This is a genomic window from Cryobacterium sp. M23 (assembly GCF_002929655.1).
In the GTDB taxonomy this organism is placed as follows: Bacteria; Actinomycetota; Actinomycetes; order Actinomycetales; family Microbacteriaceae; genus Cryobacterium; species Cryobacterium sandaracinum.
The window spans coordinates 57087-111433 of record NZ_PJJV01000082.1 but is presented as its reverse complement, the minus strand read 5'-3'; the positions used below and the strand labels follow the sequence as shown (position 1 = coordinate 111433).

Below are 54347 nucleotides of genomic sequence, written 5' to 3'. Positions count from 1 at the left end.
CCCGCCGTTCTTCGACCTCGTGCCCGAGGCCGGCGGGGTGCCGCACGCCGTGCCACTCCTCGCCGGTCAGACCGGCTGGACCCTCGACCTGAACGGCCTCGAGCGCGCCTTCCAATCGGGCGTGCGCTGCGTGCTGCTCTGCAACCCGCACAACCCGATCGGGCATCCGCACACCGTCCAGGACCTCACGGCGCTGTCCGGGCTCGCCGCCCACTACGGCGTCACGGTCGTCAGCGACGAGGTCCACGCCCCTCTGACCTACACCAACGCCGCTTTCACGCCCTACCTCACCGTCTCCACCGAGGCCGCCGACCACGGCGTCTGCGTGACGAGCGCGAGCAAGGCCTGGAACCTGGCCGGCCTCAAATGCGCGCTTCTCGTCACCGCCGGCGAACGGATGCGCGCCGAGCTCGCCGCCCTGCCCCAGGAGGTGTCTTGGCGCACAAGCCAGTTCGGGCTGATCGCCGGCATCGCGGCGTTCCGCGACGGGGAGCCGTGGCTGGACGGGGTGATCGCGGCCCTCGACGACAATCGGCGCGAGCTCGCCGCGCTGCTCGACGCGCAACTGCCCGGGGTCGGCTACCGGCAGCCAGGGGCCGGCTACCTGGCCTGGCTTGACCTGCGGAGCCTCGGCTGGGGTGACGACCCGGCGCTGGTCGCACTCGAGCAGGCCCGGGTCGCGCTCAGCCCCGGCCCGATGTTCGGCGAACCGGGCCGGGGCTTCGCGCGTCTCAACTTCGGGTGTTCACCTGAGGTGCTCGCGGAAGCGGTCTCCCGGCTGGCCGCGGCCGCCTAGTCGCCCTCGAGTACGGTCAGCGGCGGTAGTTGGGCGCCTCGACCACGATCTGCACGTCGTGCGGGTGCGACTCCTTGAGCCCGGCGGACGTGATCCGAACGAACTTACCCTTCTGTTTGAGCTCGTCGATCGTGCGCGCGCCCACGTAGAACATGGACTGGCGCAGGCCGCCGATCAGCTGGTAGGCCACGGCGGACACCGGTCCGCGATACGGGACCTGGCCCTCGATGCCTTCCGGGATGAGTTTGTCGTCGGAGGGGACATCCGACTGGAAGTAGCGGTCCTTGGAGTAGGAGGTCTTCGTGCCGCGGCTCTGCAGCGCGCCGAGCGAGCCCATGCCGCGGTAGGTCTTGAACTGCTTGCCGTTGACGAAGACGAGCTCGCCGGGGCTCTCGTCACAGCCGGCGAGCAGGGAGCCGAGCATGACGGTGTCCGCGCCGGCGACCAGCGCCTTGGCGATGTCGCCGGAATACTGCAGCCCGCCGTCGGCGATGACCGGGATGCCGGTCTCCCGGGCCGCGAGCGACGCCTGGTAGACGGCGGTGATCTGCGGCACGCCGACGCCGGCGACGATGCGGGTGGTGCAGATCGAGCCGGGGCCGACCCCGACCTTGATCGCGTCGGCGCCGGCGTCGATGAGGGCCTGGGCGCCGGAGCGGGTGGCCACGTTGCCGCCGATCACGTCGACCCCCTCGAAGGCAGAGTCGGACTTCAGGCGACGGATGATCTCGAGCACCCCGGCGCTGTCGCCGTTGGCGGTGTCGACCACGAGCACGTCGACGCCTGCCTCGAGAAGTGCGGTGGCGCGCTGCCAGGCGTCGCCGAAGAAGCCGATGGCCGCGCCGACGCGCAGTCGTCCGGCATCGTCCTTGGTGGCGAAGGGGTATTCCTCGCTCTTGTCGAAGTCCTTGACCGTGATCAGGCCCGTCAGGCGGCCGTGGTCGTCGACGAGGGGAAGCTTCTCGATCTTGTGGGTGGCGAAGATGGCGACGGCGTCCATCGGGGCCATGCCGACCTTGCCCGTGATCAGCGGTGCCGTCGTCATCACCTCGCGCACCCGGGTCGTGTGCTTTTTGGTGGTGGAGACGAACCGCATGTCCCGGTTTGTGATGATGCCCACGAGCACGCCGTCGGCGTCGACGACGGGAAGACCGCTGATCCGGTACTGCCCGCAGAGGGCGTCGACCTCCGCAACGGTGGCGTCGGGCGAAGTTGTTACCGGATTGGTAATCATGCCGGATTCGCTGCGTTTGACGAGGTCGACCTGCTCGGCCTGGTCCGCGATCGAGAGGTTGCGGTGCAGCACGCCGAGGCCACCCTCACGGGCCATCGCGATGGCCATCCGGGTCTCGGTGACGGTGTCCATCGCGCTGGACAGCAGCGGCGTGGCCACGCTGATCCGGCGCGTCAACCGAGACATTGTCTCGGCTTCACTGGGAATGACGTCGGTGTGCCCCGGAAGAAGAAGGACGTCATCGTACGTAAGCCCGGTGAAACCGAACGGATCTGGCTGATCCATGAAACCCCTTTTAACAATGCAGGAAAGTGGAGAAAACGCGGCCATCCAACTCGATTACCGGCTTCTCAATGTTAAGCGACGTTGCGCTCTGCGCATTCCTCAGCAGAGAATCTAGGGAGTGTCGGCCGTCGTCGGAACATATGCGACATAATCTTCACTTACTGTCAACAAAGATGTTGGTAGGTGAGACCCGGGGCACGCTCGGTCACAGACCCAACGGTGCCGCCATGGAGGTGCAGTGAATTCCCCTGAAGCTGTTCGCAGATTCTCACCCAGAATGCTGGTGATCTTTCTCGGCCTGCTCTTCGCAGCCCTGACTATGTCCACATTCGCCACCGTCTCGGCCAGTCCGGCTCATGCCGACGAGGTCGGAACCGACGAGTACGAGTTCGTACTCACCGGCAATGTGCAGTTCGACCAGAAACCGCTCGACAATGTGCTGATCACCGTCGAGGGGGCCGGCTATGAAGCATCCGTGGAAACGGGTGCCGACGGCAAGTGGAAGGTCGGCGTGCCCGAGAAGGCCGCCTACACCGTCACCCTCGATGAGGAGACCCTCCCCGAGGGCGTCGTCGTCGCCAAGGGCGGCAGCGTGATCGAGGCGGAATTCGCGCTCACGAAGGTGAAGTCGGTCAACTTCTTCCTCGGTGAGGGCACGCGCACGACGGTGAGCTTCTTCGACCAGTTCATCAATCGGTTCGTCAACGGGCTGAACTTCGGTCTGCTCCTGGCCCTCGCCGCGATCGGACTGTCCCTGATCTTCGGCACCACCGGGCTGAGCAACTTCGCGCATGCGGAGATGATCACCTTCGGCGCGCTGATGTCCCTCCTCTTCTCGGTCACGCTCGGCCTGCCGATCTGGCTGGCGATCATCATCGCCGTCGCGCTGAGCGCGGGCTTCGGCTGGAGCCTAGACGCGGTGATCTGGAAGCCGCTGCGCCGCAAGGGCGTCGGTCTGATCCCACTGATGATCGTGAGCATCGGCCTCTCGCTCGCCCTGCGCTACCTGTTCCAGATCTTCGTCGGCGGCGGAACGAGCCAGCTTCCGGGATCCGGCCTCGCCGACATGCAGCTGGGTCCGATCCGGCTCTCGATGATCGACGTGGCCAGCATGGGCATCAGCATCGTGGTGCTGTTGGCCGTTTCCTACTTCCTGTTGCGCACCCGCATCGGCAAGGCCACCCGCGCGGTCTCCGACAATCCCAGCCTGGCCTCGGCCAGCGGGATCGACGTCGACGGCGTCATCCGGATCGTCTGGGTGCTCGGTGGGGCCCTCGCCGGCCTCAGCGGAATTCTGTGGGCCTACTTCCGCCCGGGCGTCAGCTGGGATATGGGTTTCCAGATCCTGCTGCTCGTCTTCGCGGCCGTGACCCTCGGCGGTCTCGGCACCGCTTTCGGCGCCCTGATCGGTTCGATCATCGTCGGCCTGTTCGTCGAACTGTCGACGCTGTGGCTTCCCTCCGACCTTAAATACGTCGGTGCACTTGTCGTGTTGATCCTGGTGCTGCTGCTTCGGCCGCAAGGCATCCTGGGTCGCAAAGAGAGAATTGGCTAGAAGGGCATCCGATGATCGACTGGGGAGCAATCTTTAGCAACGCAGCCGTCGAGCTGATCAGCCCGACCACCGCCGCCTACGCCCTCGCGGCTCTCGGGCTGGCGATCCACTTCGGATACACCGGCCTCCTGAACTTCGGCCAGGCCGGCTTCATGGCCCTCGGAGCCTACGGGTTCGCCATCTCCACCCTCAGCTTCGGTTTCCCCGTCTGGGGTGCTGTGCTGGTGGGGGTCGGCGCATCCGTCGTTTTCGCCCTGGTCCTGGGCATCCCGACGCTCCGCCTGCGCGCGGACTACCTCGCGATCGTGACGATCGCGGCGGCCGAGATCGTGCGCCTCCTGTTCACGACGAACACGTTCCAGTCCATCACGGGTTCCGCGAACGGCCTGAGCGGCTACAAGGGCGGTTTCGCCGGCCTCAACCCGATCCCGGAGGGGCGCTACGGCTTCGGCCCCTTCGAGTACAACGAGTACGACTGGTGGCTGCGCATCGTGGCCTGGTCGATCGTGGCCCTCGCCTGCCTGTTCACCTGGCAGATCATGCGCAGCCCGTGGGGTCGCGTGATCAAGGGAATCCGTGAAGACGAGGATGCTGTGCGCGCGCTCGGCAAGAACGTCTACTCCTACAAGATGCAGTCTCTGATTCTCGGTGGCGTGTTCGGCACGATCGCCGGAATGATCTTCGTGCTTCCCCGTGCGGTGGTGCCCTCGAATTATCAGACGTCCCTGACGTTCTTCATCTACGCGATCCTCCTGCTCGGCGGCGCGTCGACGATTCTCGGGCCGGTCATCGGCTCGATGGTCTTCTGGGTTCTGCTCTCCTTCTTCTCCGGGTTCATCGCCCGAGCGGTGGAGGCAGGCTGGATCCCGTTCATCACCAGCATCCAGGCCGGCCAGCTGCGCTTCATCCTGGTCGGAGTGGCGATCATGCTTATAGTCATCTTCAGACCGCAAGGCATCTTCGGAAACAAGAAGGAGTTGGCCTTTGTCAAATAACACCGTTCCCAGCAACAAGCCGGTCAAGTCGACCGACCTGCACATCGGCGAGGCCGAACCGGGCTGCAAGAAGCGCGACCCGATCCTGGTTGCCGACGGCGTGAGTCGAACCTTCGGCGGGCTCAAGGCCGTCGACGTCGACCACGTCGAGATCCCGCGCGGCGCCATCACGGCGCTGATCGGGCCCAACGGAGCCGGCAAGACCACCCTGTTCAACCTGCTGACGGGCTTCGACAAGCCTGACACCGGGTCGTGGACCTTCGAGGGTCGCCCCCTGTCGGGGATGCCCGCGTTCAAGGTGGCCCGGATGGGCCAGGTGCGCACTTTCCAGCTCACCAAGGCGCTCGGCCTGCTGACCGTCATGGACAACATGCTGCTCGGCGCCAAGGGCCAGGCCGGCGAGAACCTGTTCCGGGCGATCTTCCCCTTCTTCTGGGCCAAGCAGGAGGAGGCGAACAGGGTGCGGGCCCTCGATATCCTCGAACGGTTCAAGCTCGACACCAAGAAGGACGACTACGCCGCCAGCCTCTCCGGCGGGCAGCGCAAGCTGCTCGAGATGGCACGGGCGCTGATGAGCGAGCCGAGCCTGGTGATGCTCGACGAGCCGATGGCCGGGGTGAACCCGGCACTGACGCAGTCGCTACTGGACCACATCCTCAACCTGAAGGCGGAGGGCATGACGGTTCTGTTCGTCGAACACGACATGCATATGGTGCGCCACATCGCCGACTGGGTCATCGTGATGGCCGAAGGCCGCGTGGTCGCCGAGGGCGACCCGCACGAGGTGATGCGTAACCCCGCCGTGATCGACGCCTACCTGGGTCAGCACCACGACGAGGACCTCGGCGAGGATCCGGCCGCCGAAACAGAACGTGTGGAAGCCATTAAGGAGTTGCTCGATTGACGAACACCAGCCCTGCCGCCGCGCCGGCTTACACGCCCACCGGGCAGCCCGTCGTCGAGGTCAAGACGGTGACGGCCGGCTACCTGCCGGGCGTCAACATCCTCAACGCCTGCTCCCTGACCGCCTACGACGGCGAGCTGATCGGGATCATCGGCCCGAACGGCGCCGGCAAGTCCACGCTGCTCAAGTCGATCTTCGGCCAGGTCAAGGTTCGGGAGGGTGAGATCCTGCTTCGCGGCGAGAACATCACCAACCTCAAGGCGAACAAGCTCGTGGCCAAGGGTGTCGGTTTCGTGCCGCAGACGAACAACGTCTTTCCCACGCTCACGATCCAGGAGAACCTGGAGATGGGCATGTTCCTGAAGCCGAAAGGCCTGACCGAACGCCTCGAGTTCGTCACGGAGATCTTCCCGGAGCTCGGGAAGCGTCTGCAGCAGCGCGCCGGATCGCTGTCCGGCGGGGAACGCCAGATGGTGGCCATGTCGCGGGCGCTGATGATGGGCCCGCACGTACTGCTGCTCGACGAGCCGAGCGCAGGCCTCTCCCCCGTGCGCCAGGATGAGGCGTTCCTGCGTGTCAAGGAGATCAACAAGGCCGGCGTGACCACGATCATGGTGGAGCAGAATGCGCGCCGGTGCCTGCAGATCTGCGACCGCGGTTACGTGCTCGACCAGGGCCGTGACGCCTACACGGGCACCGGCCGCGAGCTGCTGAACGATCCCAAGGTGATCGGCCTCTACCTCGGCACCCTCGGCCAGGACGACTAGCCGGAGCCGCCCGCACCGACTGCACGCCCCGCACGACGAAGCGGCGCCCGAGATCTTCGGGCGCCGCTTCCGCGTGTCCGGTGCTCCGTGTCCGGTGACGCCGCTCGTGTCCGGAAGAGGGGCGTCACCGGGTGACGTCCGTCACCGGGCGCACGAAGAAGGGCCCCGACCGAAGTCGGGGCCCTTCCAGATCGGATGCCGGTCAGCGACGAATCGTGACTAGTTGATGCGCTTGTACGTGTTGTCTTCGAGGTACTCGTAGACGCCGATGGTTGCCTCGGTCGGGTCGCCGTTCTCATCGAACGTCACCGGGCCGGAGAAGCCGTCGTAGTTGACCTGGTCGCCGGCCGCGAGGGCCTTAGCCGCCGCGGTGAAGTCGGAGACCGTGGTGCCGTCGCCGGTTCCCCCAGAGACCTGGCGGAGGTGCTTGGAGATGGCCTCACCCGAGACATCGTTGGCCGCGTAGGCAGCCAGCGCGACGAGCATGACGGCGTCGTAAGACTCTGCCGCGTAGCTGAAGTCGGTCAGGGTGGGGTCGATCTCCTTGAGACGATCGGTGAAGTCGCCGAGGGTTCCCACGTCGAGGCCGGGCAGCGTGCCCTTGGCACCGGTGATGATGCCGGCGTCGAAGTCCTTGCTGTAGTCGGACAGGTTGCCGTCCACGAAGTACAGGTTGCCACCGGGGTAGCCGGAGCCGACCAGTGCGGGGGTGATGACCTTGGCTTGGTCGAACGTGATCAGGGCGATCGCGTCGGGGTTGGCGGCAGTCACTTCGGAGATCTGAGCGGCGAAGTTGGAGTCACCCTCGTTGAACAGGGACGTGGCGACGACCTCGCCGCCCGCAGCCTCAAAGGCGGTCGTGGTGGACTCGGCCAGGCCGGTGCCGTACGAGTCGTTGAGCACGATCAGGCCGAGGGTGCTGTTGCCGTCGTCGGCGATCTGGGTGCCCAGGACTTCACCCTGCAGCAGGTCGGACGGGGCGGTGCGCCAGTAGAGGTCCTTGTCGGCGTACTTCGTGAAGTCCGCCGAGGTGTTGGCCGGGGAGAACTGCACGACGCCCGCGCCGGTGATCTGGTCGATCACGGTCTTGGAGACGCCGGAGGATGCCGCGCCGATGATGGCGGAAACCTTCTGCGAGAGAAGGTCGGTCACCGAACCGGTCGCGGTGTCCGTCGTGGTGTCGCCGGAGTCACGGAAGATGGCCTCAACGGTCAAGCCGAGGTTCGCGTCGTTGATGTCCTTGACGGCCAGGGCGACGCCGGCTTCTTCGGGCGGGCCGAGGAAGGCCAGGGCACCACTCTGGGGAAGGATGGTGCCGATCTTCAGGGTCAGGTCGCGGTCGCCGGCCGTGATGGCCTGGGCGTCTCCGCTCGCGGCGGGGGCTTCCGATGCAGCCGGCTCAGCGGTGTTGCTGCTGCAGCCGGTGAGCAGAAGTGCACTGACGCCCACCAGGGCGACTCCAGTGACGACTGCCCGAACTGAACGGGAGGCCGAGGCCTTCGCGAATACGCTCATGTTGCTCCTTGGGACTAGGAATGAGAAATGACAGCGGTCGATTGACTGCCGTTCTGTCACATTATTGACAGGAATCGCGCGAAACAAGAAAACCGTGTTACATCCGTGTAACGCAGACCAAATCGTTACGATCGGCGGCCGGTGACGCCCTGATAGGCGATCTGTTGCGCATCGGCCAGCGCGGCCGCACATTCTCCCCAGGATGCGCAGGCGAACGCCCCGGTACTGACCTGGTCGAGAGCGGGCCTGATCGACGCCGCACCGTCGTCTCCGGCCCGTGCTGCGGCCAGGGCGCTCAGGACGACTCCGTCATAGGCTTCACCGCCGCCGGCAGTGTCGACCAGCCCTGGATCGAGGGTGCGCAGGCGCGCAGCGAAGCCGTCACTGGCGGCCAGCGGCGTGCCCCCGTTCGCGAAGTCGCCGAGCCACAGCAGTACCACCGGCGCCGCCGCGACGGTGGCGGCCAGATCGCCCGGCATAGGAACGGAGGCGTCCCACAGCACGACGTCGACGCCACGGGCCAACAAGTCGGTCAGCGACGTCGCCGGGTCGACGGCGGAGTCGCGGTGGATGATCTCGATCGGAGTGCCGAGAATGCGGCCCTGCTCGGTGATCTCGCGGGCGGCCAGTTCGGAGCCGGCCACCTGTGCCGCACCACTGGCCGCCGACGGGCCCGTCATGGGGAACAGGGTTCCGAGGCGCACGGTCCCGTCACCGGACGGAGCCAGCACGACGGACGCGGCGGCAGCGGGCTCGACTACGGGCGGCGCGACCTCAGCCCTACATCCGGACAGCAGGAGCACGCAGGCGAGCGCCCCGACGAGGAGGACGGGCAGGGAAGTCGACGCAGTGCGCATCCGGTGTCCTTTCACGTACGAAGTGCGTCCCTGAGCGTAGCGGGGCTCAGACCGGTTCAAGGGACGCACGCCGGGGCGCGCGTCCGGTGAGGACCATGTCGGTCGTGAGAAGGACCAGCGCCACCCAGACCAGTGCGAAACCGACCCAGCGCTCGGGCGGCATGGGCTCGAGCAGCACGAAGACGCCGACCAGGAACTGCAGGATCGGAGCGAAGTACTGGATCAGACCCATGTAGGTCAGAGGCAGGCGCCGGGCCGCGGCGGCGAAGAACAACAGCGGCACGGCGGTCACAACACCTGCTGCCAGCAGCCCCACGGTATGCCAGGTGGACACGCTTCCAAAGGTGAGACCGGAGGCGGCGGCCACCACCATCAGCTGCACCACGGCGATGGGTGCGAGCCAGACCGTTTCCAGGGTGAGTCCGGCGACAGCATCGACGTCACGGCCGACCCTTTTCTTGATCAAACCGTAGAATCCGAACGAGAACGCGAGGATGAGTGACACCCACGGCAGCGAGCCGTAGCCGACGGTGAGCACGACGACGGCCCCGAGGCTGATTCCCACGGCTACCCACTGCAGCGGGCGCAGCCGCTCGCGCAGCAGAATGACGCCGAGGAACACGGTCACGATCGGGTTGATGAAGTAGCCGAGGGCTGCCTCGACCACGTGGCCGCTGAGGGCGGCGAAGACGTAGGTCTGCCAGTTGACGAAGATCAGGAGGCCGGCCAGACCCATGGTGAACACGATGCGGGGCCTCCGCAGCAGCGCGAGGAGGGACTTCCACTTGCGCGTGACCGTGATCAGCAATGCGCAGAACACCAGGGAGAAGAGAACCCGCCAGGCCACGATCTCGAAGGCACCACTGGGCGCGAGGAGCAGAAAGTAGAGCGGCAGCGCGCCCCAGAGGGCGTAGGCGAGGACCGCGTAGATCAGTCCCTTGCTCTGCTCCGACCGCGCCGGGCGGGCCGCGCGGATTCTCCCGCGTGAAAGAGGGTCTTGCGCCACAGCGGACCTTTCTTAACGACGAATCCCGGATGGCCAGGGCCATCCGGGATTCTACCGTTAGGTGGGTGTGGCTAGCGAACGACGACTGCGAGCACGTCGCGGGCCGACAGGACGAGGAGGTCCTCACCACCGAACTTGACTTCGGTTCCACCGTACTTGGAGTAGATCACCTTGTCGCCGACGGCGACGTCGAGTGGAATGCGGTTGCCGTTGTCGTCAATGCGGCCGGGGCCGACTGCGACAACTTCGCCCTCCTGGGGCTTTTCCTTGGCGGTGTCAGGAATGACCAGACCTGATGCGGTGGTCTGCTCTGCGTCGACCTGCTTGATGACGATGCGATCCTCGAGCGGCTTGATGGAGACCGACACGGTTGACCTCTTTCTTAGCTAAGACATAGTTAGCAGACTCACAGCGAGAGTGCCAAGACGAGTTTAGGGCGCATCTGGCACTCACGCAACGTGAGTGCCAGATGCGTCGTGTTGATAGGTTTGCACGATGGAACGCTCAGAGCTCGTCGAGCTGTTATCGCCGGGCGGTTTGCGCCTGCTGGACTCGTTGCCGCCGTACGACGCGGCCGCCGACGTCGTGCGGGCGGTGAGCGAACTCCGCAAGGCCGGACACAGCCCCGACCTGGTCACCGCGGTGCTCAGCCAGTCCCGGCTCCGAGCCAGGGCCGTGCCCAAGTTCGGCGAGTTCGCAGGCCGCATGCTGTTTACGGAGGCCGGCCTCGAGCAGGCCACCCGGCTGCGGGTGGCGGCGCTGCACGCCGGCCGCTTCGCGGGCGCGTCCCTGAACCGGGTCGTCGACCTCGGCTGCGGCATCGGAGGCGACGCCATGGCACTGGCCGCCATGGACCTCACGGTGACGGGGGTGGACGCCGACGAGGTGACCGCGACCGTCGCCAGCTACAACCTGGCTCCGTTCGAGAACGCGAGCGTGCTGCACTCGTCCGCGGAAGACGTCGACCTGGCCGGCTTCGACGCCGCCTGGCTCGACCCGGCCCGGCGCACCGCCGGGCACTCCAACACCTCGCGCCTGACCCGGCCGGAGGACTACTCCCCGCACCTCGATTTTGTCTTCGGTCTCAGTGAGCGGATGCCCGTCGGCGTCAAGCTCGGGCCGGGCCACGACCGCGAGCTGATCCCCGCGGAGGCCGAGTCGCAGTGGGTCTCCGTGGACGGCAAGCTCGTGGAGATGGGGCTGTGGTTCGGAGCACTGGCGCGCGCCGGCATCCGTCGTTCCGCCCTGCTGCTCAGCCGGACCGGGATCCACGAACTGACCGCGCCCCACGACAGCACGGATGCCCCGGTGGGAGTGCTGGGCGACTACCTGTACGAGCCGGACGGCGCGATCATCCGTGCCCGTCTGATCGGGGACCTGGCCCGGTCGCTCGACGCGTCAATGCTGAGCAAGGGGATCGCGTACCTCACCTCCGAGACCCTGCAACGCACGCCCTTCGCCACCGCATTCCGGGTGCTCGAGGTGCTGCCGGTCGACGAGAAGAAGCTGCGGCTGGCCCTACAGGAACGCCGCATCGGCACTCTCGAGATCAAGAAACGCGGCGTGGACGTCGACCCGGCCACCCTGCGCACCAGACTGAAGCTCAAGGGCCCCGAGTCGGCGACGCTCGTGCTCACCCGGGCCGTCGGCCACCGGGTGGCTCTGCTGGTGGAGCGGATTCCGCCACTCGACTGAGGCCAGCGGCGGAGGACAGCGCGGCTCAGCCGGGCACGACCGTCAGCACCTGCGTGACGATCAACACCCACCCGACCGCGAGGACCAGCCCGGCCAGCCCGGTCCACAGCCCGTAGGCCCACGCGGTGCCGGCACGGCGCTCGGTCACGCGGGCCATCACGGCCAGCACGACCGCGGCCAGGGAGAGCGCCGCACCCCAGACGCCGAAGACCGCGATCAGCAGCCCCAGCAGCCCGAAGACGAGCGATGCGATGGACAGCCCGCTCCGGCCTGCCTGCGCGGTCAGCTCGCTGTCGGTGTAGACGTACGGCACCCAGTCGGTGGGGGCTGTGATGGTCGACGCGTAGTCCAGCTCCCCCGGAGCGGGCGCCGGAGGCCGGGTGAGGTCGACCCGGAAGTCATCGTTGCGGGACCAGTCCCGTTCCTCCCCAACCATCCCTGCTGCTATCTTCCGCTCAGTACGACGAGGTGGGGATGGTGGCGAAGAAGACAGACCAGATCACGATACTGACCAGTGCCAGACCGACGCCGATGAACCCCGTGATCAGCCCGGTCAGCCAGAAACCCCTCGCCTGCGGCTCCTTCGACTTACCGAGGAAGCCCAGGACGACCGCGGCGGCGGGGATGAACAGTCCGAGGATGCCACCCACAATCGGGAGGAACACGATCGGCGAGCCGAGCACGCCGATAACGCCGGCGACCAGCGCCAAGATGCTGAGAATCGGCTGCTTCGCGGCGACCGCACCGTTGGGCGACGAATACGCGTCGCCATAGGCAGGCGCCTGGGTCATCGTCGGGGCGACGTAGCCGGGCGGCGGGGTCGCGGCGCCGTAGGCGGGCGGGACGGAGGCCGGCGGGGTCGGGCCGTTGTACGCCGGCGGGGCGGCGGACGCCCCCTGCTCGTCGCGCGGGATATCGGGGACCTGCGGCACGTCAGGCACCTGCGGTACGCCGGGCACCTGGGGCACGTCAGGCACGCGGGGCACGTCAGGGTTGCTGGGGTTGTTGGAATCGCTCATGCGAATTCATTCCTTTCCGGACGACGGGGTGGCGTCGCTGGTTGCATATCGGGTCACGGGTCATCGACGCGCAGGGTTTCTGCCCGTGGCCATCGGGTCAGTTGGTATTGAGCAGGGTCGGGTCGTTCGCGATCGCGATCATCAACGGGATCAGCAGGACGACGGCCAGGAGCTGAGCCGCCAGGCCGGCGTAGCCGACAATGAGGCCGGCAATCGCGAGTCCCCGTCCCTTTTCTCCGGTCTTCCCGATCTGGCTCAGACCGATGTGGCCGGTGATGATGCCGACCAGGGAGATCCCGAGCACCGAGGTCACGAGCGACACGATGGACAGCACGTTGTACTTCTCGGACGGGCCCTGCGGCGCGTAGGACTGGGGGTAGCCCGGCTGGGCGTAGGCCGGAGCGGCCTGCGCCGCCGGCGGCTGGAACATGGGCGGGTTAACCGGCGGCTCGTTGGGGTCGGTCATGTCGATTGCTCCTTCGGGAATGGTGCATCTGGGCTGCCGATCTGGCTCCCAGTCGGACAAGGTGTTGATCGCACGAACAAACGTCGCCTGCCGAAGCCAGAATACCCGTCCGGTGGCGAAATACCGGTGGGAGGGGGTTTCAGACCTGGATCTCGGAGACCGGAAGAGTGGAGTCCGCCCCGAACTCCAGTGACGAAGGCGCATGCCCGGCCATGATCAGCTGCGCCCCGAGGGCCGCGATCATGGCGCCGTTGTCGGTGCAGAGCGACAAAGGCGGGATGCGCAGGGCGATGCCGGCGGCATCCGTGCGCTCCTGGGCCACCTGACGCAGCCGGGCGTTGGCGATCACGCCGCCCCCGAGCAGGAGCCTCGGCACACCGAGGTCGACGCAGGCCGCGACGGACTTGGTCAGGAGGATGTCGACGACCGCCTCTCGGAAACTGGCGGCCACGTCGGCCAGCGGCACCGGCTCATCCGCGTCGCGTCTCTGCTCGACCCAGCGCGCGACCGAGGTCTTGAGCCCGGAGAACGAGAAGTCGTACCGGTGTTTCGCCATGTCCTTGGTCTGGCTGAGACCGCGGGGGAAACGGATGGCGGCGGGATTGCCTTCCCGCGCGGCCCGGTCGATCTGGGGTCCGCCCGGGTAGGGCAGGCCGAGCAGGCGGGCCACCTTGTCGAAGGCCTCGCCGGCCGCGTCGTCGATGGTCTCGCCGAGCAGTTCGACGTCGGAGACCAGATCGCGCACCAGCAGCAGTGAGGTGTGACCGCCGCTGACGAGGAGTGCAACGGTGGGGTATTCCAGCGGCTTCGTGGAGTCGTCTGCGCCGAGTCGAAGCACATCGGCCCCGACGTGACCGACGAGGTGGTTGACCGCGTAGATCGGTTTGCCGAGCGAGATGGCGAGTGCCTTGGCCGCGCCGACCCCGACCATGAGCGCGCCGGCCAGACCGGGGCCGCAGGTCACGGCCACCGCATCGATGTCCTCCAAACGGATGCCGGCCTCCAGCGCGGCCGCCCGGATCGCCGGAACGAGCTCCTCAAGATGTGCGCGCGCGGCCACCTCCGGCACGACTCCGCCGTAGCGGGCGTGTTCGTCCATCGACGACGCGATCGTGTTGGAGAGCAGGGTGGTTCCGCGCACGATTCCGATTCCGGTCTCGTCGCAGGAGGTCTCGATGCCGAGCACGAGCGGGTTGGCGCGGTTCTGCGCGGTCATCGCGTTCAGGGTGGTCATTCGGTGGCCTCCAGTGCGGCCTCTGCCGGTGTCATCTGCATCTCGGCGTCAGGCACGTGCAGTCGCATCACGATCGCGTCGACGTTGTCGGGCTGGTAGTAGCCAGGGCGGATGCCCAACTCCTCGAAGCCGAGTCGGCGGTAGAGTTCCTGGGCCGGCGGGTTGTCGGCGCGCACCTCGAGGAACACCTCGCGCACGCCCCGCTTCCGGGCCTCGGCGATCAGGCTGAGCATCAGGGTTCGGCCGAGGCCGTGGCCGCGGGCCTCTTCGATGACCGCGATGGTCTGAATGTCGCCCTCGCGCGCTCCCTGCAGGGCCTGCAGCCCGGCGTAGCCCTCGATCCGGTCGGGCTCATCGGGGGGGAAGGCCACCAGGTAGTAGCAGTTCGGGTTGACCACGTCCTGGGCCATCGCCTCGGCGGACCACGCGTCGTTGACGAAGATACGGGTCTCGAGCGCCATGATGGCGTCCACATCGGCGGCTCGGGCGCGCCGCAGCTGCCACATCATCAACTCACCCGTTTCGGGCCGTTGGACACGGTGACATCCGGCGAGCGCAGGTAGAGCGCCGTGTCGGCGGCGAACGGGCGCTGGTGGGCCCACATCAGCTCGGCAACCTGCCCCAGCTCCCCGGCGGACACGGCGACCGCGTCGAAGCGGGGCACCCCAGCGTGCGCCCAGTCGGGTTCGAGCAGCACGGCCGGCCGGGCCACGCCAGGACCGTCGACCCGGATCGGGAGACCCACGGCATCCGCCCCGCTGTACACGGACCAGTTCACCTCGCGGCGACGGGCGTCGGTGACGACGACGAGCGGGCCGGTGTGGCCGGTCTGGTAGCGGCCGAAGGCGAGCGCATCGTGGCTGACGACGGGCACGAAGGGCACCCCGGCGCCCAGCGCGAAGACCCGCGCGGCGGCGATGCCCACACGGAGACCGGTGAAGGGGCCGGGACCCATGCCGCCGACCACCGCGGAGAGGCCGCTGATCGGCACGGCCGCGTCGCTGAGGCAGTCGGCGATCAGGCGGCCGACCACCTCGGCGTGGCGCATAGTGTCGTCGGTGGCGTGTTCGGCGATGACGCCTCGGGCGAGATCCACGACCGCGACGCTCGTTCCGGCGGAAGTATCGATGGCGAGAAGCACCTCACCAGCCTATTCGCTGTGTCCGATGCGCTGTGCCGCCGATGCGCTGTGCCGCCGATCCTGCTCCGCCAAGCCTGCTCGTCGGCCGCCCTGAACGAATTCGACGGAGATTTTGGGCTCTGGAGCCGGATCGGGCCCACTATGGGCCTGTAGGAGCAAAATCTCCGTCGAATTCTTTCGGCCAGCGGGGGCCGTGCGGGGTGACCGTGACCGTGCGCGGCTCGTCGAGGTCGAGCACCTCGGCCTCGTCGGCGACGACGGATGCGGCCGCCTGCGAGGCCCCGACTGGCCGTTCGATCTCGATATCGAGCCAGGAGTCGGCGATACCGTTGAGCATCCCGCGACCCCACTCGACCACGACGATCGACCGAACGAAATCGATGTCGAGGTCATCCAGCTCGAGGGCGCTTCCGAGCCGGTAGGCGTCGACGTGCACGAGCGGGGGTCCGCCGATCGTGCTGGGGTGGGTGCGGGCCAGCACGAAGGTGGGGCTGGTGACCGAGCCGCGCACCTGCAGACCCTCCCCCAGGCCGCGGGTGAAGGTCGTCTTTCCGGCGCCGAGGGGCCCGGTCAGCACGATCAAATCGCCGGCCTGCAGCAGCCCCGCGACCGTGCGGCCGAACTCGTGCATGCTGTCGGCGTCAGGGATGACGGCGCGCATCAGCGCGAACCGCCCCCGGGCCGAACGCCGCCGCCGGGCCGCGTGCCGCCCGCCGCGCCGTCGACCGCGTTCCGGTAGCTGCGGGTAACCCGGCGGCCGATCCGGCTAACGATCTCGTAGTTGATGGTGCCGGCGGCGTCGGCCCAGTCGGTCGCGCTCGGCACACCGGTCTCCGGGTTGCCGAACAGTACGACCTCGTCGCCGACCGTCACGCGTTCCTGGCCGACGCTGACGACGAACTGATCCATCGCGATGCGCCCGACCAGCGGATGCGAGTGTCCAGAGATGTCGACCCACGCGGTTCCGGAGGCCTGGCGGGGCACGCCGTCCGCGTAGCCGAGTGGCACGAGGGCGAGGTAGCCGTCGACCGGTGCCCGCCACAGGTAGTCGTAGGACACCCCGGCCCCCGCAGCCACGCGGCGCACGGCGGCGACGCGCCCCCGCAGCGTCATCGCCGGGGTGAGGCCCAAATCCTGCGACGTCTGGTCCGCGAACGGCGACAGACCGTAGATGCCGATGCCCACCCGCACCATCGAGAAGCGGGCGGCCGGCACGCGCAGCGCCGCCGCGGTGGACGCCAAGTGGATCAGAGACGGGGCCAGCCCGGTGTCGGCGGCGAGAGCGACACCGCGTTCGAAGCGCTCGATCGCCTCGGCGTCGTCGACCGGGGACGCATTCGACAGGTGGCTGAAAATGCCGGTCACGGTCAGGCGGCCGGCCTGCTCGAGCTGGGCCGCCAGAGCGAACGTCTCGGCCCAGTCCGGTTCGTTCACGCCGTTGCGGTTGAGCCCGGTCTCGAGTTTGAGGTGCACGTCGGCCACGCGACCGAGAGCGGCGGCGGCCTCGGCGACCTGGCGCAGCTGCCGCGCCGAGGACAGCCCGAGGGTGATGTTCCGGGTGATGGCGACGGTGAAATCGGCATCCGGATCGTGCAGCCAGGCCAGGACGGGCGCGTCGATGCCGGCGGCCCGCAGCTCGAGCGCCTCGTCGACGTCGGCCACCCCGAGCCAGTCAGCGCCCGCGGCGAGCGCGGTGCGGGCGACCGGCACTGCCCCATGGCCGTAGGCGTTCGCCTTGACGACGGCCATCAGGTGCGGGGTGCCGGCCACCTGCCTGAGGTGCGCGACGTTGGCGTAGACCGCGCCCAGGTCGACGACGGCCTCGCGGTATCCGGTCATGCCCCGCCCTCCGCGACCACGAACGCACAGGCCACCCCGGCGTCGTGAGTCATGGTCAAGTGCACTGTGTCGATGCCGCGGGCCGTCAGTGCCGCCGCGGTAGCCCCGTGAAGCACGAATCCCGGGTTGCCGTGCGCGTCGGTCACGACGTCCATCTCCTGCCAGCTGGCGCCGGCACTGTCGCCGAGCGCTTTGATCAGTGCCTCCTTGGCCGCGAAGCGCGCGGCCAAGGAGTGCATCGGCAACCCGCGCTCGGCTTCCGTGAAGAGCCGGGGAATAAGCCCAGGCGTGCGCAAGACCTGCCGTTCGAAGCGAGCGAGGTCGACGATGTCGACCCCGATGCCCCGGATCATCCGGTCAACCCTTGCACCCTGTGCTGCACCCTCCGGCTACTCCGACTCGAGGACTGGCGCTACTCGACCGTGACGGACTTCGCCAGGTTGCGCGGCTGGTCGACGTCGAGGCCCTTCACCGTGGCGAGTTCCATGGCGAAAATCTGCAGCGGTACGACCGCGAGGATCGGTTCGAACAGCGGCGAGGCCAGCGGGATGCGGATGACGGTGTCCGCGAACGGCAGCACCGCGACATCCCCTTCTTCGGCGATCGCGATGATGCGCGCGCCGCGGGCCCGGATCTCCTGGATGTTCGAGACCACCTTGGGGTGCAGGTGCGCGGAGCCGCGTGGGCTCGGCACGACGACGAAGACCGGCTGGCCGGGCTCGATCAGCGCGATCGGGCCGTGCTTGAGCTCACCGGCGGCGAAGCCCTCCGCGTGGATGTACGCGAGCTCCTTGAGCTTGAGCGCACCCTCGAGCGCGATCGGGAAGCCCACGTGGCGGCCGAGGAAGAGCACGGCACGCGTGTCGGCCATCCAGGTGGCCAGCTCGTGCACGGTCGACTCCTGCAGCAGCGTGGTCGCCAGCTTGTCCGGGATGGCCTGGAGCTCGGCGATCTGCACGGCGCACTCGGCTTCGCTGAGGCTGCCGCGCACCCGGGCCAGGTGCAGGCCGAAGAGGTAGAGGGCGGCGATCTGGGCGGTGAAGCCCTTCGTTGAGGCCACGGCGACCTCCGGGCCGGCGTGGGTGTAGATGACGGCGTCCGACTCGCGGGGGATGGTGGCACCCTGCGTGTTGCAGATCGAGATGGCCTTCGCGCCCGCTTCCCGGGCGAACTTGACCGCCATCAGCGTGTCCATGGTTTCGCCGGACTGGCTGATCGAGATGACCAGGGTCTCGGGGTTCAGCACCGGGTCGCGGTAACGGAACTCGTGGCTGAGTTCGATGTCGACCGGAACCCGGGTCCACTTCTCGATGGCGTACTTGGCGACGTAGCCGGCGTTCGCCGCGGTGCCGCAGGCGACGACCACGATGCGACGGGTGCCGGCGAGCACGTCGTCTCCGAATTCGGTCAGCTCGGGAACGACGGCCTGGCCCTCATGGATGCGCCCGCGCAGGGTGTTGCGCACGGCATCCGGCTGCTCGGAGACCTCCTTGGCCATGAAGCTGGACCAGCCGCCCTTCTCGGACGCGGAGGCATCCCAGGCGATGTCGAACTCTTCCACTTCGACGGCGTTGCCGTCGAAGTCGGTCACGGTGACGAGGTCCGGCGTGATCGTGACGATCTGGTCCTGGCCGATGGCGACCGCGCGGCGGGTGTACTCGACGAAAGCGGCGACGTCGGAGCCGAGGAAGTTCTCTCCGTCGCCCAGGCCGATCACGAGCGGGGAGTTGCGGCGGGCGCCGACGACGATGCCGGGCTGGTCTTGGTGGACGGCGAGCAGGGTGAAGGCACCGTCGAGGCGGGAGACGACTGCGCGGAACGCTTCGCCCAGGTCGCCGACGCGCTGGTATTCCCGGCCAAGCAGGATCGCGGCGACCTCGGTGTCGGTCTCACTCTCGAAGGTGAATCCCTCGGCGAGGAGTTCGTCCTTGAGCACGGAGAAGTTTTCAATAATTCCGTTGTGAATAAGGGCCAGCTTGCCGTTGTCACCCAGGTGCGGGTGCGCATTCACGTCATTCGGCGCCCCGTGGGTGGCCCACCGAGTGTGTCCGATCCCGGTGTTCCCATTATTAATCGGGTTCGCCTCGAGCTCGGCGGCCAGAACGGCCAGTTTGCCCGCTCGCTTAGCGGTATTGAGAGCACCCTCGCTGTCGATGACAGCGATCCCCGCGGAGTCGTACCCCCGATACTCGAGTCGCCGCAGACCTCCCATCAGGACCTGAACGCTCTTGTTATCTCCGACGTAACCAACGATTCCACACATGACTGCGATATTAGTCCGAGTAAGCTCGGTGAAATGTCCGATCCGGTTGCGAGTCCCTGGAACAACGGCCACAGCACTCCTTTCGTCGAACTGGACCGGGCTGACTGGGCCGCCCTCGCGCCAACCACCCGGCTTCCGCTGCGGGAGACGGAGATCGTGCAGTTGCGGGGGCTGGGTGAGCCGCTCGACCTCAATGAGGTGACGGATGTCTACTTGCCGCTCAGCCGCCTGCTCAACCTCTACGCCGCCGGTGCACGGCAGCTGCACCGCGCCACGAGCGACTTCCTCGGGGAGCGCGCCCAGCGCACGCCGTTCGTGATCGGGGTCGCCGGATCGGTCGCGGTGGGCAAATCCACCATCGGCCGCTTGCTGAGGGAGCTGCTGGCCCGCTGGGAGGACACCCCGCGGGTCGAGTTGGTGACCACCGACGGTTTCCTGCTGCCCAACGCCGAACTCACCCGCCGGGGCCTGATGGACCGAAAAGGGTTCCCCGAGTCCTACGACCGGCGGGCCCTGCTACGCTTCGTGGCCGCGGTCAAGAGCGGTGCCGCCGAGGTGCGGTCGCCGTTCTACTCACACCTCAGCTATGACATCGTGCCCGACGCCCAGATCGTGGTGCGGCAGCCGGACATCCTGATCGTCGAGGGTCTCAACGTGCTGCAGCCGCCCGGACCGGGCCACGGCCTCGCCGTCAGCGACCTCTTCGACTTCACCGTATACGTGGACGCCCGCACGCAGGACATCGCCCGCTGGTACGAGGAGCGCTTTCTCAAGCTGCAGCGCGGCGCATTCAGCAATCCGAAGTCGTACTTCCACCGGTACGCGAGTTTGACCGAGGCCGAGGCGCGGAGCCGGGCCCGGGAAATCTGGACCGAGATCAACGAACCGAACCTGCTGCGCAACATCCGTCCGACCCGTTCTCGGGCGACCCTCGTGCTGCGCAAGGATCCGAACCACTCCGTCTCCAAGGTGCTGCTGCGCAAGGTGTGACCCGCCGTGTGTCACCGCACAGGCACCCTCGACGTCCGGGCACCCTCGACGTCCGGGCACTCCGGCCGTGAACCAATTCGACGGAGATTTTGGCGAAAAGCCGGTTTCTCTGGCTGTTTCGGAACGATTCGGCCAAAATCTCCGTCGAATTCGTCAGGGGCGCGGGGCGGAGCGGGCGCGCGGGGCGCGGCCGAAAACGAGGGCGCGGGGCCCGCGGCCGAGAACGAGGGTGCGGCCGCGGCGAGAACTCTCTAGAGGGCGAGCTGCAGGCGCACGATGTCGGCCAGCTCGTTCGCGAGCCGGTCGGCGGTGCCCTGATCGGCCGCTTCGACCATGACGCGCACCATGGGCTCGGTGCCCGACGGTCGCAGCAGCACCCGTCCGGTGTCCCCGAGCTCGGCCTCAGCGGCGCGGATTGCCTCCGCGATGACCTCGTTCGATTTCAGCCCGTGATGGTCGATGCCGCGCACGTTGACCAAGATCTGCGGGTAGACCGTCATCACCGAGGCGAGCTCTGCGAGGGTCTTGCCGGTGCGTGCCATTTCGGCGACCAGGTGCAGCCCGGTCAGGATGCCGTCACCGGTCGTGGCGAACTTGGTCATGATCACATGACCGGATTGTTCACCGCCGAGGGACAGCCCGTCGACGTTGAGCTCTTCGAGCACGTACCGGTCGCCGACCTTGGCCTCGATCATGCGGATGTCGTTGGCCGCCATGGCCTTACGCAAACCGAGATTGCTCATCACCGTGGCCACGAGCGTGCGGTCCTTCAGAACCCCGCGCTCGGCCATGGAGACAGCGAGGATCGCCATGATCTGGTCACCGTCGATGATGTTGCCGTCGCGGTCGACGGCCAGGCACCGGTCCGCGTCGCCGTCGTGGGCGATTCCGACGTCGGCACCGGCCTCGAGGACGGCACGGGAGAGGTTGTCGAGGTGGGTGGAGCCCACCCCGTCGTTGATGTTGTTGCCGTCGGGGTCGGCTCCGATGACCGTGAGCGTGGCACCGGCATCCGTGAAGACCTGCGGCGATACGCCGGCGGCGGCGCCGTGCGCGCAGTCGAGCACGACGTGGATGCCGTCCAGGCGGTGCGGCAGCGTTCCGAGCAGGTGCACGACATAGCGGTCCTCGGCGTCCGCGAAGCGGCTGATGCGACCGACGTCTCCGCCGATCGGCGTGAGCATGTCGAGCGACAGGTGCTCTTCGATGCGGTCCTCAACGTCGTCGGGAAGTTTGGTTCCCCCGAAGGCAAAGAACTTGATGCCGTTGTCGGGAGCGGGGTTGTGCGAGGCGGAAATCATCACGCCGAAATCTGCGCCGATATCGGCGATCAAGAAAGCCGCGGCGGGAGTCGGAATGACGCCCGCGTCGAGCACGTCCACACCGGAGCTCGCCAGTCCGGCCGCGACCGCGGCCGAAATGAATTCACCGGAGATCCGAGGATCCCGGGCGAGCACCGCAACGGGCCGACGGCCCTCTGCGCGGCGCAACTCCGCGCGGCGGCCCTGAGTGAGGACCGCCGCACTGGCCTGGGCGAGGGCCAGAGCCAGGCCAGCCGTGAGATCACGGTTGGCCAGACCCCGGACGCCGTCCGTGCCAAATAGTCGAGGCATTTTTCTACGGTGCCAATCGACTTAACGCTTGGAGAACTGAGGAGCCTTACGGGCCTTCTTGAGTCCGGCCTTCTTACGCTCCTTGACGCGAGCGTCGCGGTTGAGGAAGCCGGCCTTCTTGAGGATGGCGCGGTTGTTCTCTTCGTCGATCTGGTTCAGCGAACGCGCGATACCGAGACGCAGGGCACCGGCCTGGCCGGAGGGGCCACCACCGGTGATGCGGGCGATGACGTCGTAGCTGCCGATGAGGTCGAGCACCTTGAACGGGTCGTTGATGAGCTGCTGGTGCAGCTTGTTCGGGAAGTAGTCCCCGAATTCGCGGCCGTTGACGGTGATCGTGCCGGAGCCGGGGACGATGCGCACGCGGGCGATGGCCTGCTTGCGACGTCCGACGGCTGCGCCGGGAACATTGAGGATGGCGCGGGGCGCCTTGGTTACAGTCTCGGTCGGAGTCTCGGTCGAGTAGCTCTCCGGAGCCTGGTCAATCTGATCTGCGATTTTCGCCACGATGGTGTGAATCCTTTTTTCTTAGAATCGAAAAGTCTGGAGGCCGGCGCTACTGAGCGACCTGGGCGAGGGTGTACGGCTTCGGCTGCTGCGCAGCGTGCGGATGCTCCGGGCCGGCGTAGACCTTGAGCTTGGCCAGCTGGGCGCGGCCGAGCGTGTTTTTCGGCAGCATGCCACGGATGGCCTTCTCAACCGCGCGGGTCGGGTGCTTCTCGAGCATCTCCGAGTAGTTGGTGGCCGTGAGGCCGCCCGGGTAACCGGAGTGGCGGTACGCCATCTTCAGGTCGAGCTTCTTGCCGGTAAGGGCAATCTTCTCGGCGTTGATGATGATGACGAAGTCGCCCATATCCATGTGGGGAGAGAACGTTGCCTTGTGCTTCCCGCGAAGGAGAATGGCGGCGTGGCTGGCAAGACGACCGAGCACGATATCTGTGGCGTCGATGACGACCCAGTCGTGCTGGACTTCGCTTGCCTTGGGAGTGTAAGTGCGCGTCACTATTGAGCTGCTTTCTTGTTCGAACGGAGGTGTTCGTGAATCCCGCTCCGGGTGTGTTCCCAGAGAGGGAACACGATCGATGGAGGGCTCACGTTCGTGTGTCTGGCTGCAACGCACAGACACCAAGGAATAACACTAACGCCGTCGGCCCGGCAGCGCAATTCAACCATTACTCGGTGTCGTCGATGAGCTCCCGGCGCGCGCGCGTTTCGCGGGCCCGCAGGGCGAGCAGTTCGTCGGCCGGATAGCCGACCTGAAGCAGCGTGAGACCCTGGGCGGGCATCACCTTGAACTCGCTGGTGCGGGCCCGCTCGATCCGGAGGTCGACCAGGCGGTCCCCGGACAGTCGCCCCTCCCCCACCGCGACGCAGGCCCCGACCAGCGCGCGCACCATGCTGTGGCAGAAGGCGTCAGCCTGAACGGATGCGACGAGCACACCATCCGGATCGCGGTACCAGCGGAACTCCTGCAGGGTGCGGATCGTGGTGGCCCCGGGCCGCGGCTTGCAGTAGGTGGCGAAGTCGTGCAGGCCGATCAGCGTCGCGGCAGCCGCGTCCATGGCGTCCACGTCGAGGGCGAAGCCGTGCCAGGTGGTGCGGAACCGCTGCAGCGGGTCGTGCCCGACGACGGAGTCGGCGATCCGGTACTCGTAGCGCCGGTAAAGCGCGGAGAACCGGGCGTCGAACCCGGGCGGGGCGAGCACGGAGGATGTGATCACGATTTCAGGCTGGGTGACGAGGATGCCGCTGAGCCGCCGCTGCACCATGACCGCCAGGGGCGTCGGGGGCCGCCCCTTGCCGCGGGAGATGCGCACGAGGCCGTCGGCCTGGTCGGGGTTCAGATCGAAGTGGGCGACCTGCCCGGTCGCGTGCACACCGGCATCCGTTCTCCCGGCCACGGTCAGGATCGGGGTCGGCGGGTGGCTGTGCAGGATGCCGGCCAGCCCGGCCTCGATCTGACCCTGCACGGTGCGGAGGCCCGGCTGCGTCGCCCAGCCGCTCATGCCGGTGCCGTCATAGGCGATGTCGAGCCTGATCCGGGTGGTACCCGCTGCTTGGGTCTCGTCGGGCGCCGGGGGAAGAATCACGGGGGTAAGTGTACGGTCCGGTCCGGGTTATCGTAGAACCCGGACTTCGGTCCCCACCTGTCATGAAAATCTGCCGCCCCCGCCCTCTGACGCTCATCCGGACTCCGTGAACGTGCCCACCAAACGCCTGGCCGGTCTCGACGGCCTGCGCGGCATCGCCGTCGTTCTGGTCGTGGTGTTCCACTTCTTCCCCGCGGTCCTTCCCGGCGGATTCATCGGGGTCGACGTCTTCTTCGTGATCAGCGGGTTCCTGATCACGGGCCTCCTCATCACCGAACGGGACGAAACCTCGCGGATCGCGCTCGGTCGATTCTGGAAACGGCGGGCGCTGCGCCTGGTGCCGCCACTGGTCCCGCTGGTGCTGATCCTGTGCACTGCCGCCTGGCTGATCGGCGGCGACGTGCTGGTGGGCCTCGGCTGGCAGCTGCTCGGCGCGATCACCTTCGGCTACAACTGGGTGTCGATCGCCGGGTCGGCGAGTTACTTCAGCGCCACGGCGCCGGAACTGTTCCGCAACCTGTGGTCGCTGGCGGTGGAGGAGCAGTTCTACCTGGTCTGGCCGTTCGCTCTCCTCGGCCTGCTGCTGGTGAGGAGCGGCCGGCTTCGCCTGGCACTCGTCGCCGGCCTGGCCTTGGCCTCTGCCGTCTGGATGGGGCTACTGTACGACCCCGCCGACCCCACCCGGGTGTACTACGGCTCGGACACGCACAGCTTCGGGCTCTTCACCGGTGCCGCGCTCGCGCTGCTGCTGCGCCGTTCGGGCCTTCCGGGCGGCACGGCACCCCGCCTCGCCGCCCTGCGCGACCGCTGGCGGCCGTGGCTGGGTCGGCTCGCCCTGGCCGGGGTTCTGGCGGCGGCGTTCGCCCTGCCCGACACCGGCCTGGCGACCTATCGAGGCGGACTGATGCTGGTGAGCCTGCTGACCGCGGTCGTGATCTGGGCGGCCGTGCGCGGGCCAGGCTTCGGCCAGGCGCTGGACACCGCGCCGCTGCGCTACCTGGGTGAACGCTCCTACGGCATCTATCTGTGGCACTGGCCGGTGCTCGTGCTCGCCCAGGGGGCGTGGCCGGCGGCCGCCGCGTCGCCGACCGTGCTGACGAGCATCGGAGTCGGGGTGCTGGCGGGCGCGCTGACGCTGCTGGCGGCCGGTGGATCGTACCGCTGGCTGGAACTTCCCGTGCGCACGAAGGGGGTGCGCGGCAGCATCCGTCGCCTGCGGCAGAGCACGAGCGGCGCGCGCACGATCCGCATGCCCGGCAGGCTCGTCTGGTTCGGCCTGTTCGGCGCCGCCGCGCTGTTTCTGGCGACCGGCACGACCGCGGCGCTGCTCACCGCTCCCGCCCAGACGAGCGCCCAGAGCGAGATCGAACGCGGCCAGAAGGCACTGGATGCTGCGCAGCGGCAGGCCGTGCAGAACGCACGGCGCGCGTCCCGGCCGGCCGTCAGCGCCATTGAACGCGCGGCGCCCGGGGACCTGATCACGGCCGTGGGCGACTCGGTGATGCTCGCCTCGGCCCCCGAGCTGCAGGCCGGCTTCCCGGGGATCGCGATCGATGCCACCGTCTCACGGGGCATGGGGGCTGCTCCCGACATCCTGGCCACCCAAGCCGAGGCCGGCACGCTCCGGCCGGTGGTCGTCGTGGGCCTCGGCACCAACGGGCCGATCCGTTCGAGTCAGCTGGCGGCCATCCGCGCGGTGATCGGCCCGGACCGGGAGCTGATCCTGGTCACTGCCTTCGCCGAACGTGACTGGACGGCCGGGGTCAACGCCAGCCTGGCCGAGTACGCGGCCCGGCACCGCACGGTCGAGCTGGCCGATTGGAGCACGGCGATCGCCTCGCACACGGATGTGCTCGCAAACGACAACATCCATCCCGGTCCGGCCGGCGGTCGGATCTATGCCGACGTCATCCGGGCCGCTCTGGAGCGGCTGGCCGAGCCGCCGCCGCAGCCGGGCCTCGAGGCGTATCGCCTGCCCGACCCTGCCGGGTCACCCTCTTTCCAGCCGCCGCTGCTGCCGTGACCAAGGCCGGGTCGGCGGGTGCGGATCCCGGGTGGGACTAGACCTCAATGGTGAAGGCGAGACTGCGGGTGGTGGGCGTGAAACCCATGCCGAGGTACAGGTTCAGCGCGCCGGTCGGACTTTCGGAGTCGACGACCAGGGTCGCCCGGGCCAGACCCTCGGTGCGTGCGGCATGCAGATGCGTGCCGAGCAGGGTCCGCGCGATGTGTTTGCCCCGCCATCCGTCGATGACGCCGACGAGGTCGACGTGGCTGCCGGTGTAGCCCTGGTTCAGCCAGTCGTCCTCGTTGACCGTGGCCAGGGTGAAGCCCACGACCTTCGGGGTGCCGTCGGGGCCGGCCGCGAGGGCCAGGTATGAGAGGTCGGGGCGGAATTTGCGACTCGTCACGAAGGAGTCCCAAGCATCGTCGCTCATCGGTTGGCTGGCCCAGTGATCCCGGAACGACGAGTCGCGCGCTTCGTGAACGGCCGCAGAGAGCTTCGAGGTAAACCGGATGACGCGGATGTCAACCGGAAGGTCGATCTCGGGGATCGGCTCGTCGAGGCGCCGCTCGAGGGACTGGAAGTACCGGGCGCATTCCATGCCGAGGCGCCGGAACAGACGTGTGCTGCGGTACGCGGTCTCGTCGGTGTAGGCGAGGATCCAGCGTGGAACCGAGGGATCGTCGGTGGCGAGCTGCTGCTCGGCCCGGCCCAGCTGCCACGCGAGCAGCTCGCGGCCGATTCCGCGTCCGCGGTAGTCGGGGTGCACCCCGCCGACCAGGATCGCGCGGGCCAGCGTCTCGCGCGGCGGCGCCATCACCATCCCCATCGCCACGAGGGTGCCGTCGGCGGCGAACCCGATCAGGGAATCCCGCTCCGGATGGAAGTACGACAGACCGAAGTCCCGCTCGATTCCCTCCCGCGTCGTCAGGTGGTACGGATGGTCCGCCTTGCCGACCGCTCGGGTGAACTGCCACAGGTCGTCGGCGTCCGACACCGTTGCCGGACGCCACCGGGCGATCTCAGGGTGGGCGGGCCCCGGCGCGTCGGGCGGCAGGGCTGCACGCCGACGCGGGCCCTGATTCTGGGTTCCGGTCAGGCGTTCCATGGCCAATATCGTAGCCGGGGCCCCGCGAGGGCGCTAGCCCGTCGCCGGGGCACAAAGAGAGGGGCCCGACCGAAGTCGGGCCCCTCTCAATTCAACACAGCGATTCAGTTGAGCCGATACAGCGCAGGGTGCTTACTTGGATTCCTCAGCGGCAGCGACATCATCTTCGACGACGTCAGCTTCGACAGCAGCATCCTCGACGACGACCTCGGCCGGAGCCTCGGCAACGGGCGCTGCCGCGGCGGGCTTGGAAGCAGCCTTGGCGGAGGAGCGCTTGACCTTCGGGGTGACGGGCTCGAGAACGAGCTCCATCTGCACCATCGAAGCGTTGTCGCCCTTGCGGAAGCCGAGCTTCGTAATGCGGGTGTAACCGCCCTCACGAAGGGCAACCTGAGGTGCGATCTCGGTGAAGAGCTCGTGCACGACGGTCTTGTCGCCGATGGTGGCGAGCACGCGACGACGGGCGTGCAGGTCACCCTTCTTTGCGAAGGTGATCAGTCGCTCGGCGACCGGACGCAGGCGCTTGGCGCGCGTCTCGGTCGTCTTGATGGACTTGTGGGTGAATAGGGATGCGGCCAGGTTGGCGAGCATGAGGCGCTCGTGGGCCGGTCCGCCTCCGAGGCGGGCTCCCTTAGTGGGCGTAGGCATTGGTTATCTCCAGTATCAAAGTCGAAAGTCAGTCTGAACGACTGCTTTAGATGGTTTCTTCGTCGTAGCCGCTGTAGAAGTGGGCGCCGTCGAATCCGGGCACCGAGTCCTTCAGGGACAGGCCGAGCTCAACGAGCTTGTCCTTGACCTCATCCACCGACTTCTGTCCGAAGTTGCGGATGTTCATCAGCTGGGTCTCCGAGAGGGCGACCAGTTCGCTGATGTTGTTGATGCCCTCGCGCTTGAGGCAGTTGTACGAGCGAACCGACAGATCGAGGTCTTCGATCGGAATCGACAGCTCGGTCGACAGCACGGCATCGACCGGCGCGGGGCCGATTTCGATGCCCTCGGCGGCGGTGTTCAGCTCACGGGCCAGACCGAACAACTCGGTCAGCGTACGACCGGCGGATGCGATGGCGTCGCGAGGCGAAATCGCCGACTTGGTCTCCACGTCAACGACGAGGCGGTCGAAGTCGGTGCGCTCACCGGCACGAGTTGCCTCGACGCGGTAGGTCACCTTGAGCACGGGCGAGTAGATCGAGTCGACCGGAATCTGGCCGGCCTCAGAGTACTCGTTGCGGTTCTGGGTGGCCGACACGTAGCCGCGGCCGCGTTCGATGGTCAGTTCGAGTTCGAACTTGGCCTTGTCGTTCAGCGTGGCGATGACCAGCTCGGGGTTGTGCACCTCGACACCGGCCGGAGCCGAGATGTCGGCGGCCGTGACCTGGCCGGCACCCTGCTTGCGCAGGTACGCGGTGATGGGCTCGTCGTGCTCGCTGGAGATGACGAGGCCCTTGATGTTGAGGATGATCTCGGTGACGTCTTCCTTGACACCGGGAACGGTGCTGAACTCGTGCAGCACACCGTCGATCCGGATGCTGGTGACAGCGGCTCCGGGGATCGATGACAGGAGGGTGCGGCGCATCGAGTTGCCGAGGGTGTAACCGAAACCAGGCTCAAGAGGTTCGATGACGAACCTGGATCGGAACTCCGAGATGTTCTCTTCGGTGAGCGTGGGGCGCTGTGCAATAAGCACTGTTGATTCCTTTCGGCTAAGTGTCCGCTATATGACACTTGCGTGGCGAGGTTTTGAGTTGTGTGTCTCTCGACAAGCCCGACAATCGAGCACATCGTCGAACGAGGGAGGGGTGATGCCCCACGACCCGCCACAGCCGGGCCCGTCTTGTGACGGGCCCGGCCGATGGCGAGATGCCGGTTGGTTAGACGCGACGACGCTTGGGCGGACGGCATCCGTTGTGCGCCTGGGGGGTGACGTCGTTGATCGAACCGACCTCGAGGCCGGCGGCCTGGAGCGAACGGATCGCGGTCTCGCGGCCCGATCCCGGTCCCTTGACGAAGACGTCAACCTTCTTCATGCCGTGCTCCTGCGCCTGGCGGGCAGCCGACTCGGCAGCCAGCTGCGCGGCGAACGGGGTCGACTTGCGCGAACCCTTGAAGCCGACTCCACCTGAGGACGCCCAGCTGATGACCGCACCGGTGGTGTCAGTGATCGAGACGATGGTGTTGTTGAAGGTGCTCTTGATGTGGGCCTGGCCCACAGCGACGTTCTTCTTTTCTTTCTTGCGCGGCTTCCGAACGGCCGACTTTGGTGCTGCCATGAATTTCTCCTGAATCCTAAAGGCGAGACGGGCCAGGCCGAGGCCTAGCGCGCCTTCTTCTTGCCGGCTACGGTGCGCTTCGGGCCCTTGCGGGTGCGAGCGTTGGTCTTGGTGCGCTGGCCACGAACGGGCAGGCCCTTGCGGTGGCGGATGCCCTCGTAGCTGCCGATCTCGACCTTGCGGCGGATGTCAGCGGCAACCTCACGGCGGAGGTCACCCTCAACCTTGAAGGTTCCTTCGATGTAGTCACGGAGTGCGACGAGCTGCTCGTCACTCAGGTCCTTGACTCGGATGTTTCCATCGATTTCAGTGTCGGCGAGGGTCTTGAGTGCCCTCGTGCGGCCAACACCAAAGATGTAAGTCAGTGCAACTTCCACGCGCTTATCGCGAGGAATATCAACGCCGGCTAGACGTGCCATTGTGGCTTCTCCTGTATATGAGTGGAGGTCTGTGACAGTGCCTGTTCATCGGCCTCCAACCGATGGTGTCCCCCCGAAGGGTTCCCGGCACTGCTATTTTCTGTATTCAGTTGCATCTCGACCGACTCGACCGTGATCGAGCCTGTCGAGATCAGCCCTGACGCTGCTTGTGACGAGGGTTCTCGCAGATGACCATCACGTTGCCATTACGGCGGATGACCTTGCACTTGTCGCAGATCTTCTTGACGCTGGGCTTGACCTTCATGGTGTGTCCTTGTATTCGCTGTCTTCGTACCCCAGGAACGCCTCGGGCCGTTACTTACAGCACTCTCTACTTGTAGCGGTAAACGATCCGGCCGCGAGTCAGGTCGTACGGGCTCAGCTCCACGATCACACGATCCTCCGGGAGGATACGGATGTAGTGCTGACGCATCTTGCCTGAAATGTGGGCAAGAACTTTGTGGCCGTTGCTCAACTCGACGCGAAACATCGCGTTGGGAAGAGCTTCGACTACCGCGCCCTCGATTTCGATGACACCGTCTTTTTTGGCCATAACTCACTATCGCTAGGGTATTGATTGCTGGTCGTGCGTGGATTGTGGTGCACTGATACGCCGCATACGTGCGCACAAGACACCAAGGATTAACTCTATGGTACGGAGTTGCCTTTTGGCAATTCTTCCCTATAATCCTTCGCGGGATTCTCCGCTCAGAGGGCCTTCTGCACCGCGGCCACGACCAGGACCACGTCGGCGAACAGCGGATGCGCGGCGTCCAGGCCGCACACCGACGCGGTGAACGATTCGGCCGTCTCGGCGCGCAGCATCCGTTGCAGCAGGGCGCTCTGCTCATCGTCGGCGACGTCGAACCGGAGTGCGGCTTCGACGGCTGCGAGCAGCGCGACCGGGCGGGTGCCGTGTTCGGCGATCTCGGCGGCAGGGCCGATGAACCGTTCGTGGCGGCTGAGCTTGCGCAGCGGCTGGCGGCCGACGCGCTCTACCGTGTCGGGCAGGGACGGGTTGGCGAAGCGCACCAGGATCTTCTCCCGGTAGGCGCGCTGGGCGTCCACGTCGAGGCCGTGCTTGGCCACGAGCAGGGTCGAGGTTTCCTCGAGCACCGCTCGGACGCCGTCCAGCACCGCCGGCACCAGGAGCGCGTCGGAGATCTTGGAAGCCCCGGCGACACCGCCGAGGTAGGCGACGGTCGCGTGTCCGGTATTCACCGTGAACAGCTTGCGCTCGATGTAGGGCGCGAGATTGTCGACGAAAGTCGCACCCGGGATGACCGGCACGGCGCCGTTGAAGGCGCCCTGCTCGATGACCCACTCGTAGAAGGCCTCGACGGTTACGTCGATGCCGTCGTCCTCGGCCTGGCCGGGCACGATGCGGTCGACTGCCGTGTTGGCGAAGACGACGCGCTCGGCCACAGCCGCTCGCTCCGGCTCCGGCACGTTGGCCCAGATCTGTTCGGCGAGGACATCCGTGGCGTTGATGGCGTTCTCGCACGCCATCACGGCCAGGGGCGGCAACTCGGCCGACCGCCGCCCCAGTCCGGCCGCGATGACCGGTGCCACGAAGCGGAGGACGGTGGGGCCGACCGCGGTGGTGACGATATCGGCCGTCGCGATCTCGTCGATCAGTGCGGCCTCATCCGTGGCGCTGTTGATGGCCCGGAAAGTGTCGACCACGCGGGTGGTCGACACTTCCCCTGCCTCGTGCACGGCGTAGCTGCCGGCAGCCTGCAAAGCGTCGATCAGGGAGACATTCACATCGGCGAAGACAACCTCGTATCCGGCATCGTGAAGCAGGAGGCCGACAAATCCGCGGCCGATGTTCCCTGCACCGAAGTGAATGGCCTTCATTCTGCGTTTACCTCCTCGAGGAGCATGAAGATGTCCTCTGCTGTGACGGCGTCAATCAATTTCTGCACTTCGTCCTCGTCCGAGAAGACGATCGCGATCTTCTGCAGGATTTCGAGGTGCTCATTGTTGAGCCCCGCGATCCCGACGGCGAAACGCACCTGCTGGCCGTTCCAATCGATCGGTTCGGCGTAACGCACGAGCGACAGGGCCGACCGGACGATCGACTCCTTGGCGTCGTTGGTCCCGTGCGGGATCGCCAGGAAATTTCCCATGTAGGTCGACACGCTGGCTTCGCGGTCGAACATCGAGTCGACGTAGTCTTCGCGCACGGCGCCTGCGGTGACGAGCAGGGCGCCGGCCTCACGGATTGCGTCGAGCTTCGTGGTGGCCGACCCCGCGGCCACGACGTTGCCCAGTTCCAGAATGCGGTCGGTCATCGCGCTACCTCCTCGGCCGCCTGGCCCTGAATCAGGGCGACGACGTCATCGTATTTCGGGCTGTTCATGAAATTCTCGACCGAGACATGCGTCGAGTCAGGAGACTTCGACTGGGCCCGGGCGGTCAGGTCCTGGTGCGTGATGACCAGGTCGGCCGTGCCGTCGAGGTTCGCGATCGCCTGGTTGGTCACGGTGATGCCGTCGAGACCGGCCTTCTTGATCTTGTTGCGCAGCACCGAAGCGCCCATGGCGCTGGAGCCCATTCCGGCGTCGCACGCGAAGATGATGTTCTTCACACGGCGAGCGGTGGTGGCCGAAGTTCCGGAGGCTCCGAGGCCGCCGAGGATGGTGCTGGCCTTGCCCTTGTTTGCTTCGGTCTTGGCGATGGCCTCGGCCATGTCACCGGTATCGCCGGCGGTCAGGTCGCGCTTGCGGCTGGCACGGAGGATGACGGCTGCGATCAGGAATGACACCGTGGCGGCGCCGATGACGGAGAGGATGACGCCGACGTAGCTGCCCGGGGCGGTCTGGATCAGGATAGCGATGATGCTGCCGGGTGAGGCTGGGGCGCGCAGGCCGGTTGCGAAGGCCACGTTGATGGCGACACCGGTCATGCCGCCGCCGACTGCGGCGAGGAGCAGTGCCGGCTTCATCAGCACGTACGGGAAGTAGATCTCGTGGATGCCGCCGAAGAAGTGGATGATGATGGCGCCCGGTGCGCTGGCCCGTGCGATGCCGACTCCGAAGAAGGAGAAGGCGAGCAGGATGCCCAAGCCGGGGCCGGGGTTCGCCTCGAGCAGGAACAGCACCGACTGGCCGTTTTCAGCAACCTGCTGCACACCGATCGGCGTGAGCACGCCATGGTTGATGGCGTTGTTGAGGAACAGGATCTTGCCGGGCTCGATGAAGATGCTGGCGATGGGCAGCAGGCTGTTGGAGACGAGCCAGTCGACGATCATCTCGAGGAAATTGCTGATCCCGGTCACGAGCGGGGCGATTCCGAAGAACGCACCCAGCGCGAGGATCATGCCGAGGATGCCGGACGCGAAGTTGTCGACCAGCATCTCGAACCCGGGCTTGATCTTGCCGGCCCAGAGGCTGTCAAGCTTCTTCAGGAGGTACGCGGATCCCGGGCCGACGATCATGGCGCCGATGAACATCGGGATCTCGCTGCCCACGATGACACCCATGGTCGCGATCGAGGCGATGACCGCACCACGCGTTCCGTAGACCATCCGGCCACCGGTGTTGGCGATCAGGAGCGGCAGCAAGTACACGATCATCGGTCCGACGAGCGTTTCCAAGGTCGCGTTCGGGGTCCAACCGGTCGGAATGAAAAATGCGGTGATCAATCCCCACGCGATGAATGCAGGGATGTTGGGCATGACCATTCCGCTGAGGAAGGTTCCGAAGCGCTGAACGTGCACACGGGTTCCTCCGCTCTTGGTCTTGGTAGCTGACGTCGTCGTCATTTCTCTGCCTTTCGTAGGGATGCGATGAGGAGTTGCCCCGTCACGTTGCGACTTATTCAAGTCTGACCAAGGTGGTCGTGCGGGGCCACCAGAGACTTTTCCGCACCCCCGGAAATCTCGTGGCAGAGATCCGGCCGGGAGCGGCGTGGGAGACTTGCTTTTTACTTGGGAGTTTCATGCGATGAGCGACAAACAGACACGGATGCTGGATTTTCTGTCGCAGACACCGGCCTGGGTTACCGCCGGCGAGCTTGCCGACCTCCTGGGCGTCACGCCCCGGACCGTGCGCAGCTACGTCACGAACCTGAAACTGGCCGCCGGGCCGCTCGAGATCATCGAGTCGGGGCCGGCCGGGTACCGGCTGGACCTCGAGGCGTTCGCCATGTTCCGCGCCAGGGGGCGCATTCACTCGGACGAAGCCGAGACCCCGACGGATCGCCTTTACACTTTGGTGCGCCGGCTCACGGAGTCCCACGAGGGGCTCGACGTCTACGCTCTGTCCGCCGAGCTGTTCGTCAGTGACTCCACGATCGACTCCGACCTGACCAAGGTGCGGCAGCTACTGCCCGCCACCGGGCTCACGCTCACCCGCCACGGCAGCGTGGTCACGCTCACCGGCTCCGAGACCGACCGGCGGAGGCTGCTCAGCCGGCTGTTCCGCGAGGAGAGTTCGCGCGGTCTGCTCGAACTCGAGGCGATCCAGCGCGAGTTCGCCTCCGAGAGCCTCGGAGAGTTCAAGACGGATCTGATCGCGATGCTCGACTCGCAGGGGTATTTCGTCAACGAGTACGGCACCAACGACGTTCTACTCCATGTCGCCATCGCCATCGACCGGGTCACGAGGCGCACCTCCCCCGTGGTGGCCGAGACCGCGGCATCCGTCGGCTCCCCCGACGCGATGACCCTTGCCCTCTCCGGGCTGATCGTGCGCCACTTCCACGTCGAACTGGGTGCCGGTGACCTCGGCTACATCGCACTCCTGCTCAAGACCCGGGTGATCACACCCGGGCAGGACCAGCCGGCGCAGGTTCTGATCGAGAGCTTCGTCCGCCCCGAAGATCTCGACGCCGTGCGCCGGATCGTCGGCCAGGCCGGGGACGAGTTCCTGCTGGACCTCGCGGAGGAGAACTTCATCGTGAGGCTCACGCTGCACGTGCGCAACCTGATCAACCGGGCGACAGACCGCTCGTACTCGCACAACCCGCTCACCCGGTCGATCAAGACGTCCTACCCGATGATCTATGAGGTCGCCGTCTACATCGCCAGCCAGTTGCAGCGGCAGGAGCAGATCGTGATCAACGACGATGAGATCGCGTACATCGCGATGCACGTCGGTGCCCACCTTCAGCAGCAGTCCCGGCGCGAGGACCTGGTCACGTGCGCTCTGATCTGCCCGAACTATTACGACATGCACGTGCTGCTGCGCGAACGGATCGAGCGGGTCCTCGGTGACGAGCTCGAAGTTGTGTCGGTGGTCACCCGCAGCGACGTCGACTGGAAGGCCCTGGATGCGAAACTCGTGCTCTCCACCATCGAACCGCAGTCGCCGGCCGAGGCCGTCATCGTGATCCAGCCGTTCCTGACCGAGGCCGACATCGACCGCGTGCGGAAGGCCGCCAGCCGCATCCGTCGTCTTCGCCGTCGCGCCGATCTCAAGGACGAGCTGCTGCAGTTCTTCGACGAGTCTCTGTTCGCGCACAACTTCCACGCCGCTGACGAGACCGCGATGATCCGCGCTCTCGGCGAACGGATGATCGCACACGGCGATATCGACGAGAGCTACATCGACGGCGCGATCGAGCGCGAGCTCATGTCGTCGACGGCGTTCACGGACAACGTGGCGGTGCCGCACTCGATGTCGATGACGGCAATCCGTACCTCGATCGCCGTCGTGATCAACGACACGCCCATGGCGTGGGGCGAGAACCGCGTCAACGTGGTGGCGATGGTCGCTTTCAGCGCCGCCGGGCGCAAGAGCTTCCAGACCGTCTTCGACCAGTTCGTGGAGGTCTTCTCAGACCGGGCCGACGTGCAGCGGCTGGTCAAGCGGTCGGTGGACTTCGCATCCTTCATCGACGAGCTCGTGCACCTGATGGACCAGTAGGCCACCGGTCGGGCTACTTCTTCGTTTCAGCCCAGTCACGCGTCTTGTACGCATAGATCGCGGCATCGAGCGCTTCGTCGCCGTTCTGCGAGGCGAAGACGGTCTCCTCCAGCAGGGCGATGCCGACCCCGGCGTGCACGGCCTGAAGGCGGATCTTCTCAAACCGGGGTGCCAGGTGGGGACCCACCAGAAGCACGTCGACCGGGCCGAGGGAGGCCGGCAGATCCGATTCGCTCCCCGCGAAGACGTGGACATCCAGACCGCGGGCCGCGGCGGTGTGCCGAACCCGATGTGCAACAAAGGCACTGGAGGCGCCAGCACCGCAGACGATGAGAATCTTCATGGAATCGCTCTTTCCCTGAGCCGCGACGGACGGTTTGCCCTCTCCTCCATCCTCCCGCCTCCGGAGTCCCGGAGAGACCAGATCCCCTCCCCCGAGCGCGGCTGGTTCGGGCCGTGTGCGGCTCCGCGAGCGGGTCCCGATTGCCGCGGGTGAGGAGCGATCGCGGGTGGCGGGTGAGTGGCGATAGGTCCATTTCTCGGACAGGCGAGAAGTTGACCGCGGCGCGGGGTGGATGCGCGCTGCAACCGCCGTCTCGTTCAAGTCCGGGGCCCGGGATCAACTCGCCCCGAACGAATTCGACGGAGATTCTGCCCAAAACACCGCTTTCGGGCACGAAAACGGGTGTTTGACCCAAAATCTCCGTCGAATTGGTTTGGAATCGGGCACGACGTTTCGCGTCCGGAACGGCGTCCACGCAGTGCGGTGAGATCCGACGTTCCGAGTGCGGCTGGTTCGGGCCGTGTGCGGCTACGGGAGCGGAACGGGCGTGATGCCGAGCGGGGCCAGCCCCGCAGCGCCGCCGTCGGCGGCGGTGAGCACCCAGATGCCGTCCTTGTGCACGGCCACGCTGTGCTCCCAGTGCGCGGCGGCCAGGCCGTCTCTGGTGGCGACGGTCCAGTCGTCGTCGCGCACGAACGTCTCGATGGATCCCATGACGACCATGGGCTCGATCGCGATCACGAGACCGGGCTTCACGTCCGGACCCTTCTGGCGCACGCGATAGTTGAACACGGGCGGGGCCTCGTGCATGGACCGGCCGATGCCGTGACCGACATAGTCGGTGAGGATTCCGTAGTCCCCCTGAGACTCGACGTAGTCCTCGATGGCATCGCCGACCTCGTTGAGGTGACGCGCCACCGCGAGCCGGGCGATCCCGTGCCACAGCGACTGCTCCGTGATGTGCGACAGTTTCTCGCGCTCGGCGACGACCTCGGGCCGGGCCGGGTCCGGAATCACGAAGGAGAAGGCCGCGTCGCCGTTCCAGCCGTCGATGATGGCACCGCTGTCGATCGACACGATGTCGCCGGCGGCGAGCACGCGAGCCCCCGGGATGCCGTGCACGACATCCTCGTTGACGGACGCGCAGACCGTGTGGTGGTAGCCCTGCTCCAGCTTGAAGTTCGGCAGGCCGCCCCGAGCCACGATGGCCGCCTCGGCGGCCGCGTCGAGCTCGAGGGTGGTCGCACCGACCCGGATGGCCGCCCGGGCCGCATCCAGGGATGCGGCCGTGGCCAGTCCGGGCACGATCATCAACCGCATCTGCGCCGGCGACTTGTAGATGGATCGTCGAAGGCTCATGGTGAAGATCTCTGCAAACTGCTGAGGACGCGCACGCTGGGCGTGCACGACCGGGTTAGGAGGCGCTGGCTGCGTCTCCGCTGGTGACGGGCACGCTGGTGACGGGCACGCTGGTGACGGGCACGGAGAGTCCGCGCCCGGTCAGTGCCGCAAGGATGCGCCCGGTCACCTCGTCGACGGCGCCGAGGCCGTCGACCGTGACCACGAGACCGCGGGAGGAGTAAACGTCGATCAGAGGAGATGTCTGCTCCTCGTAGACGGAGAGGCGGTGCCGGATGACGTCAGCGGTGTCGTCCGCACGCCCCTGCTCGGCGGCACGCTTGAGGAGTCGGGCGACGACCTCTTCGGTGTCGGCCACGATCAGCACGACGGCGTCGAGTGCGTCACCGTCGGCCTCCAGCAACCGGTCCAGTTCCAAAACCTGCTCCTGCGTGCGCGGGTAGCCGTCCAGCAGGAATCCCTTGGTGGCGTCGGGCTGCTGCAACCTATCGGACACGATCGCGTTGGTGAGGGAATCAGGCACGTACGCACCGGCATCCATGAACGCCTTGACTTGAAGACCCAGCTCGGTGTCGTTCTTCACGTTGAAGCGGAAGATGTCACCGGTGGAGATGGCCGGAACGTCGAAGGCCTCGGACAGGCGCTCGGCCTGAGTTCCCTTGCCCGCGCCGGGCGGGCCGATCAGCAGCAAACGGGTCATCGGAGAAGCCCTTCGTAGTGGCGCTGCTGGAGTTGTGCGTCGATCTGTTTGACCGTCTCGAGTCCGACACCGACCACGATCAGGATGCTGGCGCCACCGAACGGGAAGTTCTGGTCGGCTCCGATCGCGGAGAACGCGATCAGCGGCAGCAGGGCGATCAGGCCCAGGTACAGGGCACCGGGCAGCGTCACCCGGGTGAGAACGAAGTCCAGGTACTCGGCGGTCGGACGACCGGCACGTATGCCCGGGATGAATCCGCCGTACTTCTTCATGTTGTCGGCGACCTCTTCGGGGTTGAAGGTGATCGCGACATAGAAGTAGGTGAATCCGACGATGAGGAGGAAATACAGCGCCATGTAGAGCGGATCGTTGCCCTGCGTGAGGTTGTTGGTGACCCAGGTGACCCACGCTGCCGGCGCCTGTCCGGCCGCCGGCTGGTTGAACTGCGCGATCAGGGCCGGAAGGTACAGCAGTGACGACGCGAAAATGACGGGCACGACGCCGGCCATGTTCACCTTGATCGGGATATACGTGTTGTTCCCGCCGTAGGTGCGGCGTCCGACCATCCGTTTGGCGTACTGCACCGGGATGCGACGCTGGGACTGCTCGACGAAGACCACGGCGGCGACCACGACCAGACCGACCGCGATCACGATCATCAGGATGTCGAGGCCCTTCTGCTGCCCGATGGAGGCGAGCGATCCCGGAAAGAGGGCCGCGATCGAGGTGAAGATCAACAGTGACATGCCGTTGCCGATGCCGCGCTCGGTGATGAGCTCACCCATCCACATGATCAGGCCGGTGCCGGCGGTCATGGTGATGACCATGAGCATGATGGCGTACCAGGCGTCGTTGGTGAGCAGCTGCGAGCACTCGGCGCTGGCGGACGTGCCGTAGAGCGCTCCGCTGCGGGCCACCGTGATCAGCGTCGTCGACTGAAGGATCGCGAGGGCGATGGTGAGGTACCGAGTGTACTGGGTGAGCGTGCCCTGTCCGGACGCGCCTTCCTTGTGCAGTGTCTCAAAATGTGGGATGACCACGCGCAGGAGCTGCACGATGATCGAGGCCGTGATGTACGGCATGATGCCGAGCGCGAAGACCGACAGTTGCAGCAGGGCGCCGCCGCTGAAGAGGTTGACGAGCTCATAGAGGCCGCTGGCGTCCTGGTTCGCCGCCAGACACGATTGAACGTTTCCGAAGTCGACGAAGGGGGCAGGGATGAACGAGCCCAGTCGGAACAGGGCAACGATACCCAGACTGAACCCGATTTTCCTGCGCAGGTCGGGTGTGCGGAATATCCGCGCGATGGCGCTGAACACAATGCCTCCAGTTAATAACGTGAAAAACGAGCTTGTCGAGACCAGCATCGAAAGATTTCGATTGGTGGCCTCGACAAGCTCGCTCAGCGTCTACGGACTTACTTGATTGAGCCACCCGCAGCGACGATCTTCTGCTCTGCTGAGCCGGAGACCTTATCCACTGCAATGTTCAGCTTAACCGCAATGTCACCATTGCCGAGAACCTTGACCTTCTCGTTGTCGCGAACGGCACCCTTGGCGACCAGGTCGGCGATGGTCACATCGCCGCCGTTCGGGTAAAGCTCGGCGAGCTTCTCGAGGTTGACGACCTGGTACTCGACGCGGAACGGGTTCTTGAACCCGCGCAGCTTCGGAGTACGCATGTGCAGCGGCATCTGGCCACCCTCGAACCCGATGCGCACGTTGTAGCGCGCCTTCGTACCCTTGGTTCCACGGCCGGCGGTCTTACCCTTGGATCCTTCACCACGACCGACACGCATGCGCGACTTCTTGGCTCCTGGGGCGGGGCGAAGGTGGTGAACCTTCAGAACCTGCTCGCGCTTCTCGGTCGGAGCAGCCTTCACTGCGACCTTGGCGGAGGCAGCCTTCTTGGGGGCTGCCTTCTGTGCAGTGGCGGGCTTGGCGGCTGCCGTGGCAGCTTCCTTCTCGTCAGCCATTAGTCAATCTCCTCGACCTTTACGAGGTGAGCAACGGTGTTGACGTAACCACGGTTCTGCGAGTTGTCCTCGCGAATCGTGACTGCGCCAATGCGCTTGAGACCCAGGCTGCGAAGCGTGTCGCGCTGGTTCTGCTTCTCACTAATTTTGGACTTGATCTGTGTCACTTTGAGGCGAGCCATCAGGCACCTGCCTTTGCTGCCGCTGCAGCTGCTGCTGCGGCGGCGTCGGCACGCAGGAAGCGCGCCGGAGCGACGTCTTCGTACGCGAGGCCACGACGAGCCGCAACTGCACGCGGCTCTTCGAGCTGGTGCAGGGCCTCGACCGTGGCGTGAACGATGTTGATGGTGTTCGACGAACCGAGCGACTTGCTGAGGACATCGTGGATGCCCGCGCACTCGAGAACGGCGCGCACCGGGCCACCGGCGATAACGCCGGTACCGGCGGCGGCGGGACGCAGCAGGACGACGCCGGCTGCGGCTTCACCCTGCACGGGGTGCGGGATCGTCAGACCGACGCGGGGAACGCGGAAGAAGTTCTTCTTCGCTTCTTCGACGCCCTTGGAAATAGCGGTCGGCACCTCGCGGGCCTTGCCGTATCCAACGCCGACGAGGCCGTTTCCGTCACCGACGACGACGAGAGCGGTGAAGCTGAAGCGACGACCACCCTTCACCACCTTGGAAACGCGGTTGATGGTGACGACGCGCTCCAGGAACTGGCTCTTGTCGGCATCGCGGCTTCCGCGGTCCTTGTTCGGGTTGCGCTCACGACCGCCACGACGAGCCTCACGAGGCTCGTTCTGGGCAGGTGCCGTTGAGGCAGCGGTTTCGACGGGTGCCTCTGCGGCCACCACGGTCCCCTTGGTTGCTGTGCTAGCGGTTTCAGTGCTCACAGGTTCAATCCACCCTCTCGAGCTCCATCGGCGATCGCAGCAACGCGTCCTGCGTACTTGCTTCCGCCACGGTCAAATACGACGGCGTCGATGCCGGCGGCCTTCGCACGCTCGGCGACGAGTTCGCCGACCTTGCGGGCCTTGGCGGTCTTGTCACCATCGAAGGTGCGCAGACCGTCTTCGAGCGTGGACGCCGAAGCAAGGGTGAAACCCTTGCTGTCATCGACGACCTGCACGAACACGTGGCGAGCCGAACGGGTCACGACGAGACGCGGACGAAGCGCGGTCCCCTCGATCTTTTTGCGAAGACGTGTATGCCTGCGTCCGCGGGCAGCGGCCTTGCTCTTACCTCTAGTTCCGAGACCCATGGTTACTTACCACTCTTTCCGGCCTTGCGGCGAACAATCTCGCCGGCGTAACGCACACCCTTGCCCTTGTAGGGCTCCGGCTTGCGAATCTTACGGATGTTGGCGGCGACCTCGCCGACAGCCTGCTTGTCGATGCCACCGACCGTGAGGCGGTTGACGCTCTCCACGGTGAGGGTGATGCCGGCAGGTGCCTCGACGAGGACCGGGTGCGAGAAGCCGAGGGCGAACTCGATCGAGCTGCCCTTCTGGGCGACGCGGTAACCGGTACCGACGATCTCGAGAGACTTGGTGTAACCCACCGTCACCCCGATGATCTGGTTTGCGATCAGCGTGCGAGTCAGACCGTGCAGCGAACGCGAGTTGCGCTCGTCATTCGGGCGTGTGACGACGACGTGGCCGTCCTCGATCTTGACCTCGATGGGGTTCGCGACGGTGAGCGCGAGCTCGCCTTTCGGACCCTTGACGTTGACGCGCTGGCCTTCAGTGGCGACCGTGACATCCGCGGGAATCGGGATGGGAAGTCTTCCAATACGTGACATTGTCGGCTACCACACGTAGGCGAGAACTTCTCCGCCTACGCCCTTCTTCTCAGCCTGGCGGTCGGTGAGCAGACCGCTGGAGGTGGACAGGATGGCAACGCCGAGACCACCGAGAACGGTGGGGATTTCGGTCGACTTTGCGTACACGCGCAGGCCGGGCTTGGAAACCCGCTTGATGCCGACGATGGAACGCTCGCGGTTCGGACCGAACTTGAGGTTGAGCGTGAGGGTCTTGCCGACCACTGCATCCTTGACATCCCACGCCGAGATGTAACCCTGTGCCTTGAGAATGTCTGCGATGTTCGCTTTGAGCTTGCTGTGCGGCATGGACACGGTGTCGTGGAACGCCGAGTTAGCGTTGCGCAGTCTGGTCAGCATGTCTGCGACCGGATCTGTCATTGTCATTTGTGGTGCCTTTCTCGCCTGGTTTCGTTCATCCGTTACACGGGTGACGACCTTGGTCGTGGTGGGGCTGGACGGTTGTCCAGCCCCGGATTTGTAGTACAAGAGCCAAAGAGTTAGTTTACTTTGTGTTTTCGGCCGTCTTGAACGGGAAGCCCAGCGCCTTGAGCAGCGCGCGGCCTTCTTCGTTGTTCTTGGCCGTCGTCACAACCGTGATATCCATACCGCGGATACGGTCGATCCGGTCCTGGTCGATCTCGTGGAACATGACCTGCTCGGTGAGACCGAAGGTGTAGTTACCGCTGCCATCGAACTGCTTGTCGCTCAGACCACGGAAGTCGCGGATGCGCGGAAGCGCCAGGCTCAGGAGCCGGTCGAGGAACTCCCACATGCGGTCGCCACGAAGTGTGACGTGCGTGCCGATGGGCTGTCCTTCACGCAGTTTGAACTGCGCGATCGACTTACGGGCCTTGGTGACCTGCGGCTTCTGACCGGTGATCTTGGTGAGGTCGGAGACGGCGCCATCCATGATCTTGCCGTCGCGTGCTGCCTCGCCAACACCCATGTTCACGACGATCTTGACCAGGTTCGGAATCTGGTGAACGTTGGTGAAGCCGAGGTCCTTGCTGAGCTGGGCCATGATCTCATCGCGGTACTTCTGCTTGAGACGCGGCAGGACGGCCTCAACGGCGGCTTCTGCTGCTGCAACTGAAGTGTCGGTCATCAGAGGTCCTTCCCTGACTTCTTGGCGTAACGGATGCGGACCGTCTTGGTGACGCCGTCCTTCGTTACTTCTTCGAGGCGGAATCCGACGCGAGTCGGCTTCTTGGTCTCCGGGTCGACGAGGGCCACGTTGGACACGTGAATCGGCGCCTCCATGGTCTCGATGCCGCCGGTCTTGGTGCCGCGCTGGGTCTGGCCCACGCGAACGTGCTTGGTGACGAAGTTGATGCCCTCAACGAGGACCCTGTTCTTCTCCACCAGGATGGCAATGACCTTGCCCTGCTTGCCACGGTCTCCGCCGCGGGCCTGGGTGCGGCCGGTGATGACCTCTACGAGATCACCCTTTTTGAGTCTGGCCATGATTTAGATAACCTCCGGTGCCAGCGAGATGATCTTCATGAACTTCTTGTCGCGAAGCTCGCGACCGACCGGTCCGAAGATTCGGGTGCCGCGGGGGTCACCTTCGTTCTTCAAAATCACTGCGGCGTTCTCATCGAACTTGATGTACGAACCGTCTGAACGACGGGTCTGCTTTTTGACGCGAACGACGACGGCCTTGACGACGTCGCCCTTCTTGACGTTGCCGCCCGGGATCGCGTCCTTGACCGTGGCGACGATGGTGTCGCCGAGGCCTGCGTAGCGACGGCCGGAGCCGCCGAGCACGCGAATGGTCAACAGCTCCTTGGCACCCGTGTTGTCGGCAACCTTGAGTCGTGATTCTTGCTGAAGCACTTTTTATACCCTTCTATCAAGTAAGCGCGAGGCTTACTTGGCCTTCTCGAGGATCTCGACCAGGCGCCAGCGCTTGGAGGCGCTGAGCGGACGGGTCTCACTGATCAGGACCAGGTCGCCGACGCCGGCGATGTTCGCCTCGTCGTGAGCCTTCAGCTTGGACGTACGGCGGATGACCTTGCCGTACAGGGGGTGCTTCACGCGGTCTTCGACCTCGACAACGATGGTCTTATCCATCTTGTCGCTGGTCACGTAACCACGCAGCGTCTTGCGGTAGCCGCGAACGAGAGCCTCAGCCTCGGCAGCGACGACCTTTTCGTCAGTCTTCGCCATGACTAGGCCTCCTTCGTCTGGGCGGCGTCGGCCGCAGCGGAGTCGTCAACGGACTCCACTGCAGGCTTTGCCTTCTTGGTCTTCTTCTCAGCCTTGGCCGGAGCCTCGACTGGTGCGGGAGTCGGACGAATGCCCAACTCGCGCTCACGGAGAATCGTGTAGATGCGAGCGATGTCGCGCTTGACCGCGCGGAGGCGGCCGTGGCTCTCGAGCTGGCCGGTGGCCGACTGGAAGCGAAGGTTGAAGAGTTCTTCCTTCGCCTTCTTCAGCTCATCGAACAACCGCTCGTTTTCAAAAGTGTCGAGCTCGACTGAGGCGAGCTCCTTGGATCCGATCGCCATTATGCGTCGCCCTCCTCGCGCTTGATGATGCGTGCCTTCAAGGGCAGTTTGTGGATAGCGCGGGTCAGCGCTTCCTTTGCGACGATGTCAGTGACACCGCTGAGTTCGAAAAGCACGCGACCGGGCTTGACGTTGGCAACCCACCACTCGACGGAACCCTTACCGGAACCCATGCGGGTTTCGGCCGGCTTCTTGGTGAGCGGGCGGTCCGGGTAGATGTTGATCCAGACCTTGCCGCCGCGCTTCATGTGACGGGTGATCGCGATACGAGCGGACTCGATCTGACGGTTGGTCACATAGGCGGGCGTGAGGGCCTGGATGCCGTACTCACCGAACGACAGCTCGGTACCACCGGTTGCGTGGCCGGTACGGCCCGGGTGGTGCTGCTTGCGGTGCTTGACTCTGCGTGGAATCAACATGGTTATGCCTCAACTCCTGCTGCAACCGGTGCCGCTGCCTCTGCGCGGGGCGCACGACGCGGTCGGTCGTCACGACGCTCGGGGCGGGTCGACTTAGCGTTGGCCTGCTCGCGAGCGAGTTCCTTGTTGGTGATGTCGCCCTTGTAGATCCAGACCTTCACGCCGATGCGGCCGAAGGTGGTCTTGGCTTCATAGAACCCGTAGTCGATGTTCGCGCGCAGAGTGTGCAGGGGCACACGGCCTTCGCGGTAGAACTCCGAACGGCTCATCTCGGCGCCACCCAGGCGACCGGAGACCTGGATGCGAACACCCTTGGCACCGGCGCGCTGGGCACCCTGCAGGCCCTTACGCATCGCGCGGCGGAATGCCACGCGAGCGGAGAGCTGCTCGGCGATGCCCTGAGCGACCAGCTGAGCGTCGACCTCGGGGTTCTTCACCTCGAGGATGTTCAGCTGGATCTGCTTGGCGGTGAGCTTCTCGAGGTCGGAGCGAATGCGCTCGGCCTCCGCGCCGCGGCGACCGATCACAATGCCCGGACGGGCGGTGTGGATGTCGACGCGAACGCGGTCACGAGTGCGCTCGATCTCGATGCGGGACACGCCGGCGCGGTCGAGACTGGTGCTCAACAGGCGGCGGATCTTGACGTCTTCAGCGACGAAGTCGCTGTAACGCTGGCCCGGCTTCGTGCTGTCAGAGAACCAACGCGACACGTGGTCGGTCGTGATTCCCAGACGGAAGCCATAGGGGTTTACTTTCTGACCCATTACTTCGTACCCTCCTCAGGAGTGGCGAGCACAACCGTGATGTGGCTCGTGCGCTTCTTGATCTGGAATGCGCGACCCTGTGCACGGGCCTGGAAACGCTTGAGGGTCGTACCCTCGTCAACGAACGCCTGGCTGACGAACAGGTCCTGCTCGTCGAGGAAGGTGTTGGCTGCATCAGCCTTGACTCGCGCGTTGGCGATTGCCGAGGCAACCAGCTTGTACACCGGGTCGCTCGCGCCCTGCGGCGCAAACTTCAGAATTCCCAGGGCCTCGAAGGCCTGCTTGCCGCGGATCAGGTTGACAACGCGACGAGCCTTCTGGGGGGTAACGCGGATGTGACGCACGCGTGCGATCGACTCCACCATTTCTTATCCTCCTTCACGTCCCCGCGTTAGCGGCGACGGCCCTTCTTGTCGTCCTTCACGTGTCCACGGAAGGTGCGGGTGGGCGCAAACTCGCCGAGCTTATGCCCGACCATGCTCTCGGTGACGAACACCGGGATGTGCTTGCGTCCGTCGTGCACGGCGATGGTGTGCCCGAGCATGCCGGGGATGATCATCGAACGGCGCGACCAGGTCTTGATTACGTTCTTGCTGCTGGCTTCGTTCGCCTTGACAACCTTGCGAAGCAGGTGGTCGTCAACGAACGGGCCTTTCTTGAGACTGCGTGGCATCGTCTACTCCTACTTACGCTTCTTGCCGACGGTACGGCGACGAACGATGAGCTTGTCGCTTTCCTTGTTCGGGTGGCGGGTACGCCCTTCTTTCTGGCCCCAAGGGCTGACGGGGTGACGTCCACCGGACGTCTTACCCTCACCACCACCGTGCGGGTGGTCGACCGGGTTCATGGCGACACCACGAACGGTCGGGCGAACGCCTTTCCAGCGCATCCGGCCGGCCTTGCCCCAGTTGATGTTCGACTGCTCGGCGTTGCCGACCTCGCCGATCGTGGCGCGGCAGCGGGCGTCGACGTTGCGGATTTCTCCGGACGGCAGGCGCAGCTGGGCGTAGATGCCATCCTTCGCAACGAGGCGAACGGATGATCCGGCGGAGCGGGCCATCTTGGCGCCACCGCCCGGACGCAGTTCGACCGCGTGGATGATGGTACCGGTCGGGATGTTCTTCAGCGGCAGGTTGTTGCCGGGCTTGATGTCAGCACCGGCGCCCGACTCTACGATGTCGCCCTGGTTCAGCTTGTTCGGGGCGATGATGTAGCGCTTGGAGCCGTCCATGAAGTGCAGGAGCGCGATGCGCGCCGTGCGGTTGGGGTCGTACTCGATGTGAGCAACCTTGGCGTTGACGCCGTCCTTGTCGTTACGACGGAAGTCGATCAGACGGTACTGGCGCTTGTGTCCACCACCGATGTGACGGGTGGTGATGCGACCCTGGTTGTTACGGCCACCGGTCTTGGACAGGGGGCGAAGCAGGGACTTCTCCGGCGTGGAGCGGGTGATCTCTGCGAAGTCTGCAACAGATGAACCGCGACGACCGGGAGTCGTGGGCTTGAACTTACGAATAGCCATTTCTTATTCCTCTAGTCCGCGCCGCTTAGCCGACGGCCGTGAAGATGTCAATGGAACCGGACTTGAGCGTGACGATGGCACGCTTGGTGTCCTTGCGCTTGCCCTGACCGAACTTCGTGCGACGCGTCTTGCCGATGCGGTTCATGGTGTTGATCGAAGCGACCTCCACCTTGAAGATCTTTTCGATCGCGAGCTTGATTTCGGTCTTGTTCGAGCGCGGGTCCACGATGAAGGTGTACTTGCCTTCGTCGATCAGGCCATAGCTCTTCTCAGAGACGACCGGAGCGAGGATGACGTCGCGGGGATCCTTGTTGATCGGGGTAGCCATTATGCGGACACCTCTTCCTTCTTGGTCTTGCTCGCCACGAACGCGTCGAACGCGCCCTTGGTGAAGACGATGTCGTCGCTGACGAGAACGTCATAGGCATTCAGCTGGTCCCACGGCAGAACGTGCACCGTCGGCAGGTTGCGGATGCTGCGCAGTGTCAGTTCGTCGGTGCGCTCCAGGACGACCAGCACGTGCTTGCTGCTGGCGATCTGGCTGAGCAGCTCGATGGCGCCCTTGGTGCTGGGCGTCTCGGCGCTGAAGAGTGCGGTCACGACGTGCAGGCGGTCGCCACGGGCGCGGTCGGAAAGGGATCCACGCAGTGCTGCCGCGATCATCTTCTTGGGGGTGCGCTGTTCGTAGTTACGCGGGGTCGGTCCGTGGACGATTCCACCACCGGTCATCTGAGGGGCGCGGATCGAGCCCTGACGAGCGCGACCGGTTCCCTTCTGCTTGAACGGCTTGCGGCCGGAACCGGAAACCTCGCCACGACGCTTGGTCTTGTGAGTTCCCTGACGTGCGGCAGCGAGCTGCGCGACGACGACCTGGTGGATCAACGGGACGTTGGTCTGAACGTCAAAGATTTCGGCGGGCAACTCAACGGAGCCGGCCTTCTTACCCTTGGCGTCGATGAGATCGAGTGAGGTAGTCATACGACTAGGCTCCCTTCACTGCATTGCGGACGAATACGAGGCGGCCCTTGGCGCCGGGAACGGCACCCTTGACCAGCAGGAGGCCCTTCTCGGCATCCACGGCGTGAACCTTGAGGTTCAGCACGGTGACGCGCTCGCCACCCATACGACCGGCCATGCGCATGCCCTTGAAGACACGGCTCGGGGTCGAGGAAGCACCGATGGAACCGGGCTTGCGGTGGTTGCGGTGCGAACCGTGAGAGGAGGAAACACCCTTGAAGTTGTGACGCTTCATAACACCGGCGAAACCCTTGCCCTTGCTGGTGCCCATGACGTCGACCTTGGTACCGGCAGCGAACACACCGTCAACGGTGAGTTCCTGGCCCAGGGTGTAGTCAGCGGCATCCGCAGTGCGGAGCTCGGTGAGGTGACGGCGAGGCGTGACGCCTGCCTTTTCGAAGTGTCCGGCGGAAGGCTTGTTGACCTTGCGCGGATCGATGGCCCCGGCAGCGATCTGGACGCCGGCGTAACCGTCGATGTCCTTGCTGCGGATCTGGGTGACAACGTTGGGCGAGATTTCGATGACGGTGACGGGAACGAGCTTGTTGTTCTCGTCCCACACCTGCGTCATGCCGAGCTTCTTGCCGAGGAGACCCTTGGTGGTCTTGGTATCTGAGTAAGACATCGCGGGCCCTAGAGCTTGATCTCGATGTTGACGTCGGCCGGCAGGTCGAGACGCATGAGCGAGTCGACAGCCTTCGGGGTCGGGTCAATGATGTCGATCAGACGCTTGTGGGTGCGCATTTCAAAGTGCTCCCGGCTGTCCTTGTACTTGTGAGGGGAACGGATGACACACACCACGTTCTTCTCGGTCGGAAGCGGCACGGGGCCGACGACAGTCGCACCCGCGCGGGTCACTGTGTCGACGATCTTGCGCGCCGAGATGTCGATGACCTCGTGGTCATACGACTTAAGTCGAATGCGGATTTTCTGTCCCGCCATGTCGAACTCGCTTTCTTGTCAAGGCTTCGTACATCCCGAGGGGCTGCATTGGACGCCGTAGTAGCACTGCTGCTGTCGCACCACTGTTCATCTGTCAATTTCGGCAGGGCCGCGGAGCGGTCATGCCGAGCCAACCCGCTTCTCCACACTCGCGCGTGAGGGAAGGCATGGATTTACCCAGCTTTCCCGGCTGTTGGTTTGAGCTATGTTCTGCTACCCGCGGCCTAACTGTGCACCTGGCGCCTTTCACGGCGAACGGCACAAGCTATGCACTACCTGGCAGTGATCCCGACACCGCGTGCAGCGCGGCAGTCGAAAGTGTTGAACTAGAAGAGTCTGCCACAGGGTTGGGTCATTGTGCAACCCGGGCGTGTCGCGGGCGGCGTGTCGCCACATCCGCGTCGTTCCGCGGCTCGGCCGGCTCTCGCCCCGGGCGCGTCGCCGCCACCATTCACGCCTCGCGCGGGTGCTGCGCCGCTCCGCGCGGGGCACGCCACCAGCGCAGCGGCGCAACACCCGCGCACCACCGGCACCTCACCGAAACTGGAGTCGCGGGCGCCCGATCGGCAGCCCCAACTGCAGCAGCCGAGTGCGCAGCCGGCTCTGACTCATCCCGACCGGGAAGTCCCACCGGGTGAACGCGTGCACCTGGCGCCGCACGCCATCCTCACGGCGTTACTCGTCGTAGACCACCTCGGCGGTGGTGCGACCGCCTCGCATCACGGGGTCGAAGTATTTGCCCTTGCCGTCGGCCTCCCCCACCGAGTCCTCGTCGATCCAGTAGAAGTCCGTGAAGACGGTCTTGCCTTCGACGACGAACGGATGCTGCAGCACCGGCTCCGGAAATCCGTTCAGCGCCACGTTGACGCGGCTTCCGGACTCGTTGGGGGAACCGGACAGCGTCGAAGAGAAGTCGATCACTGCCCGCGCCCGCACGGGCCCGCGGAAGGGAAGCAACCCTTCCCAGGTCTCACGCAGCCTGGCTCTGGTGGTCAGAGGCAGAATGCACCCCCTGCGATCCACCGCAATGGCCCGGTCGGCCATGGCGACCGCGGACTTCAGATCCAGAGTGGCGGCGAGGTCGACGACCGTGCGTTCGACGCTGGTGACCAGGAGTCCGTTCACCACGGCGATATCCCGCGTGTCGAGTCCCAATGCATGCTTGCGGATACCCGGCGTTGAGCGGCCGCCGCGGGTGCGTTCGGTGAGGAAGTGGACCTCGGGCGGCCAGCCGGCGAGAGTGGGGAGTCCCTACAGGACAGCCGCGGACCGGTGGGAGATCACATGTTCCGTCTGGCGCGTGTCTGCTGCGCCGCGCACACAGGCTGCATACCGCTAGTCCGGGGTCAGCGCCGCCCACTCGGCGGCGTCCATGTACTGGCCGCGAGCGAGCCTGTGCAGTTCGCCCCTCTCCGCCTGGCGGCGGAGCCGGAGGTCGACGCCGAAGGCCCTGCGGAGATCGGACGCGAGGAGGAGGCCGTTGGGTGAGACGTGCTCTTCAGGTGAGTCAGGCATCCGCCCACTGTGCACTGTTGCGTCCCCAGCACCGCGTCGCCACAGGGATCTGCACACTCCCCTCCGGGCAACCCGCCTGTGGAGAACGGGGCGCATCCCGATGCGCGGGTGCTGCGCCCGTTCGCAGGTGGCATGCCACGCGCGAACCGGCGCACGACCCGCGCCACGGTGCGCTCGGTCACCGAAGTGAGCTCGACCAGCGGTTACCTGCCGTCGGGGCCAGTGCCTCGAGCGTCGCGGTCGGTCGGACCGTCCCCGCGACCGAGGTGTTTATCCGCCGCCGCTCGGGCATCCTTGATCTTGTCGGCGTGCTTGTTGCCGGTGACCTTGTTCGCGGCGGCGGCGCCCCCGTCGAGGATCTTGTCGGCGATCTTCTCGCCCTTCTCTGTTTTGAGGAACTCCTGCGCTTTGCGGCTGATGTCGTTGAAATTCACGGGGTGCTCCGATCTGGGGCGGTTGAGGTTCATTTCAAGGCTAGTTCCTGGGCGATTCGGGATCAACTGGCCCCGCAAGTCGGGGACGAAAAAAAGGGCCGGCCCCGAAGGACCGACCCCATTTTCTGAAGGGAACTACTTGATGATCTTGGTCACCGTTCCGGCGCCGACGGTGCGGCCACCTTCACGAATGGCGAAGCCGAGGCCCTCTTCCATGGCGATCGGCTGGATCAGCGCGACGTTCATGTCGGTAGTGTCGCCGGGCATGACCATCTCGGTGCCCTCAGGCAGCGTGATGACGCCGGTGACGTCCGTGGTGCGGAAGTAGAACTGCGGGCGGTAGTTCGCGTAGAACGGGTTGTGACGCCCGCCCTCATCCTTGGACAGGATGTACGCGGTGCCCTCGAAGTCGGTGTGCGGCGTGACCGAACCCGGCTTGACGACAACCTGGCCGCGCTCGACGTCTTCGCGCTTGGTGCCACGAAGAAGAAGGCCACAGTTCTCGCCGGCCCATGCCTCGTCGAGCTGCTTGTGGAACATCTCGATACCCGTGACCGTGGTCTTGATGGTCGGGCGGATGCCGACAACCTCGACCTCGGAGTTGATCTTGAGGGTTCCACGCTCGGCGCGGCCGGTGACGACGGTTCCACGACCGGTGATCGTGAAGACGTCCTCGATCGGCATCAGGAAGGGCTTGTCCTTGTCGCGGACGGGCTCCGGGAAGTAGTCGTCGACAGCCTTCATGAGCTCAAGGATGTTGCCGACCCACTTCTCGTCGCCTTCAAGCGCCTTGAGTGCGGAAACGCGCACGACGGGAGCGTTGTCGCCGTCGAAGCCCTGGGCGGAGAGGAGTTCGCGAACCTCGAGCTCAACGAGCTCGAGGATCTCTTCGTCGTCAACCATGTCGGACTTGTTCAGTGCCACGAGCAGGGACGGCACGCCGACCTGCTTCGCGAGCAGAACGTGCTCACGGGTCTGAGCCATCGGGCCGTCAGTAGCAGCAACCACAAGGATCGCCCCGTCCATCTGAGCTGCACCGGTGATCATGTTCTTGATGTAGTCAGCGTGGCCCGGTGCGTCTACGTGCGCATAGTGACGCTTTTCGGTCTCGTACTCAACGTGCGAGATGTTGATCGTGATACCGCGCTGGCGTTCTTCCGGAGCCGAGTCGATCGACGCAAAGTCGCGCTGAACGTTCGTCTTGGACGGGTACGTGTCGGCAAGGACCTTGGAGATCGCTGCAGTCAGCGTGGTCTTTCCGTGGTCAACGTGACCGATCGTTCCGATGTTTACGTGCGGCTTGGTCCGCTCGAACTTGGCCTTGGCCACTGTGGGTCCTCCTCAGGACTCATGGCTCCATCGACCGCTGGTTTGCGGCCGGTGAAACTGCTGGATTTGTGTACTTATGCTACTCGGGCCGGGAGGCCGAAGCGATTTGGGCCCGAAGGCCCGGAGAGACCGGAAGCCTCAGGCTATTCGCCCTTGTTCTTCTGGATGATCTCTTCGGCCACGGCCCTGGGGACCTCCGCGTAACTCTCGAAGGTCATCGAGTACACCGCGCGGCCCGAGGTCTTCGACCTCAGGTCACCGATGTATCCGAACATCTCCGACAGCGGCACGTTGGCGCGAATTACCTTCACGCCCTGAGCGTCCTCCATGGTCTGGATCTGTCCACGACGCGAGTTGAGGTCGCCGATGACGTCGCCCATGTATTCCTCGGGCGTACGAACCTCGACGGCCATCAGCGGCTCGAGCAGAACAGGGTCAGCCTTACGAACGGCTTCCTTGAAGCCCATCGAACCGGCAATCTTGAACGCCATCTCCGAGGAGTCGACGTCGTGCGCGGCGCCGTCAAGCAGGCTTGCCTTGACGCCCACCATCGGGTAGCCGGCCAGGACGCCAACGTGCAGCGCATCCTGGATTCCTGCGTCCACCGAGGGGATGTACTCCCGGGGGATGCGGCCACCCGTGACCTTGTTGACGAACTCGTAGCTCTTCTCGGCAGTGATCTCGAGCGGCTCGATCGCGATCTGAATCTTCGCGAACTGCCCGGATCCACCGGTCTGCTTCTTGTGCGTGTAGTCGTGACGCTCGACCGCCCTGCGGATGGTCTCGCGGTAGGCGACCTGAGGCTTGCCGACGTTGGCTTCGACGTTGAATTCACGTCGCATCCGGTCGACCAGGATGTCCAGGTGAAGTTCACCCATTCCCTTGATGACCGTCTGACCAGTTTCCTGGTTCTGCTCGGTGCGGAAGGTCGGGTCTTCTTCGGCCAATTTCTGGATCGCAAGACCCAGCTTTTCCTGGTCCTGCTTCGTCTTCGGCTCGATCGCAACCTCGATGACCGGGTCAGGGAACGTCATCGACTCGAGCACGACCTGCGCGTTCGGGTCGCACAGGGTGTCGCCTGTGGTGGTGTCCTTGAGGCCGATGACCGCGTAGATGTGACCGGCGGTCACGAAGGCCACCGGGTTCTCCTTGTTGGCGTGCATCTGGAAGATCTTGCCGATGCGCTCCTTCTTGCCCTTGGTCGAGTTGACGACCTGGGCGCCGGAGTCAAGGTGACCGGAGTACACGCGAACGTAGGTCAGACGACCGAAGAACGGGTGAACGGCGACCTTGAACGCGAGGGCCGTGAACGGCTCCGTCGCGTCGGGGTGACGCATGATGACCTTTTCCTCGTCGCGCGCGTCGTGGGCCTCGATGGCCGGCACGTCGAGCGGGGTGGGGAGGTAGTCGACGACTGCGTCAAGCATCGGCTGAACGCCGCGGTTCTTGAACGCGGAACCGCAGAGGACCGGATAGATCTCGCTAGAGACCGTGAGCCCCCGAATCGCGTGCTTGATCTCGGAGACGGTGAGCTCTTCGCCGGAGAAGTACTTCTCCATGAGGTCGTCGTCGGTCTCGGCGACGGTTTCGAGGAGCAGCTTGCGGTATTCCGCGGCCTGCTCGGCAAGGTCGGCCGGGATCTCTTCGATGGCGTACTTGGAGCCCATCTCGACGTCACCCTTGGAGTCGCCGCGCCAGGTCAGTGCACGCATTTCGACGAGGTCGACAACACCTTCGAAGGTGTTCTCGGCGCCGATGGGCAGCTGGATGACGAGCGGCTTCGCGCCGAGGCGCTTGACGATGGTGTCGACCGTGTAGAAGA

General features: G+C 65.6%; 67 protein-coding genes (2 of these 67 cut by a window edge). 9 read left to right on the top strand and 58 right to left on the bottom strand.

The features are described from left to right. Positions 1-796, top strand: the 3' portion of a protein-coding gene (locus CXY82_RS16070) for a MalY/PatB family protein (protein WP_104171791.1). 347 nt of this gene lie to the left of the window's left edge; the window shows 796 of its 1143 coding nt (coding positions 348-1143); its start codon lies off the left edge, out of view; it ends in the stop codon at positions 794-796. A gap of 16 nt (positions 797-812) precedes the next feature. On the opposite strand, the gene guaB is transcribed toward CXY82_RS16070, so the two are convergent. Continuing rightward, positions 813-2315: an IMP dehydrogenase gene (guaB, locus tag CXY82_RS16065; RefSeq protein WP_104171790.1), complete on the bottom strand. Its 1503-nt coding sequence runs from the start codon at positions 2313-2315 to the stop codon at positions 813-815. A 277-nt stretch (positions 2316-2592) separates the two neighbouring features. Here guaB and CXY82_RS16060 point away from each other — a divergent pair, with 277 nt between their 5' ends. From CXY82_RS16060 to CXY82_RS16045, 4 genes are read left to right on the top strand one after another with little or no spacing between them, the layout of a single operon-like run. Continuing rightward, entirely contained in the window at positions 2593-3870 is a 1278-nt protein-coding gene (locus tag CXY82_RS16060) for a branched-chain amino acid ABC transporter permease (RefSeq protein WP_104171789.1), read from the top strand. Between the two features lie 14 nt (positions 3871-3884). After that, entirely contained in the window at positions 3885-4865 is a 981-nt protein-coding gene (locus CXY82_RS16055) for a branched-chain amino acid ABC transporter permease (RefSeq protein ID WP_104101024.1), read from the top strand. Further along, positions 4855-5769 carry an ABC transporter ATP-binding protein gene (locus tag CXY82_RS16050; RefSeq protein WP_104171788.1) on the top strand — a complete coding sequence of 305 codons (915 nt, stop codon included), beginning with the start codon at positions 4855-4857 and terminating at the stop codon, positions 5767-5769. Before CXY82_RS16055 ends, CXY82_RS16050 begins: the two co-directional genes overlap by 11 nt. Then, on the top strand, positions 5766-6536 hold the full coding sequence (locus CXY82_RS16045; protein ID WP_104171787.1) for an ABC transporter ATP-binding protein: 771 nt from the start codon (positions 5766-5768) through the stop codon (positions 6534-6536). The genes CXY82_RS16050 and CXY82_RS16045 overlap by 4 nt, the downstream gene beginning before the upstream one ends. Before the next feature lie 219 nt (positions 6537-6755). Here the strand turns inward: CXY82_RS16045 and CXY82_RS16040 are convergent, their stop codons facing one another. From CXY82_RS16040 to groES, 4 genes are all read right to left on the bottom strand, one after another. After that, the gene (locus CXY82_RS16040) at positions 6756-8051 is read right to left on the bottom strand and encodes an ABC transporter substrate-binding protein (protein ID WP_104171786.1); all 1296 of its coding nucleotides are present in this window, start codon (positions 8049-8051) and stop codon (positions 6756-6758) included. Between the two features lie 125 nt (positions 8052-8176). Next, positions 8177-8908, bottom strand: a complete 732-nt coding sequence (locus CXY82_RS16035; RefSeq protein WP_104171785.1) for an ABC transporter substrate-binding protein — start codon at positions 8906-8908, stop codon at positions 8177-8179. Positions 8909-8954: 46 nt separating this feature from the next. Next, positions 8955-9884, bottom strand: a complete 930-nt coding sequence (gene rarD, locus CXY82_RS16030) for an EamA family transporter RarD (RefSeq protein WP_104171900.1) — start codon at positions 9882-9884, stop codon at positions 8955-8957. A gap of 101 nt (positions 9885-9985) precedes the next feature. Beyond that, complete coding sequence (groES, locus tag CXY82_RS16025) at positions 9986-10282, bottom strand: co-chaperone GroES (protein WP_066597535.1); 297 nt, start codon at positions 10280-10282, stop codon at positions 9986-9988. 127 nt (positions 10283-10409) lie between these two features. Here groES and CXY82_RS16020 point away from each other — a divergent pair, with 127 nt between their 5' ends. Then, positions 10410-11609 carry a methyltransferase domain-containing protein gene (locus CXY82_RS16020; protein WP_104171784.1) on the top strand — a complete coding sequence of 400 codons (1200 nt, stop codon included), beginning with the start codon at positions 10410-10412 and terminating at the stop codon, positions 11607-11609. A gap of 25 nt (positions 11610-11634) precedes the next feature. Here the strand turns inward: CXY82_RS16020 and CXY82_RS16015 are convergent, their stop codons facing one another. The 10 genes from CXY82_RS16015 to glmS all read right to left on the bottom strand — a co-directional run bounded on the left by CXY82_RS16015 (position 11635) and on the right by glmS (position 19571). Further along, the gene (locus CXY82_RS16015; protein WP_104171783.1) at positions 11635-12045 is read right to left on the bottom strand and encodes a DUF4190 domain-containing protein; all 411 of its coding nucleotides are present in this window, start codon (positions 12043-12045) and stop codon (positions 11635-11637) included. A 19-nt stretch (positions 12046-12064) separates the two neighbouring features. Next, on the bottom strand, positions 12065-12628 hold the full coding sequence (locus CXY82_RS16010; protein ID WP_104171782.1) for a DUF4190 domain-containing protein: 564 nt from the start codon (positions 12626-12628) through the stop codon (positions 12065-12067). 97 nt (positions 12629-12725) lie between these two features. Next, complete coding sequence (locus tag CXY82_RS17440; RefSeq protein ID WP_158251994.1) at positions 12726-13094, bottom strand: DUF4190 domain-containing protein; 369 nt, start codon at positions 13092-13094, stop codon at positions 12726-12728. Positions 13095-13233: 139 nt separating this feature from the next. Further along, entirely contained in the window at positions 13234-14328 is a 1095-nt protein-coding gene (tsaD, locus tag CXY82_RS16000) for a tRNA (adenosine(37)-N6)-threonylcarbamoyltransferase complex transferase subunit TsaD (protein ID WP_104171780.1), read from the bottom strand. Beyond that, the gene (gene rimI / locus CXY82_RS15995) at positions 14325-14837 is read right to left on the bottom strand and encodes a ribosomal protein S18-alanine N-acetyltransferase (RefSeq protein ID WP_104171779.1); all 513 of its coding nucleotides are present in this window, start codon (positions 14835-14837) and stop codon (positions 14325-14327) included. Before rimI ends, tsaD begins: the two co-directional genes overlap by 4 nt. Next, positions 14837-15469: a tRNA (adenosine(37)-N6)-threonylcarbamoyltransferase complex dimerization subunit type 1 TsaB gene (tsaB, locus tag CXY82_RS15990; RefSeq protein WP_104171778.1), complete on the bottom strand. Its 633-nt coding sequence runs from the start codon at positions 15467-15469 to the stop codon at positions 14837-14839. The genes rimI and tsaB overlap by 1 nt, the downstream gene beginning before the upstream one ends. Before the next feature lie 139 nt (positions 15470-15608). Then, positions 15609-16130: a tRNA (adenosine(37)-N6)-threonylcarbamoyltransferase complex ATPase subunit type 1 TsaE gene (tsaE, locus tag CXY82_RS15985; RefSeq protein ID WP_104171777.1), complete on the bottom strand. Its 522-nt coding sequence runs from the start codon at positions 16128-16130 to the stop codon at positions 15609-15611. Beyond that, positions 16130-17308 (bottom strand): alanine racemase, encoded by a 1179-nt coding sequence (gene alr, locus CXY82_RS15980; RefSeq protein WP_104171776.1) that lies wholly within the window; start codon positions 17306-17308, stop codon positions 16130-16132. The genes tsaE and alr overlap by 1 nt, the downstream gene beginning before the upstream one ends. Then, complete coding sequence (locus tag CXY82_RS15975) at positions 17305-17661, bottom strand: holo-ACP synthase (protein WP_104100935.1); 357 nt, start codon at positions 17659-17661, stop codon at positions 17305-17307. Before CXY82_RS15975 ends, alr begins: the two co-directional genes overlap by 4 nt. Positions 17662-17720: 59 nt before the next feature. Next, entirely contained in the window at positions 17721-19571 is a 1851-nt protein-coding gene (glmS, locus tag CXY82_RS15970) for a glutamine--fructose-6-phosphate transaminase (isomerizing) (protein WP_104171775.1), read from the bottom strand. A gap of 33 nt (positions 19572-19604) precedes the next feature. Between glmS and coaA the strand changes: the two genes are divergently transcribed. Next, on the top strand, positions 19605-20561 hold the full coding sequence (gene coaA, locus CXY82_RS15965) for a type I pantothenate kinase (protein WP_104171774.1): 957 nt from the start codon (positions 19605-19607) through the stop codon (positions 20559-20561). Between the two features lie 251 nt (positions 20562-20812). Here the strand turns inward: coaA and glmM are convergent, their stop codons facing one another. The 4 genes from glmM to CXY82_RS15945 all read right to left on the bottom strand — a co-directional run bounded on the left by glmM (position 20813) and on the right by CXY82_RS15945 (position 24180). Then, the gene (gene glmM / locus CXY82_RS15960; RefSeq protein WP_104100938.1) at positions 20813-22174 is read right to left on the bottom strand and encodes a phosphoglucosamine mutase; all 1362 of its coding nucleotides are present in this window, start codon (positions 22172-22174) and stop codon (positions 20813-20815) included. Between the two features lie 21 nt (positions 22175-22195). Next, a complete protein-coding gene (gene rpsI, locus CXY82_RS15955; protein WP_104100939.1) occupies positions 22196-22681 on the bottom strand; it encodes a 30S ribosomal protein S9 in 486 nt (161 codons plus the stop codon). A gap of 49 nt (positions 22682-22730) precedes the next feature. After that, complete coding sequence (gene rplM / locus CXY82_RS15950) at positions 22731-23177, bottom strand: 50S ribosomal protein L13 (RefSeq protein WP_104100940.1); 447 nt, start codon at positions 23175-23177, stop codon at positions 22731-22733. A gap of 169 nt (positions 23178-23346) precedes the next feature. Next, a complete protein-coding gene (locus tag CXY82_RS15945) occupies positions 23347-24180 on the bottom strand; it encodes a tRNA pseudouridine(38-40) synthase TruA (RefSeq protein WP_104171773.1) in 834 nt (277 codons plus the stop codon). Between the two features lie 196 nt (positions 24181-24376). Here CXY82_RS15945 and CXY82_RS15940 point away from each other — a divergent pair, with 196 nt between their 5' ends. Further along, on the top strand, positions 24377-26287 hold the full coding sequence (locus CXY82_RS15940; RefSeq protein WP_233199380.1) for an acyltransferase family protein: 1911 nt from the start codon (positions 24377-24379) through the stop codon (positions 26285-26287). Between the two features lie 37 nt (positions 26288-26324). Here the strand turns inward: CXY82_RS15940 and CXY82_RS15935 are convergent, their stop codons facing one another. The 10 genes from CXY82_RS15935 to CXY82_RS15890 all read right to left on the bottom strand — a co-directional run bounded on the left by CXY82_RS15935 (position 26325) and on the right by CXY82_RS15890 (position 33832). After that, positions 26325-27377 (bottom strand): GNAT family N-acetyltransferase, encoded by a 1053-nt coding sequence (locus CXY82_RS15935; protein ID WP_104171771.1) that lies wholly within the window; start codon positions 27375-27377, stop codon positions 26325-26327. A 132-nt stretch (positions 27378-27509) separates the two neighbouring features. Further along, on the bottom strand, positions 27510-28025 hold the full coding sequence (rplQ, locus tag CXY82_RS15930) for a 50S ribosomal protein L17 (RefSeq protein WP_104171770.1): 516 nt from the start codon (positions 28023-28025) through the stop codon (positions 27510-27512). A 46-nt stretch (positions 28026-28071) separates the two neighbouring features. Next, positions 28072-29061 (bottom strand): DNA-directed RNA polymerase subunit alpha, encoded by a 990-nt coding sequence (locus CXY82_RS15925; protein WP_104171769.1) that lies wholly within the window; start codon positions 29059-29061, stop codon positions 28072-28074. Positions 29062-29245: 184 nt separating this feature from the next. Next, positions 29246-29644: a 30S ribosomal protein S11 gene (rpsK, locus tag CXY82_RS15920; protein WP_022883249.1), complete on the bottom strand. Its 399-nt coding sequence runs from the start codon at positions 29642-29644 to the stop codon at positions 29246-29248. Positions 29645-29688: 44 nt separating this feature from the next. Further along, positions 29689-30063, bottom strand: coding sequence for a 30S ribosomal protein S13 (gene rpsM, locus CXY82_RS15915; RefSeq protein ID WP_104100946.1), 375 nt, complete (start codon positions 30061-30063; stop codon positions 29689-29691). A gap of 151 nt (positions 30064-30214) precedes the next feature. Further along, complete coding sequence (rpmJ, locus tag CXY82_RS15910) at positions 30215-30328, bottom strand: 50S ribosomal protein L36 (RefSeq protein WP_035834639.1); 114 nt, start codon at positions 30326-30328, stop codon at positions 30215-30217. Positions 30329-30394: 66 nt separating this feature from the next. Next, complete coding sequence (infA, locus tag CXY82_RS15905; protein WP_055965022.1) at positions 30395-30616, bottom strand: translation initiation factor IF-1; 222 nt, start codon at positions 30614-30616, stop codon at positions 30395-30397. A gap of 155 nt (positions 30617-30771) precedes the next feature. Then, positions 30772-31923 (bottom strand): mannitol-1-phosphate 5-dehydrogenase, encoded by a 1152-nt coding sequence (locus tag CXY82_RS15900; protein ID WP_104171768.1) that lies wholly within the window; start codon positions 31921-31923, stop codon positions 30772-30774. After that, a complete protein-coding gene (locus tag CXY82_RS15895; RefSeq protein ID WP_104171767.1) occupies positions 31920-32360 on the bottom strand; it encodes a PTS sugar transporter subunit IIA in 441 nt (146 codons plus the stop codon). The genes CXY82_RS15900 and CXY82_RS15895 overlap by 4 nt, the downstream gene beginning before the upstream one ends. Next, positions 32357-33832 carry a PTS mannitol transporter subunit IICB gene (locus tag CXY82_RS15890; protein WP_104171766.1) on the bottom strand — a complete coding sequence of 492 codons (1476 nt, stop codon included), beginning with the start codon at positions 33830-33832 and terminating at the stop codon, positions 32357-32359. The genes CXY82_RS15895 and CXY82_RS15890 overlap by 4 nt, the downstream gene beginning before the upstream one ends. A gap of 181 nt (positions 33833-34013) precedes the next feature. Here CXY82_RS15890 and CXY82_RS15885 point away from each other — a divergent pair, with 181 nt between their 5' ends. Then, positions 34014-35936: a transcription antiterminator gene (locus CXY82_RS15885; protein WP_104171765.1), complete on the top strand. Its 1923-nt coding sequence runs from the start codon at positions 34014-34016 to the stop codon at positions 35934-35936. Positions 35937-35949: 13 nt separating this feature from the next. Here CXY82_RS15885 and CXY82_RS15880 read toward each other — a convergent pair whose 3' ends face one another. The 29 genes from CXY82_RS15880 to fusA all read right to left on the bottom strand — a co-directional run. Further along, positions 35950-36279: a PTS sugar transporter subunit IIB gene (locus CXY82_RS15880; RefSeq protein ID WP_104171764.1), complete on the bottom strand. Its 330-nt coding sequence runs from the start codon at positions 36277-36279 to the stop codon at positions 35950-35952. A gap of 468 nt (positions 36280-36747) precedes the next feature. Then, positions 36748-37578 carry a type I methionyl aminopeptidase gene (gene map / locus CXY82_RS15875; protein WP_104171899.1) on the bottom strand — a complete coding sequence of 277 codons (831 nt, stop codon included), beginning with the start codon at positions 37576-37578 and terminating at the stop codon, positions 36748-36750. Positions 37579-37633: 55 nt separating this feature from the next. Further along, the gene (locus tag CXY82_RS15870) at positions 37634-38278 is read right to left on the bottom strand and encodes an adenylate kinase (protein ID WP_104171763.1); all 645 of its coding nucleotides are present in this window, start codon (positions 38276-38278) and stop codon (positions 37634-37636) included. Then, entirely contained in the window at positions 38275-39597 is a 1323-nt protein-coding gene (secY, locus tag CXY82_RS15865) for a preprotein translocase subunit SecY (RefSeq protein WP_104171762.1), read from the bottom strand. Before secY ends, CXY82_RS15870 begins: the two co-directional genes overlap by 4 nt. Before the next feature lie 98 nt (positions 39598-39695). After that, the gene (gene rplO, locus CXY82_RS15860; protein ID WP_104100954.1) at positions 39696-40253 is read right to left on the bottom strand and encodes a 50S ribosomal protein L15; all 558 of its coding nucleotides are present in this window, start codon (positions 40251-40253) and stop codon (positions 39696-39698) included. Further along, complete coding sequence (gene rpmD / locus CXY82_RS15855) at positions 40253-40435, bottom strand: 50S ribosomal protein L30 (protein ID WP_174235710.1); 183 nt, start codon at positions 40433-40435, stop codon at positions 40253-40255. The genes rplO and rpmD overlap by 1 nt, the downstream gene beginning before the upstream one ends. Continuing rightward, positions 40435-41106: a 30S ribosomal protein S5 gene (gene rpsE, locus CXY82_RS15850; protein WP_104101028.1), complete on the bottom strand. Its 672-nt coding sequence runs from the start codon at positions 41104-41106 to the stop codon at positions 40435-40437. Before rpsE ends, rpmD begins: the two co-directional genes overlap by 1 nt. Before the next feature lie 35 nt (positions 41107-41141). Then, complete coding sequence (gene rplR, locus CXY82_RS15845) at positions 41142-41513, bottom strand: 50S ribosomal protein L18 (protein WP_104171761.1); 372 nt, start codon at positions 41511-41513, stop codon at positions 41142-41144. A gap of 2 nt (positions 41514-41515) precedes the next feature. Beyond that, positions 41516-42052: a 50S ribosomal protein L6 gene (gene rplF / locus CXY82_RS15840; RefSeq protein WP_104100956.1), complete on the bottom strand. Its 537-nt coding sequence runs from the start codon at positions 42050-42052 to the stop codon at positions 41516-41518. Between the two features lie 6 nt (positions 42053-42058). Further along, complete coding sequence (gene rpsH / locus CXY82_RS15835) at positions 42059-42457, bottom strand: 30S ribosomal protein S8 (protein WP_104100957.1); 399 nt, start codon at positions 42455-42457, stop codon at positions 42059-42061. Between the two features lie 118 nt (positions 42458-42575). Next, positions 42576-43178: a 50S ribosomal protein L5 gene (gene rplE / locus CXY82_RS15830; RefSeq protein WP_104171760.1), complete on the bottom strand. Its 603-nt coding sequence runs from the start codon at positions 43176-43178 to the stop codon at positions 42576-42578. Further along, positions 43178-43537, bottom strand: a complete 360-nt coding sequence (gene rplX, locus CXY82_RS15825) for a 50S ribosomal protein L24 (RefSeq protein WP_104171759.1) — start codon at positions 43535-43537, stop codon at positions 43178-43180. Before rplX ends, rplE begins: the two co-directional genes overlap by 1 nt. 3 nt (positions 43538-43540) lie before the next feature. Next, on the bottom strand, positions 43541-43909 hold the full coding sequence (gene rplN / locus CXY82_RS15820) for a 50S ribosomal protein L14 (RefSeq protein ID WP_104100960.1): 369 nt from the start codon (positions 43907-43909) through the stop codon (positions 43541-43543). A gap of 33 nt (positions 43910-43942) precedes the next feature. Then, positions 43943-44242 (bottom strand): 30S ribosomal protein S17, encoded by a 300-nt coding sequence (gene rpsQ / locus CXY82_RS15815; RefSeq protein ID WP_104100961.1) that lies wholly within the window; start codon positions 44240-44242, stop codon positions 43943-43945. A gap of 2 nt (positions 44243-44244) precedes the next feature. Further along, on the bottom strand, positions 44245-44583 hold the full coding sequence (gene rpmC, locus CXY82_RS15810; RefSeq protein ID WP_104171758.1) for a 50S ribosomal protein L29: 339 nt from the start codon (positions 44581-44583) through the stop codon (positions 44245-44247). Beyond that, entirely contained in the window at positions 44583-45002 is a 420-nt protein-coding gene (rplP, locus tag CXY82_RS15805) for a 50S ribosomal protein L16 (protein ID WP_104100963.1), read from the bottom strand. The genes rpmC and rplP overlap by 1 nt, the downstream gene beginning before the upstream one ends. A gap of 2 nt (positions 45003-45004) precedes the next feature. Further along, positions 45005-45766 carry a 30S ribosomal protein S3 gene (gene rpsC, locus CXY82_RS15800; protein WP_104100964.1) on the bottom strand — a complete coding sequence of 254 codons (762 nt, stop codon included), beginning with the start codon at positions 45764-45766 and terminating at the stop codon, positions 45005-45007. After that, the gene (gene rplV / locus CXY82_RS15795; protein WP_104100965.1) at positions 45766-46131 is read right to left on the bottom strand and encodes a 50S ribosomal protein L22; all 366 of its coding nucleotides are present in this window, start codon (positions 46129-46131) and stop codon (positions 45766-45768) included. Before rplV ends, rpsC begins: the two co-directional genes overlap by 1 nt. Positions 46132-46157: 26 nt before the next feature. After that, positions 46158-46439: a 30S ribosomal protein S19 gene (gene rpsS, locus CXY82_RS15790; RefSeq protein WP_104100966.1), complete on the bottom strand. Its 282-nt coding sequence runs from the start codon at positions 46437-46439 to the stop codon at positions 46158-46160. Positions 46440-46448: 9 nt separating this feature from the next. Next, the gene (gene rplB / locus CXY82_RS15785) at positions 46449-47288 is read right to left on the bottom strand and encodes a 50S ribosomal protein L2 (protein ID WP_104100967.1); all 840 of its coding nucleotides are present in this window, start codon (positions 47286-47288) and stop codon (positions 46449-46451) included. 25 nt (positions 47289-47313) lie between these two features. Further along, complete coding sequence (rplW, locus tag CXY82_RS15780) at positions 47314-47616, bottom strand: 50S ribosomal protein L23 (protein ID WP_104171757.1); 303 nt, start codon at positions 47614-47616, stop codon at positions 47314-47316. Further along, positions 47616-48266 carry a 50S ribosomal protein L4 gene (gene rplD / locus CXY82_RS15775; RefSeq protein ID WP_104100969.1) on the bottom strand — a complete coding sequence of 217 codons (651 nt, stop codon included), beginning with the start codon at positions 48264-48266 and terminating at the stop codon, positions 47616-47618. Before rplD ends, rplW begins: the two co-directional genes overlap by 1 nt. 4 nt (positions 48267-48270) lie before the next feature. After that, positions 48271-48930, bottom strand: a complete 660-nt coding sequence (rplC, locus tag CXY82_RS15770; RefSeq protein ID WP_104100970.1) for a 50S ribosomal protein L3 — start codon at positions 48928-48930, stop codon at positions 48271-48273. 8 nt (positions 48931-48938) lie between these two features. Next, positions 48939-49247 carry a 30S ribosomal protein S10 gene (gene rpsJ, locus CXY82_RS15765; RefSeq protein WP_035834607.1) on the bottom strand — a complete coding sequence of 103 codons (309 nt, stop codon included), beginning with the start codon at positions 49245-49247 and terminating at the stop codon, positions 48939-48941. A 675-nt stretch (positions 49248-49922) separates the two neighbouring features. Beyond that, complete coding sequence (locus tag CXY82_RS15760; RefSeq protein WP_158252211.1) at positions 49923-50375, bottom strand: hypothetical protein; 453 nt, start codon at positions 50373-50375, stop codon at positions 49923-49925. Positions 50376-50582: 207 nt separating this feature from the next. Next, positions 50583-50762: a hypothetical protein gene (locus CXY82_RS15755; protein WP_104171755.1), complete on the bottom strand. Its 180-nt coding sequence runs from the start codon at positions 50760-50762 to the stop codon at positions 50583-50585. 203 nt (positions 50763-50965) lie between these two features. After that, positions 50966-51196 (bottom strand): Rv0909 family putative TA system antitoxin, encoded by a 231-nt coding sequence (locus CXY82_RS15750; protein WP_134511889.1) that lies wholly within the window; start codon positions 51194-51196, stop codon positions 50966-50968. 135 nt (positions 51197-51331) lie between these two features. Then, entirely contained in the window at positions 51332-52525 is a 1194-nt protein-coding gene (gene tuf, locus CXY82_RS15745) for an elongation factor Tu (RefSeq protein ID WP_104171753.1), read from the bottom strand. A gap of 143 nt (positions 52526-52668) precedes the next feature. Beyond that, positions 52669-54347: the 3' portion of an elongation factor G gene (gene fusA / locus CXY82_RS15740; RefSeq protein WP_104171752.1), read on the bottom strand. The gene runs 436 nt beyond the window's last position; the window shows 1679 of its 2115 coding nt (coding positions 437-2115); the start codon falls outside the window, past its right edge — the gene reads right to left on this strand; it ends in the stop codon at positions 52669-52671.

What these genes read in the sequence shown, in the direction of transcription:
- guaB (WP_104171790.1), bottom strand. Translation starts at nt 2,315, where the DNA reads ATGGATCAGCCAGATCCGTTCGGTTTCACCGGGCTTACGTACGATGAC.
- CXY82_RS16060 (WP_104171789.1), top strand. Translation starts at nt 2,593, where the DNA reads ATGCTGGTGATCTTTCTCGGCCTGCTCTTCGCAGCCCTGACTATGTCC.
- CXY82_RS16040 (WP_104171786.1), bottom strand. Translation starts at nt 8,051, where the DNA reads ATGAGCGTATTCGCGAAGGCCTCGGCCTCCCGTTCAGTTCGGGCAGTC.
- CXY82_RS16035 (WP_104171785.1), bottom strand. Translation starts at nt 8,908, where the DNA reads ATGCGCACTGCGTCGACTTCCCTGCCCGTCCTCCTCGTCGGGGCGCTC.
- CXY82_RS16020 (WP_104171784.1), top strand. Translation starts at nt 10,410, where the DNA reads ATGGAACGCTCAGAGCTCGTCGAGCTGTTATCGCCGGGCGGTTTGCGC.
- CXY82_RS16015 (WP_104171783.1), bottom strand. Translation starts at nt 12,045, where the DNA reads ATGGTTGGGGAGGAACGGGACTGGTCCCGCAACGATGACTTCCGGGTC.
- CXY82_RS16010 (WP_104171782.1), bottom strand. Translation starts at nt 12,628, where the DNA reads ATGAGCGATTCCAACAACCCCAGCAACCCTGACGTGCCCCGCGTGCCT.
- CXY82_RS17440 (WP_158251994.1), bottom strand. Translation starts at nt 13,094, where the DNA reads ATGACCGACCCCAACGAGCCGCCGGTTAACCCGCCCATGTTCCAGCCG.
- tsaD (WP_104171780.1), bottom strand. Translation starts at nt 14,328, where the DNA reads ATGACCACCCTGAACGCGATGACCGCGCAGAACCGCGCCAACCCGCTC.
- rimI (WP_104171779.1), bottom strand. Translation starts at nt 14,837, where the DNA reads ATGATGTGGCAGCTGCGGCGCGCCCGAGCCGCCGATGTGGACGCCATC.
- tsaE (WP_104171777.1), bottom strand. Translation starts at nt 16,130, where the DNA reads ATGCGCGCCGTCATCCCTGACGCCGACAGCATGCACGAGTTCGGCCGC.
- alr (WP_104171776.1), bottom strand. Translation starts at nt 17,308, where the DNA reads ATGACCGGATACCGCGAGGCCGTCGTCGACCTGGGCGCGGTCTACGCC.
- CXY82_RS15975 (WP_104100935.1), bottom strand. Translation starts at nt 17,661, where the DNA reads ATGATCCGGGGCATCGGGGTCGACATCGTCGACCTCGCTCGCTTCGAA.
- glmS (WP_104171775.1), bottom strand. Translation starts at nt 19,571, where the DNA reads ATGTGTGGAATCGTTGGTTACGTCGGAGATAACAAGAGCGTTCAGGTC.
- coaA (WP_104171774.1), top strand. Translation starts at nt 19,605, where the DNA reads ATGTCCGATCCGGTTGCGAGTCCCTGGAACAACGGCCACAGCACTCCT.
- glmM (WP_104100938.1), bottom strand. Translation starts at nt 22,174, where the DNA reads ATGCCTCGACTATTTGGCACGGACGGCGTCCGGGGTCTGGCCAACCGT.
- CXY82_RS15945 (WP_104171773.1), bottom strand. Translation starts at nt 24,180, where the DNA reads ATGAGCGGCTGGGCGACGCAGCCGGGCCTCCGCACCGTGCAGGGTCAG.
- CXY82_RS15935 (WP_104171771.1), bottom strand. Translation starts at nt 27,377, where the DNA reads ATGGAACGCCTGACCGGAACCCAGAATCAGGGCCCGCGTCGGCGTGCA.
- rplQ (WP_104171770.1), bottom strand. Translation starts at nt 28,025, where the DNA reads ATGCCTACGCCCACTAAGGGAGCCCGCCTCGGAGGCGGACCGGCCCAC.
- rpsK (WP_022883249.1), bottom strand. Translation starts at nt 29,644, where the DNA reads ATGGCAGCACCAAAGTCGGCCGTTCGGAAGCCGCGCAAGAAAGAAAAG.
- rpsM (WP_104100946.1), bottom strand. Translation starts at nt 30,063, where the DNA reads ATGGCACGTCTAGCCGGCGTTGATATTCCTCGCGATAAGCGCGTGGAA.
- rpmJ (WP_035834639.1), bottom strand. Translation starts at nt 30,328, where the DNA reads ATGAAGGTCAAGCCCAGCGTCAAGAAGATCTGCGACAAGTGCAAGGTC.
- infA (WP_055965022.1), bottom strand. Translation starts at nt 30,616, where the DNA reads ATGGCCAAAAAAGACGGTGTCATCGAAATCGAGGGCGCGGTAGTCGAA.
- CXY82_RS15900 (WP_104171768.1), bottom strand. Translation starts at nt 31,923, where the DNA reads ATGAAGGCCATTCACTTCGGTGCAGGGAACATCGGCCGCGGATTTGTC.
- CXY82_RS15895 (WP_104171767.1), bottom strand. Translation starts at nt 32,360, where the DNA reads ATGACCGACCGCATTCTGGAACTGGGCAACGTCGTGGCCGCGGGGTCG.
- CXY82_RS15890 (WP_104171766.1), bottom strand. Translation starts at nt 33,832, where the DNA reads ATGACGACGACGTCAGCTACCAAGACCAAGAGCGGAGGAACCCGTGTG.
- CXY82_RS15885 (WP_104171765.1), top strand. Translation starts at nt 34,014, where the DNA reads ATGAGCGACAAACAGACACGGATGCTGGATTTTCTGTCGCAGACACCG.
- CXY82_RS15880 (WP_104171764.1), bottom strand. Translation starts at nt 36,279, where the DNA reads ATGAAGATTCTCATCGTCTGCGGTGCTGGCGCCTCCAGTGCCTTTGTT.
- map (WP_104171899.1), bottom strand. Translation starts at nt 37,578, where the DNA reads ATGAGCCTTCGACGATCCATCTACAAGTCGCCGGCGCAGATGCGGTTG.
- CXY82_RS15870 (WP_104171763.1), bottom strand. Translation starts at nt 38,278, where the DNA reads ATGACCCGTTTGCTGCTGATCGGCCCGCCCGGCGCGGGCAAGGGAACT.
- rplO (WP_104100954.1), bottom strand. Translation starts at nt 40,253, where the DNA reads ATGGCTGACGAGAAGGAAGCTGCCACGGCAGCCGCCAAGCCCGCCACT.
- rpmD (WP_174235710.1), bottom strand. Translation starts at nt 40,435, where the DNA reads ATGGCTCGCCTCAAAGTGACACAGATCAAGTCCAAAATTAGTGAGAAG.
- rplR (WP_104171761.1), bottom strand. Translation starts at nt 41,513, where the DNA reads ATGGGTCTCGGAACTAGAGGTAAGAGCAAGGCCGCTGCCCGCGGACGC.
- rplF (WP_104100956.1), bottom strand. Translation starts at nt 42,052, where the DNA reads ATGTCACGTATTGGAAGACTTCCCATCCCGATTCCCGCGGATGTCACG.
- rpsH (WP_104100957.1), bottom strand. Translation starts at nt 42,457, where the DNA reads ATGACAATGACAGATCCGGTCGCAGACATGCTGACCAGACTGCGCAAC.
- rplE (WP_104171760.1), bottom strand. Translation starts at nt 43,178, where the DNA reads ATGACCGACACTTCAGTTGCAGCAGCAGAAGCCGCCGTTGAGGCCGTC.
- rplX (WP_104171759.1), bottom strand. Translation starts at nt 43,537, where the DNA reads ATGGCCAGACTCAAAAAGGGTGATCTCGTAGAGGTCATCACCGGCCGC.
- rpsQ (WP_104100961.1), bottom strand. Translation starts at nt 44,242, where the DNA reads ATGGCGAAGACTGACGAAAAGGTCGTCGCTGCCGAGGCTGAGGCTCTC.
- rpmC (WP_104171758.1), bottom strand. Translation starts at nt 44,583, where the DNA reads ATGGCGATCGGATCCAAGGAGCTCGCCTCAGTCGAGCTCGACACTTTT.
- rplP (WP_104100963.1), bottom strand. Translation starts at nt 45,002, where the DNA reads ATGTTGATTCCACGCAGAGTCAAGCACCGCAAGCAGCACCACCCGGGC.
- rpsC (WP_104100964.1), bottom strand. Translation starts at nt 45,766, where the DNA reads ATGGGTCAGAAAGTAAACCCCTATGGCTTCCGTCTGGGAATCACGACC.
- rplV (WP_104100965.1), bottom strand. Translation starts at nt 46,131, where the DNA reads ATGGTGGAGTCGATCGCACGCGTGCGTCACATCCGCGTTACCCCCCAG.
- rpsS (WP_104100966.1), bottom strand. Translation starts at nt 46,439, where the DNA reads ATGCCACGCAGTCTCAAGAAAGGCCCGTTCGTTGACGACCACCTGCTT.
- rplB (WP_104100967.1), bottom strand. Translation starts at nt 47,288, where the DNA reads ATGGCTATTCGTAAGTTCAAGCCCACGACTCCCGGTCGTCGCGGTTCA.
- rplW (WP_104171757.1), bottom strand. Translation starts at nt 47,616, where the DNA reads ATGGCTACCCCGATCAACAAGGATCCCCGCGACGTCATCCTCGCTCCG.
- rplD (WP_104100969.1), bottom strand. Translation starts at nt 48,266, where the DNA reads ATGACTACCTCACTCGATCTCATCGACGCCAAGGGTAAGAAGGCCGGC.
- rplC (WP_104100970.1), bottom strand. Translation starts at nt 48,930, where the DNA reads ATGTCTTACTCAGATACCAAGACCACCAAGGGTCTCCTCGGCAAGAAG.
- rpsJ (WP_035834607.1), bottom strand. Translation starts at nt 49,247, where the DNA reads ATGGCGGGACAGAAAATCCGCATTCGACTTAAGTCGTATGACCACGAG.
- CXY82_RS15755 (WP_104171755.1), bottom strand. Translation starts at nt 50,762, where the DNA reads ATGCCTGACTCACCTGAAGAGCACGTCTCACCCAACGGCCTCCTCCTC.